The sequence below is a fragment of the Streptomyces sp. NPDC058685 genome (genome assembly GCF_042714725.1).
In the GTDB taxonomy this organism is placed as follows: Bacteria; Actinomycetota; Actinomycetes; order Streptomycetales; family Streptomycetaceae; genus Streptomyces.
The window spans coordinates 55,701-97,708 of sequence record NZ_JBHXSL010000028.1; the positions used below are offsets into that span (position 1 = coordinate 55,701).

Consider the following 42,008-nt stretch of genomic DNA (forward strand, 5'->3'; position numbering starts at 1 on the left):
GACGCGGGAGACGAAGGACGTCACCATGATCGCGAAGATGAACAGCAGCGCGATCTTGATGCCGTCGGGCCGTTCGATGATGTTGGCGACCAGCGTGTACGCGAAGACGGCGGTGATCGTCCCGAATCCGATCGCGGCCCGCCGGCGGCCGCTGCGGTGCACGGCGACCATCGAGGCGAAGGCCGCCGACAGCATGAGGACCAGCACACCGGTTGCGTACGCGCCGCTCTGCTTGTCGACGTTCGCGTCGAAGTACACCGTGATCAGCACGGCGATCGCCATGAAGACCAGGACAAGGGGCCGCACCGCCCGTGCCCACTCGGGTGCCATGCCGTAGCGGGGCAGGAACCGCGGTACGAGGTTCAGCAGTCCGGCCAGCGCGGACGCTCCGGCGAACCACAGGATGCAGATGGTGGAGACGTCGTAGACCGTGCCGAAGACCTCGCCCAGATTCTCGTGCGCCAGATAGGCGAGCGCCCGCCCGTTCGCCGGACCGCCGGCCTGGAACGCCTCCTGCGGGATCAGCAGGGTCGTGGCCAGGCTGGACAGCAGAAGGAAGCAGCACATCGTCACCGCGGCCGTGGTCAGCAGCTTGCGGGTGTCGCGGATCCGGTCGGCCGGATTCTGGTAGGTGTCTCCGGGACCGCCCTTGATCTGCGGCATCACCGCCACGCCGGTCTCGAAGCCGGACATGCCGAGCGCCAGCTTCGGGAACACCAGCAGTGCCACACCGATCATGGCCAGGGACGAGGAGTGCTCGGCGGTCATGGCGCTCCACCAGTCGCCGATCACCACGGGCTTTCCGATCACCTGCCAGGCGGCGGAGACCAGCACCACCAGGTTGAGCCCGAGATACGCGGCCACCAGGGGGACCGCGACGCCGATCGCCTCGTGAAAGCCCTTGAGGAAGACGGCCCCCAGCAGTCCGATGAGGATCAGGGTGATCCAGATGCCGGAGCCGTGCATCCAGCGGGGCGCGAACGGGTTCTCCACCACATGGGCCGCGGCGTCGGCGGCCGAAAGAGTGATGGTGATGACGAAGTCGGTGGCCGCGAAGCCCAGCAGCACCAGGACCAGCAGCTTCCCCGACCACCACGTCAGGAGCCGCTCCAGCATCGCGATCGAGCCCTCGCCGTGCGGTGACTCCTTCGCCACCCGCCGGTAGACGGGCAGGGCGCCGAACAGCGTCAGCGCCAGCAGGACGAGGGTCGCGATCGGGGACAACAGGCCCGCGGCGAGCGCCGCGATACCGGGCTGGTAGCCCAGGGTCGAGAAGTAGTCCACGCCGCTGAGGCACATGATCCGCCACCAGGGATTGCCCGGGTGATCGGGGGGCGGGCGGCCGTGCGGCGCGGGGTACTGCGCCGCCTGCTCGCTGCCCTGGAGCAGCCATGTACGCCAGCGTCGTTTCGCCGCCCGCTGTCGGGGCCCGGTCTCGGTCTGCGCGCCGGTCATGGGCCTCCTCACCTCTGTGGCGTGCGCGGACAGGCAACGAGCCCATCGTCGCCCGGGGGCCGGGCGTCGGCAGCCCGCGCGAGGGCCGTTCAGGGGGGCGTACGTCGGCGGCGGGCGGGCGAACGGCCGACAGCCGGTCCGTTCCGGGCCCCCGCTCCGGCTGCTCCTCACGCCATCTGGCGGCGCACCAGCTCCTGGAGGTGACCACCGCGCGCGAGCAGGTCCGCGGGTGCCCCTTCCTCGACCACCTTGCCGTCCGCCATCACGATCACCCGGTCGGCGTCCATCACCGTCGACAGCCGGTGCGCGATGACGATCCGGCTGGCGCTGAGCGTGCGGGTGCTGTCGATGACGATGCGCTGGGTCTCGTTGTCCAGCGCGCTGGTGGCCTCGTCGAAGAACAGGACGCGCGGCCGGCGGATCAGCGCCTGGGCGATCATCAGCCGCTGCCGCTGGCCACCGGAGACCGCGCCGCCTCCCGCGATCATGGTGTGCAGCCCCATCGGCATCCGCCTGATGTCCTCGGCGAGGCCGGCCATCTCGGCGGCCTGCCACACCTCTTCCTCAGCGAATTCCTCGGCACCGCAGATGCAGTCCAGGATCGAGCCGGTGAGCGGCTGCGCGTTCTGCAGGACGACGCCGCACTGCCGTCGTACGGCCGCCTGGTCCAGCGCCGCCAGGTCCTGGCCGTCGTAGAGCACGCTGCCGGAGACGGGACGGTCGAAGCCGATGAGTAGCCGCAGCAGGGTCGACTTGCCGCAGCCGCTCGGACCCACGATCGCCACGAACTCACCGGCACCCACCTGGAGGGAGACGTCGTCGAGAACCAGCGGGCCGTCGTCGCCGTAGCGGAACGACAGCCGGCGTGCCTCCAGGGCACCGGTCAGCGCGCCGGGCTGGGCGCTGGAGCCGCGGACCTCCGGGGCCTCGTCGAGCACCGGCCTGATCTGCTCGATCATCGGCAGTGCGGCGGCGACCGAGACGAGCGCGCCGGTGAGCTGGGTGACCGAGGAGAGCAGCATGGTGACGGCGGTGTTGAACGTCAGGAACTCACCCGCCGACATGCTGCCGCGGGCGGGGCCCGCCAGCAGCATGAACATCGTGAGGGCGCACAGCGGCAGATAGACCGCGTCGAGCACGGTCGTCAGATTCCTGATGCGGCCGGCGCGCTGCTGCAACTCGCGCGAGCGCGCGAACTCCCGCGCCCACGCCGCGTACGCGAAGCTCTCCGCCGCGGCGACCCGCAGCTTCGGCAGCCCCCGCAGGGTCTGGAACGCCTGGTTGTTCAGCTTGTTGCCGAGTTCCACCAGCTCCCGCTGCCACTTCAACTGCCACAGGCCCATCCCGAGGAAGATCGCGCCGATCACGACGAGCATGCCGATGGCGGCCAGCGCCAGGGGCACGCTGTAGCACAGCAGCAGCACGATGTTCATGGTCCCGATCGTGCTCGCCTGCACAGCGACCGGACCGATACCGGACAGCACCCGGCGCACCGCGCTGACACCCATCGCCGCACTGGCCAGCTCCCCGGTGGAGCGCTCGGCGAAGAACGTCGTGGGCAGCCGCAGCAGCCGGTCCCACACCGCCGGTTGCAGCGAGCTCTCGATCCGCCCCTCCATCCGCAGAACGGTGAGGTTCTGCAGCAGCATGAAGGCCGCGGCCACGATGCCGGCGATCATCACGGCCACCGACACCTGCACGATCAGGCTCCGCTCGGCCGTGGGCACGTACACGCCGAGGACCTGTCCGGTGGCGATGGGCACCAACGCCCCGAGACCGACCGTCACCAGCGCGCCGACGGCGAGATTGCGCAGATCCATCCTGGTGCCGCGCAGACTGAACCGCAGCAACCGCCAGAACGTCGGAGGCTCTTCCGGCAGCGGCCGGTAGAACATCACGCCGCTCGGTTCGAACTCCTCGGCGCTGTCCCCGCCGATGCGTCGCCGCAGTCCCGACGCCGGGTTCACCGCCTCGTAGCGTCCGCGCCGCCACAACAGCGCGACCGGCGCCCCCGACTTGGCCCAGTGGCCGACCAGCGGGCCGATGTCGCTGCGCCACCAGCGTCCCGAGAGCCGGACCGTGCGGGTCCGGACGCGCGAGTGCATCGCCACCCGCTCCACCGGGCCGACCCGGTCGTCGACCGCGGTGCCCTTCGGCGGCTCGGTCAGCGTGATCCCGGCCGCCTCGGCGACCTGACGGCACACCGCGTAGGTGGCGTCGTCCGCGGCGCTGTCCCGTCCGCTTCCGCCGCGCCCGGCCCGTTCAGGCCTGCCGATCGAGGCGATCAGCGCCTGGTCGGCTCTGGCCCGTACGGCTTCACCGGCCCTGATGCCGGCGGCCGTACGGTCCTCGTGGGCGCGCTCCAACTGGTCGATCCAGCGGTCGACCGCCGACAGGAGCCGGTAGTGCTGGTTCACCATGCGCTGCCACAGCGCGGGATCGACGAGCAGGTCGCCGGCCGCGTCGGCGCTGTACGCGCCGCCGTACTGGACGCTGCCGGACGGCACCGGCATCCACAGGATGTCGTCGTCGGCGACGGCCTCCTCGACCGGCCGGCCGTTCAGGGCCGCCTCGAAGAGGACACCCAGAGCCCGTCCGGTTCCGAGGGAGAACGCGTACTCCAGGGCGGTCGGCACACCCTCCTGGCCGTACTGCACGGTGTCGTACTGACCGGTGTCGAACTGTCCGGTGTCGTACCCGGCGTACTCGGGGCGGTACAGCTCCCTCAGCTGGATCCGGCGCAGCAGACAGTCCTGCGACGGGCGGCCGACCAGGGTGTGCTGCGGGCCCTCGACGGGGCCGAGGAGTACGGTCCCCGCCTCCAGCCGGCCGAGGAAGTGCCACTGACCCTGCTGTGCCGCGTCGACGGCGAACACGTCGAGCGCACCGCCGACGACGAGCCACAGCACCTGCGGCCCCTCCAGCGGCACACTGCGCAGCCCCGTGCAGTCGACGGGGTGGCCGAGGCCGCCGAGGGCGTGGGTGACCGGGTCGCCGCTGCCGGGGCCGGCGACGGCTGACGGGTGGACGGACGACACGTCAGTGCTCCCTGACCAGGTCGGCATAGGCACCGCCGGCTGCCACCAGATACTCGTGACGGCCGCGTTCGACCACGGTGCCGTGGTCGAGGACGACGATCTCGTCGCTGTCCCGCACGGTGCTCAGCCGATGGGCGATGACGACGCACGCACAGCCGCGGCGCCGCAGGTTGTCGATGATGAGCTGCTCCGTCTGCGCGTCGAGAGCGCTCGTCACCTCGTCGAGGACCAGGACGCTGGGCCGGCGCACCAGCGCGCGGGCGATCTCCAGTCGCTGACGCTGCCCACCGGAGAAGTTGCGGCCGTCCTGCTCGACACGGCTGTGGATGCCGTCGGGGCGGCGGGCGATCACGTCGTCGTAGAGGGCTGCGTCCCGCAGAGCGGCGACGACGGCGTCGTCCGGGATCGAGGGGTCCCACAGGGCCACGTTGTCGCGGACGGTGCCCTCGAAGAGGAAGACGTCCTGGTCGACGAAGGAGACCGAGGCCGCCAGCGCGCTGCGGGGAATGTCCTCGAGACGCCGGCCGTCGATCCGGATCGTGCCCTCCCACGGGCTGTAGAGCCCGGCGATGAGGCGCGAGACAGTGGACTTGCCGCTGCCGGACCCGCCGACGAGCGCGACCTGCTGCCCCGGCCCGACGGTCAGCGAGAAGCCGGTGAGCAGCGGCTTGTCCAGGGGGCTGTAGCCGAACGTGATGCCGTCCAGCGTCACATGACCTGTGAGCCTGCGAGTGCTGGGGTCCGGCTCGTCGCGTGAGTAGAGCTCGTCGACCGGGAAGTTCTCGACGTCCTTCAGGCGGGCCACATCGGCCGCGAAGTCCTGGATACGGCCGGCCACACCGTTCAGCCGGGTGATCGGCGCGGTGAAGCGGGTCACGAGCGCCTGGAACGCGACGAGGAGACCGACCGAGATCGCTCCCTCCACCGCCCGCATACCGCCGATCCACAGGATCAGCGCGCTGTTGAAGGTCGCGAGGGTCGGTGCGACGACCGCGAGGACGGCGCTCGGCACACCGAGGCGCTGCTGCTCCTCCAGGGTGGTCGCGTGCTGCCCGGCCCAGCGGCGGAAGAAGCCGTTCTCGCCTCCGGTCGCCTTCATCGTCTCGATCAGCTGAAGCCCCGTGTACGAGGTGTTCGTCAGCTTCGCGCTGTCGGCCCGCAGCTTCTGTGTGTGGGTGGCCCGCAGGCGGATCACGATCCGCATCGCCACCACGTTCAGCAGCGCGATCAGCACGCCGATGACGGTGAGTTGGGGGTCGTAGGTCCACAGCAGGAAGGCGTAGAGGATCACGACCACGCCGTCCACGCCCGCCGCTGCGAGATCGCGCGCCAGCGTCTCGGCCACCGCGTCGTTGGACTGAAGCCGCTGCACCAGGTCGGCCGGGCTGCGCTGGGCGAAGAACGTGACCGGCAGCCGCAGCAGATGCCGGAAGAACCGCGCGCTGCCGAGCGTCGAGGAGATGACACGGCCGCGCAGCAGATTCGCCTGCTGGAGCCAGGTGAGGACGGCGGTGAGCACCACCAGCGCGGCCATCGACGCGAACAGCGTCCCCAGCAGCGAGGTCTGCTCGCCGATGAGGAACATGTCGATGTAGGTGCGGCTCAGCGCGGGCAGCGCGGCGCCCACGGCGACCAGCAGCAGACTCGCGAACAGAGCGGCCAGCAGCGTGCCCTTGGTGCCGCGCAGCCGGGCGGGCATCGCGCCGGCGACGCCAGGCTTGCGGCCGCCGCGGCGGAAGGCGGCGGTCGGCTCGAAGACCAGGACGACACCGGTGAAGCTGGTGTCGAAGTCCTCCATCGTCACGAAGCGGCGGCCCTTGTCGGGGTCGTTGATGTGCACCCCGCGCCGGCCGAAGCGGCGCCCCATGCCGTCGTAGACGACGTAGTGGTTGAACTCCCAGAACAGGATGGCCGGCGCCTGGACCTCGGCGAGCGCCGCGGGCTCCATCTGCATGCCCTTGGCCTGAAGGCCGTAACTCCGGGCGGCCTTGAGGACGTTGCTGGCGCGCGAGCCGTCGCGGGATACACCGCAGGCGATCCGCAGCTCCTCCAGCGGCACATGCCGTCCGTAGTGGGCGAGCACCATGGCGAGCGAGGCGGCGCCGCACTCCAGTGCCTCCATCTGGAGGATGGTGGGGGTGCGGACGGCGCTGCGCCTGCGCGGCTTCGGGGGACGGCTGCGCTGCGCGCGCCGTCGGCCGCCGCCGGTCTCCTGCCGCTGGCGACGCCGGCCCGGGGGAGGCAACTGCTGCTGCGGCGCCTGCCGTTGTGACCCCTGCCGCTGTGACGCTGCGGTGTTGCCTGTCGCGGTCATGGAAGCAGCCAATCGATCGGGTGCTGCTCGCTGAGACGGATGGCAGCGCTCGCGAGGGTCATCGACTCGATCTCGAAGGGCGGGCCGTCCGACGATGACCAGGTGTAACCGGACTCGGTCGTCTTCGACGCGTCGAGGCGCACCAGGACCGCCACCGGCTGGCCGCTCTGCGAGAACTGCTCACCGAGCTGGCTGCTGCCGAGGAAGCCGCTGATCCGCTGACGGGTCTGCGCGGTCCTGCCCACGGCCTTCACCGTGCCGCGGAGCACGCCGTACTGCTGGGTCGGCACGGACTGGACGGTGAGATCGACCGAAGCGCCGACGGGCACGGTCGATCCCCGCTCCGCCGGTACGTAGACCATCGCCATCAGAGGGTCGTTCGCCCCCTTCGCACGTTCCACGGCGGCCACGTCGGCTCCGGTCGTGACCACGGATCCGATGGTGGCGGCGAGCGTCGTCAGCCGTCCGGCGGCGATGCTGCGGACGACGACGGCTCCCTGCTGGGTACGCACCTTCACCAGTGGGGCGTTGGCGGCCACCCGCTCACCCTCCTCGGCGAGGACCTCGGTGATCTGGCCGGAGACGGGGCTCTGGAGGACGTAACTGCCCTGGCCGTAGGTGAGGACGCCGGGGGCCTTCACGGTGGAGGTGACCGATCCGGTCACGGCCCAGAACGCCGCGGCGATCATGACGAGAACGGTCACGGACAGCACGAGCAGACCTTGCGGCCGGGCGAACCGTACCGGAAGGTCGAGTTCCTCGGGCGAACGCAGTTTGGAGAGGGCCTGTTGGCGGAATTGCACGACGCTTTCCCTCTACTGCGGGGATCCCCGGGGAGGGGGATCGGTGACGGGCGCGGAACACCCGTGGACGTACGGGTCCGTGGGGTACACGGGTACAGCGGGAAGGACACGGGGGCGGCCCGGGACGGGCCCCACACGGACGACGGCCGTGCTGTCCGGAGCCTGGTGGGCTCGGACAGCACGGCCATGGCGCGTCGGCTCAAGAGGGGAACAGCCGACGGGCCGTCATCGACCGGTGGGTGTGCCGCTCGGGGCGGCACACGGTCCAGTCAGAGACCGGCGACGAGGCCCGTCACGCCGGCGGTGTTCAGGCCGGTGAGGCCCTCGACCGTGCCGGTCACGGAGCCGACGGTGCCGGCGGCGGCGGCGAGGGTGCCGGAGACGGGAACGACCGAGTCGACGGTGCCCGTGACGGCGCCGACGGCCTGGTTCACGAGGCCACCGGCCACGTTGTCGAGGTCGGCGTCCGAGATTTCCTGGGTCTCGACCTGGAAGTTGTTCATGATGGGGGTTCCCTTCGCATGGATATATCGAAATTGCCGCGACCGAGCCATCGTCAGGTGAGTCCTGTCGCAGCGGCGGTGGTCGTACGAGTCAGGCGAGCCCGTATTCGGAAACCCCTTCGCACGACTCCCGCAGTGCGAAGGATCAAAGCACGGGGCTGCGTTGCTCAGCCAATCGGACAAGCGCCGATCCGCTGTCTCGGAGGCCGCTGGATTACCTGACGTGTACGCGCGTCCATGAGTTGGCGGCAGCTTCTTCACGTGTCTCCACGCATTGATCGCCGCACGTCAGCGCGACCAGGCTGACGGAACGGGACATTCCGCCTCGACGTGTACGGTGCGCGGACCCGCATGGGAACGGCTGTCGGACACGTTGTGACGCCGAGGTATTCAGTGTGCAGATTCGCTGAAGAGTGCCGTGTGTTTCGGCCGTATGTCGCCGGATGTCACGCGATGCAGTCGGGAGGCTATTCCGTGCTACCTCCGGGCCTGGGGGCCCGGTACATAAAGGCATAACGGAGTTCCGTCGGGCGAGATACGGAATGGTCGAATTACTGCTGATTCTTCAGTGCTCCAGGATGCTCAACGCTCCCTTTCGGGACGAGGTGGTGCAAGGTGCGACAGCGGCATCCGCCGGAACCATTGACAAGCTGATGGTCCGTCAGGATGTTGTGGGCATGGCGAAGATGCGCGGGCGTCTGATCGGTCTCCTCATCGTCCTGACGGCCTCGTTGACGGTGGGACAGCCGTCCGTTGCCGCTCCGGTGCCCGAACCCGCGCCGGGCACGCCGCCGTTCGGCGAACCGTCCACGGCCGTGCGCGCCGCGCCGGGCGATCTCTGGTTCGACGAGCAGGCAGCCTCCTCCTTCACCGTCGAGAACGGGCGCTTCACCGACGGGCTCGGCCGCGAGGTCGTCCTGCGCGGCTACAACGTCTCCGGCGAGACCAAGCTCGCCGAGAACAAGGGCCTGCCCTTCGCCTCCGTCGCCGACGCGGAGAAGTCGGCGGCCGCGCTGCGCAACCTCGGCGGCGGCAACACCGCGCGCTTCCTGCTCTCCTGGGCGTACGCCGAGCCCGTACGCGGACAGGTCGACGTCACCTACCTCGCCGCCGTCACCGCGCAGATGCGGGCCTTCCTCGCGGCAGGCGTCCGCGTCTACCCCGACTTCCACCAGGACCTCTTCTCCCGCCATCTCTTCCACGAGGGCAGCTGGTACACCGGCGACGGCGCCCCGCGGTGGGTCGTCGAGGCGGGCGGCTACCCCCGTGAGTCCTGCGGGATCTGCCTCTTCTGGGGGCAGAACATCACTCAGAACGAGGCCGTGAAGCGCGCCACGTACGACTTCTGGCACAACCGGGGCGGAGTCCAGGACGCCTTCCTCGCCACCGCGCGGACCACGATGGCGTACCTCGCCGAGCACCTGACCCCGGCGGAGTTCGCGGGCATTGCCGGCTTCGACCCCTACAACGAACCGCACGCCGGGACCTACGACTCCGGCCAGAGCAGCCGAGCCTGGGAGCGGGACGTCCTCTGGCCGTTCTACGAGAAGTTCCGCACCCGCATGGACGAGGCGGGCTGGCGCCACAAGCCCGCGTTCGTGGAGCCGAACCTCTTCTGGAACGCCAACCTCGCCTTCCAGAAGCAGGAGGGCGGCCTGCTGGACGCCGGGACGCTCGGCCCGCGCTATATCTTCAACACCCACTTCTACGACCAGAAGGCCATCTCCGGCATCTTCATGTGGGGCAAGGCGGCCGACGGCCAGTACAGCGGCGACTTCGGTACGGTCCGCGACCGCGCGGCGGCCGCGGGAACGGCGGGCATCGTCAGCGAGTTCGGCCACCCGCTCACGGGCTCGGTGGCCGACAAGGCTCCGACGATCGGCAAGGCGATGTACCAGTCCCTGGACTCCCGCCTGCCCGGCGCCACATGGTGGTCACGCCCCCAGGACTCGGGCCCGGTCCTCTCGGGCACCCAATGGCAGTGGGACATCTACCACGGCCGCCACCACGAACTCATGAACGGCAACCCGGACAAGGTCCTGACCGCGGCGGACGCCTGGAACGACGAGGATCTCTCGGCGGTCCGCCTGGACGGCTCGGGCACCCCGACCCTGCGCCAGGACGCCCGGCTCCTGGACCGGCTGTACCCGAGCGCCGTGGCCGGCCGCACGGTGGCCTTCACCTACGAGGACCGGTCGCGCGACGGCTCGACGACGCTGACATGGAACCCGGTCCCGGCCTCGCTGCCGAAGGTCCGCGAACTGGTGGGGGCGGGCCAGTACGGTCTCCTGCTCTGGCGCTCGACGGGCGCCACCGCGCCGACGGAACTGCACCTGCCGGCCTCGTTCCCGAGTGCGACGACGACGGTGGTCTCGGACCTCGGTTCGGTACACGGCTTGCCGGCGTATGCGGAGGGGGCGCCGGTGGGAGTGGCGCCGGAGGTGGGTGGCACGGGAAGCAGGCGGCTACTGCTGACGCCGGCGGCCGAGGGGCCGCACTACGCGCTGGTGACGAACGGGGCGGCGGCGTCGGCGCCGTCGGGGGAGCTGCTGCGGGCGGCGAAGGCGGAGCTGGCGGGGTGGGCGGCGAGGCGGGGCTGAGTCTTCTTCTCTCCCGGCCGCAGTGACCGCTGACGGTCTCTCACCATGTCCTCACAGGTCGTCTGGAACCTTGTAGAGCCCATCAGTTGTCTCATGCGAGAGTAGATGATCTTAAAGTCATACTGGGTGTTGTGACGGGGGTAGTTGCGTCGTGGGTTACACGATTCCTGAGGGCGTCGACACGATGCTCGACGTGGTCGGCGTGGGCTGGCCCAACGTCGACGAGGACGCGTACCGCGATATGGCGGACGCGCTGCGGGAGTTCGCAGACGACGCGGACGAGGACGGCCATGCCGCGCACCAGCACGTCCAGCGCCTGCTCTCCAGCGGTCAGAGCGAATCGCTGACGGCGCTGGACAAGCACTGGAAGAAGGTGTCGGGCAAGCACAAGGACCTGGCGAAGGCGGCCCGCATCATCGCCGGTGCGCTGGACCGGGTGGCCGACATCATCGTGGCCCGGAAGATCGCCGCGGTCGGCGAACTCGCCGACCTGTGCGCCACGGTGGGCATCACCCTGGCGTTCGCGCCGGTGACCGCCGGTCTGTCGACGCTCATCGCGGGAGCAAAGATCGCGGCCACCCGGATCGCGTTCAAGCGGATCCTGAAGGAGATGGCGGAGGCAGCGGTCTCGGAGATCGTCGCGACGCTGACCCAGCCAGCGGTCGCCGCGATCGAGAACGTGGTGGCGGACCTGGCCATCCAGACCGCGATGAACATCGCCGGGGTGCAGGACGGGTACGACAAGGACCAGACGGTGAAGGCCGGGAAGGAGGGCCTGCAGCTCAACTCCGCCCCTGGCCCCGGCGGTCCGGGACCCGGTGGCGGGCCGGTGATCGACCACGACGCGCACGGCAATGTGGGGATGCACCTGGCCGGCGTGCAGGTGTCGATGAACAACAAGGCCGGGAGCAAGCTCGGCAAGGCCAAGGGCCACCACGGCCGCGCCAAAGGCAAGGACTCCCTGACCGCGGTCCTGGACACGACCATCGAAGGCGTCACGGAGAAGCTCGGCAAGGCGCTGAAGGACCTGGGCGAACACGTCGGCACGACCTTGCCGAAGGCGATCGGCAAGAGCTCGAAGACGCACAAGGAAACCGACCAGGACATCCACGACCGGGTGCGCGGGATCAAGGGCGGGGACCGCAAGGACGAGGGTGGGGTGGAGGGGCGGCGGGGAAGTTCGAAGGACCGGCCGGCCCGTCGTCCCGAATCGATGAGCAAGGCGCAGGAGAACCCTCGGGAGAAGGGTGTCTCCCTGTCCAAGCGTCGCTGTGAGACCGACCCCGTCGACATCGCCAGCGGGGAAATGGTGCTGCCCCAGACGGACCTGTCACTTCCCGGAGTGCTGCCGCTGGTCCTGCGGCGCACGCACATATCCGGGTACCGCTACGGCCACTGTTTCGGCGTCAGCTGGGCCTCCACACTCGATGAGCGTCTGGAAATGACCGCTACTGGCATGGCGTGGGCGCGCGAGGACGGGTCGGTTCTCGTCTACCCGAAGCTGCCTGCCAGCGAAGGCGAGGTGGTTCTGCCCCTGGAGGGCGAGCGTGTGCCGCTCAGTTTCGTACGGCGCGGCGCCCTCGGCGATATCACGTACGCCGTACATGTCATCGACGAAGGACTCACCCGGCGGTTCACCGGCAGCCCGTACCAGGCGGACGGCCTGTACTGGCTGCGCGAGATTGAGGACGACAACGGCAATACGTTGCACATCGGGCGGGCGGAAGACGGTTTGCCCGTCACGTTGCTGCACGAGAGCGGATACCGGGTCCTGGTGTCGTCGGATCCCGATCTCGGCCGCATCACCGGTCTGACCCTGCAGACGCCGGACGGTCCGGTCCGCATTGTGTCCTTTGGGTATGAAGGTAACGGGCACCTGGAGACGGTTACCAACTCTTCCGGCCTGGCACTGCGCTTCACCTACGACCAAGAGGGGCGCATCTCATCCTGGACCGACCGCAATCAGTCCACCTACCAATACGTGTACGACGACGCGGGCCGAGTCACTCGTACCGTCGGACCCGACGGATTCCTCTCCTCGTCGTTCGACTACGACACACGTCAACGCATCACACGCTTCACCGACTCCACGGGTGCCTCGACCATCTTCCGGCTCAACGAACTGCTCCAGGTCGTCGCCGAAACTGATCCCGTCGGCAGGACTGTCACCCAGACCTGGGACCGCTACGACCGCATGGTCAGCCGCACGGAAGCCGATGGCGCCACGACAACGTGGCACTGGGACGAGAACGGAAATCTCCTCGCTGTCCGCGAGGCCGACGGATCGATGGCCACCGCCGAATACGACGAGCGCGGCAAGCCCGTTTGCGTGACGGGCCCGGACGGGGCCGTCTGGCGGCGAGAGTACGACGCTGCCGGCAACAACACCGCACTAGTCGCCCCGGACGGGACGATGACCCGATACGGGCATGATGCCGTCGGCGGCATTGTGTCGATCACCGACGCCACCGGGGCGACGGAGACGTTCCGCCCCGATGCGGCCGGACTGCCCCTCTCACGCACGGACGCCCTCGGCAGCACCTTCACCTTCACCCGCGACGCCTTCGGTCGCCCGAGCAGCGTGACTGACCCACTGGGCAAAGTGACCACGCTGGAGTGGAGCGTCGAAGGGCGGCTCCTGCGACATCGTTACCCGGACGGCACCGAGCAGGCCTGGACGTACGACGGCGAGGGCAACCGCCTGACGGAGACGGACGCAGCCGGCGGCGTGACCCGGTTCGAGTACACGCACTTCGATCTGGTCGCCGCCCGTACGGAGCCGAGCGGGGCACGCTACGAGTTCGGATACGACACCGAGCGGCGTTTGACAGAGGTCCGCAACTCGGCAGGGCTGGCATGGACATATGAGTACGACAAGGCTGGCCGCGTGGTCCGGGAGACCGACTTCGACGGGCGGACACTCACCTACACTCATGACATCGGCGGTCGGCTCCTGGCCCGAACCAATCCCCTCGGGCAAACGGTCACTCATCACATGGACGAGATGGGTCGGTTGATCGCGAAGGACGTAGACGGCACCGTCACCTCCTTCACCTACGACCGTGCCGGCAGGCTCACGGGCGCCCGCTCGCCCCACTCGAGCCTGGCGATCGAATGGGATCCCCGCGGCCGTCCCAGCGCAGAGACGGTCGATGGCCGAACCACCCGCTATACCTACGACGCCATCGGCCGGTGTACCGGTCGGGTGACCCCGAACGGGGTGGTCACCTCGGAGGCGTACGACGTCGCAGGCAACCGCACTCATATGGAACTCGCCGGACGCTCGTTGGCCTTCAGCCACGACGCGCGAGGCCAGGAACTGAGTCGCTCGTACGGCCTGTCCGGCGGGCTGGTCGACGTCGCAACCGAATGGGACGAACAGGGCCGGGTCGCCGAGCAGTCGATCGCTGCCCAGGGCAGAATCCTGCGCTCGCGCGCATACACCTACCGCGCCGACCACCACCTCCAGTCGGTTACGGACCGGCTGACCGGCCGCCGCCGCATTTTCCGCCTGGACGCCGAGGGCCGGCCCCTCACTGTGGACGCCGACAACTGGAGCGAAACGTACCTGTACGACAGTGAGGGAAACCAGACGGAGGCGATGTGGCCCGACAAGGCTCCGCATGCCGAGTCTCGTGGCCAGCGCTCTTACGATGGCATGCGTCTGCGCTCTGCCGGTGGCCTGCAGTACACCTACGACGCAGCGGGACGAGTCGTCGAGCGCCGGAAGAAGCGACTTTCGCGCAAGCCCGATCTTTGGCGCTACGAGTGGGATGCAGAGGACCGACTGCTCTCATGCACCACGCCTGACGGCGTGCTGTGGACGTATGCCTATGACGCCTTTGCGCGCCGCACCGCCAAGAGGCGGCACGGTCCCGACGGTCAGGTCGTCGAGGAGACCGTCTTCAGCTGGGACGGCGGCCAGCTTGCCGAACAGAAGGACAGCGCCACTCTGACCACGCTGACGTGGGCGTACGACGGATACCGGCCGCTGGCGCAGGCCGAGACGCGCGGACAAACGGTCGGCGACGAGGGGGCGGTGCCCGTCGGTGACCACCAGCTAGATGTCGATGCGCGCTTTTTCGCGATCGTCACCGACCTGATCGGTACGCCGACCGAACTTGTGGACGAGGCGGGCGACGTCGCCTGGCACAGTCGCGCGACCCAGTGGGGAACCACGACGTGGAACCGCGACGCGACGGCGTACACACCGTTGCGGTTTCCCGGCCAGTACGCCGACCCGGAGACCGGGCTCCATTACAACCACTTCAGGCACTACGATCCCGAGCCGGGGCGCTACGTCACGCCTGATCCGCTCGGGCTCGATCCGGCCCCCAATCCGGTTGGATATGTCGGCAATCCGTCGACCATGTCCGACCCCATGGGGCTGGCGCCGTGCATGCAGCGCCTCGAGGATCTCGCCACGCAGATCAACAACCTCAAGCCGGAAGGCAGAGGTCGCAACAGCCAAACCGTGGCCGTCATCCACGCCCAGACGCCCAAAGGCCCAGTGACCTTTGTCGCGGGAACGAGTAAGAGCAAGCTCGACGACGCCCAGCTGAAGCTGGCGAAGTCCCTGGGGCTCGTCCCTCTGCCCAACGACGAGTACATGAAGGTGCCCAAGGGAGACAAGGGCGGGCATGCCGAACAGAACATCCTGAACTTCCTCCAGCGGAGGAACGAGGGCAAGGCAAAGCCCGACTGGCTTCCGACACACGGTGCAGCGTCGAATGTCGTCTGTACGAAGTTCTGCTCCCCCCTCATCCGTGGCAGCCTGGGAGCGATGTTCGGACAGGTGTACTCGCAAACCCAGGGCACGCAACAGAAGCAGTTCTACTGGCCCTCACGACATTCCCCGAGGTAGACACAGCACATGGAAAACGCACGTCTTACAGCTGAACTCATTGCCCAGGAGGAGTTCCCCGGATTCGCGCTTCACCCTCTCGACGCCTGGTTGGTGCGCGATGGAGCGTGCTGGCTGGTGGCCGAGCGGAGGGGGGAGATTATCGTGGGGCGGGTCGAAGAGGACTCCTCTCGCGTGTTCGCCTGGCAGCGCCCCTGGCCTTCACCCCAGCCCGGAGAAGGGCATGCATTTGCCTCCCCGCTCCCTGACGGCGGTCTTGCTGTCAGCGGCAGGCACGCCATCACCGTGTACGACGCGGAGGGGCAGGTGCGCTGGACGTACAGCCACGACGCCTGGCCCGGCGACGAGAACATCGGCTCCGGTGCGTGCGTCGCCGACGCATCAGGTCGCCTGCTGCTGGCCACTGTATTGGGTCCGGCGGAGCCCGGCTCGTACCCGGGTGATCTGTGTATCGCCCTCGACCTGGCCGACGGCCGGCTGGTGACGCAGACCGTGCTGCCCTCTGCCTCCTCGGGCTACACCTTCCAGCAGTCGCTGACCGATCCCTCGCAGGTGTTCCTGGACGCGGCGGGAGGCGACACGTTCCACTCCCTCGTCATCACGGTCGAGGACGACGCGCTCCGTGCGCAGCCGGTGGGTCTGGAGGACGAGCCGTTCGCCGGATTGAGCAGGGACGGTGCGTTTCTGAAGCTGGACGTGGGCGGGGAGTGGCTGAGCCGCTATGCCTCAGGGCAGGCCGAAGTCAGCGTCGACGCGGAGGACGTGCTGCCCGAGGGCCTGCGTTTCGTCGGATACCGCACTGGTTTTCTGGACGAAGGCCGGGTGTTGGCCGCAGTCGCCAAGGACCAGGACTCGCAGGACAATCGGCACCTTGTCCTCGACGGTCCCACCCTGCAGCCCGTGGCCGAGGTGGACTATCCGGGCACCAACTGCTTCGACCCGCTGGCGCTCGGAGACGGTACGTGGCTGACCGTGCAGGGTGACACCGTCCAGCGCTGGCGAACAGTCTGAGTTGCGGTACGCGTTGGGCACCGGGAGCCCGATGAGGGTCCCGGTGCGCCGAGTAACAATCGTCGCAGGAAGTTTCCCGTGACTCCCATGGTCTTCCCCTCTATTCCATGTCCGCCCTCGTCGGGAGCGAGGACTGTGACAACTACCGCTGCGAGAGCGGCTCCTGACGGCGCTCAGGTGAACGTCAGTCGGCGGCCACCACCTCCTCGGTGGAGGGGGGACATATGGCCCGGGGTGGACAACGTGAGGAGGGGGCGATGACTCTGGAGCTGCTGCCGGAGGTGGACGTTGCCACGCTCAGGCTCGGTATGTCGGTTGGGGCCGCGGGCGAACTGGGCTTTGCCCCTTCCGACCCGGAATACGGCGACGCGCCCGGACAGGTGCTCTGCGAGCATGAGGAGTCCCAGACGGAGTTCAATCTCGGCTTCACCAAAGGCGTGCTGGCAGACATCCACGTCTACCGGTTCCGAGTCGAAGGCGCGGATGTGGCGGTCGACCTCGACGGGCTCGACGTCCGAACGCCCAGTGAAGATCTGTTGGAGCGCCTTGAGGAGCGTGGCCACACGGTCGAGCAGCACGACGACGGTGTGGACACCCTTCCCGCTCTCCACGTCATTCTGTCGAACGAGAGCAGCTTCGAGTACCCCATGGACGAGGTGCGGGGCCCGGTCTACTTCGACTACGCCCTCGTTCACCTCGGTGGACTTCGGGTTTCGCGCGGAGGCTGACGAACTGCAACAGCGACACTGGCGGGGATTTCTGTGACCGGCTTCGACGACCTCGTCCGGCTCCTTCCGCCCCCGGCCGACCCGCCCCAGGTGGACGGGGACGCCGTCGAAGGCGCCCTGGCCATGCGGCTGCCGGAGGACTACAAGCAGCTGGCCGCGGCCTTCGGTCCCGGCGTCTTCTGCAACTTCATGCGTGTCCGCCACCCGCACGGGGCGACCGAGGGGTCAGGCTCACCGGCTCGATGCCCGCCGCGCTACGTGTGCAGCTCGAGCAGGACCGCGACCGCGGCACCTGTCCCGTGCCCCATGACCCGGCAGACCTCTTCGCCATCGGCGTGACCGACAACGGGGAGTACCTGTTCTGGATCACGGAACCGGCAGCAGACCTCAGTGCGTGGGAGCGGGCCAACAGCAGCGCGCCGTGGTGGCCGGTTGCTACCCGCGCGTGGGCGTCAGCGCGTTCACCAACTCCGCCAGCGCCACCGCCAGCGGCGTCAGCCCCGGCCCCGTGGGGCCGCCCGGTTCCTGCATGTAGACGTCCCGCCGGATCTCGACCATCAGCGCGCTGACCCGGGCGTCCTTGCCGTAGTGCTCCAGCGGTACGTACGTCCCGGCGAAGGGGCTGTTGATGCCGGTGCCGCCGAAGTCCCCGAACGCCTCCTGCGCGAGGGCGAGAAGTTCGGGCGGAGTGTGGAAGGCGTCCGTGCCCAGGCAGATGGGCGGCCGCGGCCCGTCGCCGTGGAGTTCGTACGGCAGGGGCTCGCTCGGGTACGAGTGGACATCGATGATCACGGCTCGCCCGGTCGTCTCCAGCCGATTCGCGACGGCCGCGGTCATGGCCGCCGCGTACGGGTGGAAGTAGCGATCGATCAGCGGCCGGCCGTCGAAGCCGTCGGGGCGGAGCGGCTCCCGGTGCGTGGTCCGCGTGTAGACCGCGCCCATGCCGACCGCGAGCATTTCCTCCCGCTCATCGGGGAAGCGTTCCGGGTCGATCACCAGCCTGGACAGCCGGTTGACGAACTGCCAGGGCGGGAGGGGGCAGAGTCCGGCGGCCGCGGTGGCCAGTTCGGCCGTGTGGGAGTCGGTGATGTGGCCGAGCTCGGCCGCGAGGGAGTCGTCGTCCAGCAGGATCTCGTCACGCACGGACGCCGGAAGCGCCCGCGAGGAGTGCGGGACGTGCAGGATCACCGGCGACGCCTCGGCACCGGCCAGCAGATGGAAGGGCTCGCGCGCGTTCTCGGGGAGTGTGGTCATCGCCTTCTCGTGGGCCGGGGCCGGTGGCCGGTGTCGGACTCCACGACCGTAGCCGAGCGCAGCCCCGACGAAGGGTGGGCGGGCGAGTCGTGGCGACCGGAGCACCTGATAACTTCTGCGAATTGTGACCAGCGGCAACGAGCACGAGGGGGGCGCGTGAGCGACGCGGGGGAGGACCGGGCAGGCACACGGCTGCCCGAGGGAGTGCCGCCGATGAGGCCACGGTGGCTGCCACGGATACCGGGCAGGCCTGATCAAGGGCCTTGGCGGCGCCGGTCCAACCAACTGCTGTACGTTCTCGCGCTGGCCGGGATGGGAGCAAGCCTCTGGGCGTTCTGGCTCACGCTGGAGGACATGGGCGAGAAGGCCGACAGCAAAGACCGGATCGCCGGAGCGTGCGCGGGACTTGTGGACGCGGAGGCCGTGCTGTCGCTGCGAGGCGGGGTGGTCAGGACGCAAGCCGACAGCGGTGCGGACTCCGGGCTCCGTATCGACTCCCTGCCGAGCGCGTGCCGGATCTACGGGGTATCGGAGTCCGGACGGTCGGACGGCCTCTTCTCACTTGTGGTCCGCACGACGGCCGATGGCCGCCCCCTGCATGTCGTGGGCGACGAGAGCAGATTGGAGCCGTTCCAGAACCCGTCGGACAGCGGCAGCGACGACGAGGACGTGACCCGCACGGCGGACCACGCGGAGTCCCGCCCGCTGGGGGACGGCACTCTCGGTGACTACCGCGACGACTCCGTGACGGTGCGGGCGGTGTGCGCGTCGGGGAAGCCCGCAACTTTGTCGGTCACCGCCCGGGCCGATTACGAGGACGTGTCGGACCAGGACCGCCGGACGCTCGCCGAGGTCGCCCGCGGGTCGGCGGTGAAGGCCGCCGCTCGGCTGAAGTGCGACGTGAAGGTGTCCGCTCTTCCGGCGGGGTTGCCCGCGCCGGGACGGGAACTCGGCGATCCGAAGTCCGCGAAGGCGTCCTGCGGTTGGTACCGGGGTTACCTGGGCCGTACGGACCGGGGTCGGCTGCCCGACCGCATGCTGGAGGCACCGCTCGGTGCCAAGAGCTCCACGGAGTCGTGCCTGTTGGCGGTCAGCCCGACCGCCGTGGGCGAGATCGCCGACGATCTGAAGGGATCCGACAGGGAGTTCGCCGAATCGGCGCTCACCCATTCACCGTGGTGGATCAGGACATCGTCGTTCCTCGGCACTCAGGCGGAGTCGGTGGGCCACTCCGTCTTCACCGACACCACGTTCCTCAAGCCGGGCACGGCCGGGGGCGATGAGGGAGCCGGTGTCTGGTGGGCCTCCTCCGTCTGCGACGGGCGGCCTGCCCTCCACGCACTCACTGTGAGCTACACGTACGACGGCGTCGTGAGAGGGCAGATGGCCGCGCTCTTGCGTGCGTACGTGGACGACGTGACCAAGCGCAGGGGGTGCACGGACGTCGTGTTCCCGCCGGCTTCGGTGTTCGCGGCGAAGTAGGGGGTGGCGCGGCGGTTCAAGACATGGGCGGGAACGGCCGCTACGCAGTCGCTGGGGTTCGATAACAAGGGTCAGTCGAGAGCGTCAACGTCCTGTCAGCCACCACCTGCCGGAACGTCACCCGCCTGTACTGGCCGACCTTCGCCTCGCGCTGCCGTCACGCGGGTTCGGAGACACTGGCCGTCTCCTTACGCGCTGTTGTCGTCCCAGCACCGCGCGATAGCCTGGCCAGTGGTTGGAACAAGCGAACCGGTGACGCGAGGGGGATCGTGGAGCAGCGTGATGTGCGGGGGCACTATGAGGAGCTTGCCGCCGAATACGACGAGCACTGGGTCTACGGGCCCGACTACGTCCCCTGGATGTCGGCACGTATCGCGGAGGCTCTCCGACTCACGCCCACCGACCGGATCGCCGACATCGGCTCCGGTACGGGGCTGTTCGCCCGTGAGGTGGCCGGCGCTCTGAGACCGGAGCACCCCATCCTGTGCGTCGACCCCTCCCCGGCGATGCTCGAGCAGCTCGGCTCACCGCCCCCGCCCGGCCTGACGCCGCTTGTCGCCTCCGGCGAGGACATCGCGGAAGGCCGTGTCGGGCTGCCGCATGAGCAGTTGGACGCCATGTGGCTCAAGGAGTCGGTCCACCACCTGCCTGACCCGGCGCAAACCCTGCTCGGACTGGCCGACCGGCTCGCGCCGGGTGGCAGGCTGCTGGTCGTCATGTTGCCGGTCATGATCCGCTACCCGCTGTTCGAGGCCGCGCTGACGAGGTTCAGGGAACTTCAGCCGGACCCCAACACCATCGTCGGCCACCTGCGGGCCGCCGGGCTCGACGCCGAACTCGGCCACGTCGAGTACGAACTGCGTATCGACCGGGACAAGTACCTCGGCATGGTCCGTGCCCGGTACATGTCGTTGCTCTCCACCTTCAGCGACCTCGAGATCGAGAAGGGCGTCGAAGAGATGCGGGCTGCCCACCCCGAGTCGGTCCTCGTCTTCCCCGACCGATTCGCGTTCGTCCTCGGTGAGCGGCGAGGTGGCGACACGTGAGCCCGGTGGTCGATGAACGCCTGCGCCGCTTACGCAGCGAGCTCGACGACCACTCGCGCATCGCCGACCACCTCGGACTCGACCTCGAGCGCCCGCTGCGCTCCCTCAACGACGGTTACCCCGAGAACGCCGTCGCTTTGGTCGGCAAGCTGACCGAGAAGCTGCTCAAGGAGCTGTGGCGACACCACGGCATCGAGGGCGACCCTTCCACGAAGGCGTTGAACGACCTCGTCAAGCGATGCCGCCCTCACATCCTCAGCAGCACAGTGATGGATGCCCTCGACGACATCCGGCGGCTGCGGAACCGGTCCACGCACGACGGCTACGACATCAGCGACGAGGACGGACTGCTGGCGGTCCGCCGGCTCGTCGACGTACTGGTGTGGTTCACCGACACCGGTAGTGCCGCCCTCGTCGGCGGCGAGCCCGACATGGCACCAGAGGTGGCTACCCGTTGCGAGTTCCTCGCCGGCCTGTACGTCACGCTCGGCTATCGGCAGGCCAAGCGCTTCGTGCTCAGCCCTGACACCGTCTACCAGTTGTTCTGCCGTGAGTCCGGCATGCGGCTCGAGTACGTGGAGCTGATGCTCTCCCGGGACGCGGACGACCTGAGCACTGTGCTCACCTCCAGCGACGGCGAGCTGCTGCGGACACGGCTGCCCAAGCTCACTCGCTTCGTCATTCTGGAGGACCACAACGACAGCATGTCGAGCGCCCTGCACCAGATGCTCGGCCTCGACCTTCGAATCGTGCGATACGACGGTTTCGTCGACACCTTGGTCAACCTGGACATTCACCTCGGACCGGTCGCGACGGCAGCCGTACCCGCCGAACCACGGACAGCGCTCGCTGCCGCGGTGCTTTCCGCCGATCCGCACACCGGCGAATCCACGATGGCCGAATCGGCGGACGCGGCCGAGCTGCTGTCCCGGCTGGCATGCGGCAGCGCCAACGTCCTCGTAACCGGACGCCCCGGCAGCGGTAAGAGCACCCTGTTGCGCACCCTGGCCGTCGACCCCGAGATCCGACGATTCCGCTTCTACTTCGACCTCGGCCTCAAGCCCAAGGACGAACCGTTCTCGGAGTACGCGTCCCGACTGCTCGCACCGGTCATGGCGGCTTCGGACCGCTCCCGTGCCTACGACCTCTTCCTCTACCTGATCCGGTCCGGCACCGCGCTCTGCGTGCTCGATGCAGTCGACGAAGGAGTCGAAGAAGCGAGCCCCGCGGGCTTCCTGCGGCTCTTCACGGACCTCGCGGCCGTACTGTCCGCCGAGTCCGCTGTGGTCATGAGCTCACGGGTGTCGTTCCTGGCGGACTCGCCCCAGGTACGTCAGCTGCTGGACAGCGGAGCAGGCCGCTCCGAGCAACTGGTCGAGCAGTTGTACGCCAACGGCGTCGACCCGGCCCGCGTCCCGCACTTCCATGTCGTCCGCCTCGCCGAACCCGACGCCACACCGCTGGAGAAGCGACTCACCTCGGAGCTCGACCTGCCCGCGAGGCGACCACTGGGCGATATCCTCGGCGCTCACATCACACAAACCCTCGCTGCTCGTGGCCGTACGGACATCGAGCATCGCTTGCCGGCGGCGTTCGGCCAGGCATTCCTCGGCGACCAGTCCGTCTTCTCCCTCCTCGATCTGCACCGAATGCTCGGGGCAGAGGCATTCACCGACAGTCGTCTCGACTTCGACACCTGCCTGCTGGCACCGCTGCTGCGCTCAGCCGGATCAGAGCAAGTGACCTTCGTGCACACCGCGTACCTGGAGCTCCTGGCGGCCCGGTACCTCGCGGAGCACGCGGACACGGCCGCGGGAATCGAGGGAGGCGCTTTCCTCACCGAGCAGGTACGTGCCTTCCGCGCCGGGCTGCCCGCAGCCCCACCCGGCGACGACTGCGTGCTGCCCGCCGGAACGTACATGGTCGGTCCGGCGGAGCGGCTGCTGCTGCGTCGCGTCCCGCGCTCGGTGCGTTTCGACCGGTATGCCGTGACCGTCGGGCGCTACCGCCGCTTCCTCGAGGAGATCAACCCCGACGGCACCTCGGCCTGGGACCACACGGACCAACCGGCTGTCGTCACACACCACCCCTGGACCGACCGGCTCCGCGATCCGGAGTACTACCGAGACCCGCGCTACGACTCCTATCCGGCCGTCTGCGTCAATTGGTGGAGCGCGTACGCCTTCGCCGCCTTCGAGGGCAAGAGACTGCCGACCTCCCTGGAATGGGAGGCAGCTGCCCGAGGCATTGACGGTCGCCTTTTCCCATGGGGGGACGAACCGGACGAGGCGCGCATCAACTGCGCCGACTCCTGGGTCGGACACCCGCTTGTCACCTACCAGGCGTGGTACCGAGACTTCGCCGAGGAGGCCGTCCGGCGCGCATGGGTCACACCGGTCGACCAACAGCCGTACAACCGCTCCCCGTTCGGCGTTGTCGGCATGGTCGGCAACTGCTGGGAATGGACCTCGACCAGCGTCAGCGACGCCGGCGAGGCAGTGATCTGCGGCGGCAGCTACGACAACCCGATGCGCGCGGTGCAGGCCAGCAGCAAGGGCCTTTATCGCAAGCGCGGTGGCAGCAACGCAGTCGGCTTCAGGTGCGTCGAAGACATCAAAGGCACCCTGGGTACGGAGAGGGCAGGGCAATGAGCGGCGGGCCGCGCTACGGCACGATCGTTGACCGGCGTGCGAACGGCGGAGGCCTCAACGGCACCGTCGGCTCCTACACGGTCCGGGACGACGAGGACGAGATCTACTACAGCTTCGACTACCGGCAGATCGTGACCGAAGGGTTCCGTACGATCCGCACGGGCGAACGGGTCCGCTTCCACATTTCCTCCGGGACCTTCGGCCGGGCCGAGTTCGTCATCCGCCTCGACCAGCCCGACCCGGCCGAGTACTACGGATGACGGCTGCCACGCCTGCGCTCGATGCCGTCATGGGCGCGCGCCAGGAGCTGACCGTCGTTCTGCCCGTGCGGCTGCGGCGTACGCCCGACTGGGAAGAAGGACCGTTTCCCTTCGAGTTGGGAAGCCGTCGGACCGACGCGGCGACGCGCTCCACCTACTTCGCGCCCGCGTCCGCCCGGGTCCTGTACGGAGTACCCGGTCGCCCGCGGCGATGGCACCGCCCACTGTCGATCGTTCATGAAGGGCTGCACCTCCTCGGCATGGAGCTGCTGCGGACAGCTACGGCCCGCAATCCGGAACACGCCCTCGCGGTTCTGCACCTGAGCGCGCACAGGCCGCTGTTGCCAGTGCTGCGTGCCATAGCGACGCGGGGAAACGCATCCGAGACGGCACCACTGTCAGGGCCCCTCTCGCCGGTTGAACTCCTCGCCGATATGGCGCTGGTCCGAGACGTGTCTGGGCCCTTCGCGATTGCGCGCCCGTACACGATCGCCTTCATGACGCCGCATGGAGAACATGCCGCCGCTCTGCGATCGGGATTGGAGGGCGAGCTGCCCGCCACGGCCGACAGGTGGCTGTGGCAGCTGGCCTCCCGTTCGAACCCAGCCGATTTTCCTCTGGCACCCGAGACCGCGGCGAAGCAGTTGGAGAGTGCTGTCCGCATCTCGGCGGACTGGAGTGCGCTGGTGCTGCGCCAGGGAGCGGCCTTCCTCGGCCACCGAGTCGATAGTGGCGCGGGTGACTTCTACGAGTTCGGCGCACTCCACTCCCGCACTGTCTACCTGGATGCCTTGCTGCTCGGTTCCTTGCAGCGTGACCACATCGACGAGTTGACAGACGAGCTGTCCGAGGTGTTCGACTCCCGGCGGTTGGCGCGGCGGGTCGCCACCTTGGAGCGGAACATCGCCGTGTTCCGCAGTACTTATTGGCGCCAGCACCTGACCGCCCACGGGCCCGCGAACGATCTGCTGCTCGCCTTCCAGGACCAGCACCGGCTGCCGGACCGTTTCAGCGAGATCCTTGCGGAGGCGGCGGACTACAGCCGCCTGGTTCAGACCCGTGAGAGCCTGCAGATCAGCGGCGCGCTCGGGATTCTTACGATCCTGGGCCTGCCGCTGGGAACAGCGATCGGCATTCTCCAGGTCCTCGGGGACGAGTCCGTGGCACATCTCCTGACCGCTCTCGGTATATCCGTGGCGGCGACGGCGGGTGTGTTGACGACACGGTACGGGCGGCTGGTCCTGTCATCACTGCGTGGCGGAGGCAATCCGTGAGTTTTGCATCCTTCTGAGGTTGCCCGCCGTCGTGGCTGTACGTCCAGCGCGCCCGCTCCGCGTTGGGGAGGTGACACCGTCCCGCGCCGGGGCACAGTCCGAGCTCGCGGGGATCGGGGTCAGCTGCTCACCGACCCGCTCCCCGACGCCGACGGCGTCATCTCCTCGTGCCCCGCCACTCCGCCCGGCCCCGTCGGCAGCCCCGGCTTCGGTGGCTTCCGTCGCAGTCGGGAGATCAGCGGCTCCGTCCAGCGTGCCGCCAATGGGCCCAGGATCACCATGATCAGGACATACGCCGTCGCGATCGGGCCGATGCGGGGTTCCGTCGCGACCGCGAGGCCCGCGATCACGATCGAGAACTCGCCGCGGGCCACCAGCGCGCCGCCCGCCCGGAGACGGCCGCGGGGTGCGATGCCCGCGCGGCGGGCCGCGTACCAGCCCGTCAGGATCTTGGTGGCTGCCGTGACCACCGCGAGCAGCAGCGCGGGCAGCAGGACCGGCGGGATCTCGGACGGGACCGTGGAGAGGCCGAAGAAGACGAAGAACACGGCCGCGAACAGATCGCGCAGCGGGGTGAGGAGTTTGCGGGCGCCCTCGGCGACCTCGCCGGAGAGGGCGATGCCCACCAGGAACGCGCCGACCGCCGCCGAGACCTGGAGTTCCTGGGCCACACCTGCCACCAGCAGGGTCAGGCCGAGGACGACCAGCAGCAGCATCTCGGGGTTGTCGGAGGAGACCGCTCGGCTGATCAGCCTGCCGTGGCGGAGTGCGAGATAGAGGACGATGCCCACCGTGCCCAGCGCGATCAGCAGGGTGATGCTGCCGCCCGCGAGGCCCGCGCCCGCCAGCAGGGCGGTCAGCAGCGGCAGGTAGACGGCCATCGACAGGTCCTCGATCACGAGGACGCCCAGGATCACCGGTGTCTCGCGGTTGCCGAGACGGCCCAGGTCGGTGAGTACCTTCGCGATGACGCCGGAGGACGAGATCCAGGTGACACCGGCGAGCGCCACGGCCGCCACGGGTCCCCAGCCGAGGATCAGGGCGGCGGCCGCGCCAGGTACGGCGTTGAGGACGAAGTCGACCGCGCCGGACGGGTACTGCGTCTTGAGGCTGCCGACGAGTTCGGACGCGCTGTACTCCAGTCCGAGCAGAAGCAGCAGCAGGATGACGCCGATCTCCGCGCCGACGGCGATGAAGTCCTCACTGGCGCTGAGCGGCAGCAGCCCGCCCTGTCCGAAGGCGAGTCCCGCCAGGAGGTACAGGGGGATGGGGGAGAGACCGATGCGGCCGGCGAACCGGCCTATCAGCCCCAGGCCGAGGATGATCGCGCCGAGTTCGATCAGCAGGGTCGTCGTCTCGTGCACGGTCAGCCTCCGGCGATGATCTCGACGAGGGCGTCGACGCCCTCGCGCGTGCCGACCGCGACGAGCGTGTCGCCCGCCGCGAAACGGAAGTCGGGTCCGGGGGAGGGATGCGCACCGGTACGGCGGAGTACCGCGACGATCGACGCGCCGGTGCGGGTGCGGGCCTGGGTGTCGCCGAGGAGCCGTCCTGCGTACGGCGACCGGATGCCGACCGGGATGTGCTCGGTGACCAGGTCGATTCCGTCGGTCCGTACGGCGTCGATGGGCGCCGGGTCGATCAGATGGGCGAGGGCGGTGGCCTCGTCCGACGAGAGCGGGACGGACAGCAGGCACGCGTCGGGGTCGTCGGGCGCGAAGAAGCCGAGGAAGCGCCGTCCGTCGTGGTGGACGACAACGGATATGTGCCGGCCCGCCTCGGTCGTGAAGTCGTACTGCGTACCGACTCCCGGCAATGAGGTACGACGGGTGCCCATGCTCGCCTCCCATGGCGTTGGCCGGCCCCACCGAGGACGGGTGAGCCGTGATGTCCGAGAGTTCGAACAGTCTACGGAAGCCGATCAATCCCGGCCCGTGCGGCATCTCCCGGGCCGGGGCGGCTGACCTGCGGCTCTCGGTACCTCGCGGTCGCCCCGGCCGCTATCGGCGGGAGCAGCGCAACTGCTCCGGGTCGACGGCGTCGGCCATCACCCGCATCCCCGCGTCGCCGGGGTGCAGATGGTCGCCGCTGTCGTACGCGGGCAGGATCCGGGACGGGCGCGCGGGGTCACGGACGGCCGCGTCGAAGTCGACGACCTCGTCGAACGCCCCGCTCTGCCGCACGAAGGCGTTGACCTCCTGACGGAGCGCCTCGCCGCTCGGGCTCCACTCACGCCGGCCCTCGTACGGCATGACGGTCGCGCCGACCACGCAGATTCCGGCGGCGTGCGCGCGGTCGATGATCTGCCGGTAGCCCGCGATGACCGCGGCGGCGGTGGGCGCGGGGGTCGCCTTGATGTCGTTGACGCCTTCGAGCAGGAACACGGTGTGCAGCCCGCGCTGCGACAGGACGTCACGGTCGAAGCGCTTGAGTGCGCTCTGGCCCGAGCCGTCGCTGAGGACCTTGTTGCCGGAGATCCCCTCGTTGGCCACGCCCTTGATCCGCGTGCGGGGATCGGCGGCGAGCCTGCGGGCCAGGAAGTCGGGCCAGCGGCGGTTGGTGTCGGCCGTCGATGAGGCGCCGTCGGTGATCGAGTCGCCGAGCGTGGCCACGGCGCCGGTACCGGGCCGGGCGTTCACGACGGCGGCGTCGAGATAGAACCAGGAGGTGGCGCGGTCGGTGTACGCGGTGGCTGCCTCGTCCGACGCGTGGTCGCCGGAGGGGGCGATCCAGGACGTCTGGAGCGCCATCCTGTGACCGGTGGCGGGACCGCTCGCCTGCCGCACGTACAGACTGACCGCGAGATCGGCCTGCGGGCGGAGCGTGCCGCGCAGGGGGTCGCTGTAGACGGACGCGCCGGGCGCCAGCGTGACGGTGGGGGATCCGCCGAAGCTGAGCTGCCGGTTGCTGCCGGGAACCAGCGCCGCGCCCGTGGCCCGCAGACCGGCGTACGCGCGGCCGAAGGTCACGGGCCGGGTGCCGAAGGTGTTGGAGAGCCGGATGCGCAGTCCCTCGCCGCCCACGCTGGTACGGACGATGAGGCGGTGGGTGCGCTCCTGGAGGGCGGTGGGGCTGACGAGGTCCGTACTGGCGGCCCAGGTGACGACGGGCGTGGGGCGCGAGATGGCGGCCACGACGTCGGTGCCCGGTGCGGATGCCGGGGCCGGGGCCGCCCCGGTCAGGACGCCGGCCGCCAGTACGGCCGTGGCGACGCGCAGGGCTCCGGCCCGCGGCCGTAACCGGGATCCGGGGGTGGTGGGCAGGGTGGCGTTCATGTGCCGGGTTCCTCCCTTGCGGCTCGGGGCCGGGGGCTCCCGGCCGGGCGGGCGGTGTCCAGCGCGCCCGGGACCGCGCCCGACCTGCGGTGAACTCCCTTACTGAGTAACGGGGTTACTTGCCGGAGGGCACGCCTCCTGGGATGATCACCGAGCGTTGAACCCTTGACCTGAGCACCTCCGCCCCCAAGGAGCCTCGTATGACCGGGACCGAGCCGACCAGCCCCAGGATCGACACCAGCAAGCCGCATCCTGCCCGTGTGTACGACTGGTTCCTGGGCGGCAAGGACAACTACCCGGTGGACGAGGAACTCGGCCGCCAGATCATGAGCATCGACGCACGCGCCAAGCATGTCGCCCGGACGAACCGCTGGTTCATGCAGCGCGTCACCCGCTGGCTGGCGGGGGAGGCGGGCATCACGCAGTTCCTCGACGTCGGCACCGGCATTCCCACCGAGCCGAATCTGCACCAGATAGCCCAGGGCATCGCCCCCGTGGCGCGCGTGGTCTACACGGACAACGACCCCATCGTGCTGACGCACGCGGAGGCGCTGCTGCGCAGCACCCCGCAGGGCGTCACCGACTACATCCAGGCCGACGTCCGCGAGCCCGAGCTCATCCTCGAACAGGCCAGGAAGGTCCTGGACTTCGACCGGCCCGTCGCGCTCTCGCTGGTGGCACTCCTGCACTTCGTGGGCGACGCCGACCGCCCCTACGACCTGGTCGGCCGGCTCGTGGACGCGCTGCCGTCGGGCAGTTTCCTCGTACTGTCCCAGCTCACCTCCGACTTCGACCCGGAGGCGGTCCAGCGAGGCGTCCAGATGTACGCCGCCGGCGGGGTCACCCTCGCCCCGCGCACCCAGGCCGAGATCGCGCGCTTCTTCGAAGGTCTCGACGTGGTCGAGCCGGGAATCGTCCAGGTCACCCGGTGGCATCCCGAACTCGCCGTCGACGAGGCGACCGAGGGGAACGAAGGGGCGTCGCTGTACGCGGCGGTGGGGCGCAAGCCGTAGCGGGTGCCCCGAACTCGTGTCTCCCGGCCGTCCGGAGGGTGGCGGATTCGCGTGCTGGGAAGGCAGGGTGCATGGGCATCTTCCGTCGACGTCGCCGGTCAGCGTCACCCGGCGACCAACAGCAGCGCTACCGGATCGGCGAGGAACAGGGGAACGGTGACTACGCGCGCGTTCTCGACGAGAGCGGCGCCGTGGCCGGCCTCTGGCTCAGAAACCCGCACCACGCCCGTGACACCTTGATGATCGACGCCCTGCTCCACAAGCTCGACCAGCCCGGTCTGATGGGCACGGCCCATCGTGTCGTGGCCAACACCGTCGACGGCAAGGGCGGGTTGTTCGTCATGTTCGGCGGCCGGCGCGCCCCCGGTGAACCCGAGCCGGCGCCGTTCGCGCACGGCGAGGACTCCGCCGGTGGCGAAGAAGCGGCCGCCGGCGGATCGTTGATGATCAACGGCAACCGGTACCCGCTGCACGAGGACTTCGACCCCTTCGGCCGGGACGCGGCGGCGGGCAGGATCGCGCTGCTCAGAACGACGATGTCCGGCCTGACCGTGGACGACCAGATGCGGCTGTTCGACGTCGTGGCGGCCGTCTTCGGCGAGGACTGTCCCGAGACCCGCGCGGTGGTCGGCGCGGGGTTCCATTGCCTCACCTGCTTCGAGGGCTACTCGGCGATGGTCATCCAGCTCCGTGGCCATCTGCGAAACGGTGGACGCTCGAACCTGCGGGACATCACCGAGTGCCGTCGGTGCGGAGGGCGGGACGCGGTCTGGGTCTACCGGCCGCCCGCGGAGGCGACCCCCGTGGAGTAATGGAGTAGCCGGTGCCGCCCTACCGGCTGAACGGGTCGGCTGCCGGCCCGCCGCCGAGCCGGCTCCCGCCTGCCGCGGATCAGCGCGTGAGCAACGCCGGCGTCGCCCGCTCCAGCACCTCCGAGACCCGCTCCCATGTCTCCATGTCCCGTTCCACCGGCGGAAGGTGGGCAGCGCGCCCGCCCTGCCAGCGGCTCGCCAGTGCCACCGGGTCCTCGCCCGACGCCGCTGCCGCCGCCAGCGCCGCCGCTCCCACGGCGACCAGCTCGTCGCTTTCCGGGATCAGTAGAGGCCGCCCGGAGAGCCGGCGTACGGTCTCCACCCAGTACCTGCCCCGCGCTCCGCCGCCCACCAGGCGCAGGGGGCGCGACGCGACGTCCGGGTCCGCCGGGTCCGTGCCACAGGCGAGCAGCACCTCGTCGAGGGCGCGCAGCACGGTCACGACAGCGCCCTCGTAGGCCGCGCCCAGGATCTGCTGGCGGCTGGTGGTGTGCCGCAGGCCGGAGAGGAGGCCGGAGGCGGCGGGCAGATCGGGGGTCCGTTCCCCGTCGAGGTACGGCAGCAGGACCACCTCGCCGCCTGCCTCCGCCGTGTCCCGGCTCAGGCCGAGCAGGGCGGCGATCCGGTCGACGGCCTGGGTGCAGTTCAGGGTGCAGGCCAGCGGGAGGTACGTGCCGTCGGCGGCGGCGAAGCCCGCGAGGACCGGTGACGCGGGCCGGGTGCGGGTCGCCGCGAACACCGTTCCCGACGTGCCGAGGCTCAGGGCCGGATGGTCGAGCAGCCCCGCGCCGCCGAGCCCCAGCCCGACGGCCGCGGCCATGTTGTCCCCGGTGCCGGCGGCGACCGCGATGCCCGCGGGCAGTCCGAGGTCGTCGGCCGCCGCGTCGATGAGGGAGCCGACCCGGGTGGCGCCGGTCTCCGCGACCTCGGGCAGCAGGTCCGCCTCCAGCCCGACGAGCTCCAGCAGGCGCGGGTCGTAGGCGCCGGTCGCGGTGGAGTACCAGCAGGTGCCCGAGGCGTCGCCGGGGTCGGTGGCGGCGGCGCCGGACAGCCGCTCGGTGAGGAAGTCGTGGGGGAGACGGACGGCGGCGGTGGCCTTCGCGGAGCGCGGCTCGTTCTCCCGCAGCCACTGCCACTTGGCGGCGGTCATCGAGGCGACGGGCACCGAGCCGGTACGGGCGGTCCATGCCTCCGGACCGCCGAGCGCCTCGGTGAGGGCGGCGGCCTGCGGGGCCGAACGGGTGTCGTTCCACAGCAGCGCCGGGCGCACGGGGCGGCCGCTGCTGTCCAGGACGACCAGGCCGTGCTGCTGACCGGCGACCGCGATGCCCGTCACGGCGGAGGCGGACACGCCGGACTCCCTGAGCCCGATGGCCACCGCTTCGCGCAGGGCGTTCCACCAGATCTCGGGGTCGGTCTCACGAGCGCCGTGGTCGCCGCTGACCTGATGGGCCGCGCGGCCGACGGCGAGTGTCCTGCCGGTGGCCGCTTCGATGAACGCCGCCTTGGTGGACTGGGTCGAGCTGTCCACGCCGATGACGACAGCCTGCGTCGGCATTGCCTCCACCTCTCCGTCCGGGACCGGTCCCGTCCAGGGCCTATTTGGCCGTGGGAAGAACAAATTACGTCAACCCATGCCCGGGGAACAGGTGTTGCGGGGCTTCAGAGATGGGCGGGGGAAGTGCATTATTAGTAAGGCCAGAAAACAAACTGTGGATCGAAGGCGGTCATGGCGATGACGGAAGGCTTCACCCCCACCCCCGAGGACCGGTTCAGCTTCGGCCTCTGGACGGTCGGCTGGCAGGGCAGGGATCCCTTCGGGGACGCGACCCGGCCGCCTCTTGACCCCGTCGAGTCCGTGCAGCGGCTCGCCGCGCTGGGTGCGTACGGCGTCACCTTCCACGACGACGACCTGATCCCCTTCGGAGCGACCGAGGCCGAGCGCGAGTCCCACATCAAGCACTTCCGGCAGGCGCTGGACAAGACCGGTCTCGTGGTGCCGATGGCCACCACCAACCTCTTCACCCACCCCGTCTTCAAGGACGGCGGCTTCACGTCCAACGACCGGGACGTACGCCGCTACGCCCTGCGCAAGACGATCCGCAACATCGACCTGGCGGCCGAGCTCGGGGCGCAGACCTATGTCGCCTGGGGCGGGCGCGAGGGTGCGGAGTCCGGCGCCGCCAAGGACGTGCGGGCCGCTCTCGACCGGATGAAGGAAGCGTTCGACCTGCTGGGGGAGTACGTCACCGAGCAGGGCTACGATCTGCGCTTCGCCATCGAGCCCAAGCCCAACGAGCCGCGCGGGGACATCCTGCTGCCCACCGTCGGCCACGCGCTGGCCTTCATCGAGCGCCTGGAGCGGCCCGAGCTGTACGGCGTGAACCCGGAGGTCGGGCACGAGCAGATGGCCGGGCTGAACTTCCCGCACTCCATCGCGCAGGCCCTGTGGGCGGGGAAGCTCTTCCACATCGACCTCAACGGGCAGAACGGCATCAAGTACGACCAGGACCTGCGCTTCGGCGCGGGCGACCTGCGGTCCGCGTTCTGGCTGGTGGACCTGCTGGAGACGGGGGGCTACGAGGGCCCGCGGCACTTCGACTTCAAGCCGCCGCGTACCGAGGACTTCGACGGGGTCTGGGCGTCCGCGGCCGGGTGCATGCGGAACTACCTGATCCTGCGGGAGAGGGCCGCCGCCTTCCGTTCCGACCCGAAGGTCCAGGAGGCGCTGCGGGCCGCCCGGCTCGACGAGCTGGTCCTCCCGACCGCCGACGACGGGCTGGCCGCGCTGCTCGCGGACCGGTCGGCCTTCGAGGAGTTCGACGTGACGGCCGCGGCGGAGCGGGGCATGGCCTTCGAAGCACTCGACCAGCTGGCGATGGACCACCTGCTCGGGGTGGCCTGACCGTCTGCCGAGAGGGCTCCGGGCGCTGCCCCGGAGCTGCGGATTTCCGGGCGGCAGGGCGGGCTCGGGCGGGGTGAACGGGCCGGGCGGGCCGGGTCTCTTCAGGCCCGCCCGGCGGGGGTCGGGGGTCATGGGCGTCCGGCGGGGGCCGGGGTCGGGCCGGTTCGACGGAGGTCGTGGTCCGGGCTGTCCGGCGGAAGCCGATGTCAGGGGCGCCCGGCAGCGGCCGGGGCCAGGCCGGTCCGGCGGAGGTCGTGGTCCGGGCTGTCCGGCGGAAGCCGATGTCAGGGGCACCCGGCGGGGGTCCCAAGTCAGGCCCGGCGAGTCCGAGGTCAGGCCCGTCCGGCGGGGGCCGAGTGGATCGCGTACGCCACCGGGTCCGTCAGGACGTCCTGCACCACCAGCGCCGCAGCGCCCCGCGCGGCGTCCGCGGCCGGGGAGGACGCCCGGAGCCGGTCGCCACCCTCCGGCCACAGGCCCGACACCACCCGTCCGCCCAGTTCCGCGCCGGCGGGCGGGGCGAGCCAGGGCACAAGGGGGCGGTAGATCCCGCCGAGCACCACTGCGTCCGGGTCGAAGAGGTTCACCGCGCCGGAGAGCACCCGACCCAGCATCGACCCGGCGCGCTCCAGGGCTGTCAGCGCGGCCGCCTCGCCCGCGCGGGCCCGGCGCTCCAGCTCCGCCACGGCCACCGCGCCGTTCGTCTCGTCGATGCCCGCGGCACGCAGCAGGGCGGACTGACCCGCGTACTGCTCCAGACAGCCGCGCGAGCCGCAGCGGCATTCGGGACCGTCGGGCGCGACGACGACATGGCCGATCTCGCCGGCGAAACCGTGCGCCCCGCGCAGCAGCTCGCCGTCCAGGACCAGGGCTCCGCCGACACCGATCTCGCCCGTCAGATACAGAAAGGTGCGGATCGCGCCGAGGCCGCCGAACCACAGCTCGGCCAGCGCCGCGAGGTTGGCCTCGTTCTCCGAGCGGACCGGCAGCGTGGGCAGCCCGGGGCGCAGGGCGGCGAGCGCGTCGGCGAAGGGGAGTTCGGCGGCGACCCGGCTCCAGCCGAGGTTGGGCGCCTGCCGCACGGTGCCGGCGGCGACCAGGCCCGGCAGCGCCAGCGCGGCGCCGATGGGCTGAAGCTCCTGCTCGGCCGCGGACGTCAGCGCGCGGGCCGCGATACCGGCCGCGCGCGCAAGGACGCGGGCGGGCGGCGCACCGCGGTTGTCGAGATGCTCGACGAGCCGGACGCGGTCGGTGCCCGCAAGGTCCACCACGCACACGGACACGTAGTCGACGTTGATCTCGACGCCGATTCCCGCGACGCCGGTCCGGGCGACCTTCAACACCGTGCCCGGGCGGCCTGCCTGACCGCTGAAGGTCTTGCCGGACTCGGAAAGGAAGCCGCTCTCCAGCAGTTGTTCCACCAGGGAGGAGATGGCCGCGCGGGTCAGGCCCACCCGGGCGGAGACCCCGGCCCGCGTCACCTCGCCGGCCTCGCGCACGGCTCGCAGCACCAGGCTCAGATTGTGACGTCGCACGGTGTCCCTGTCGGCCTTGGGCTCCAGCGGTGTGCGGCCCACCGGGCCGGCCAGTGTCACGCGTGCGGGTGGTTCCACGAATCAGCCCTGTGGCCCGCGATATCCCAGGGACGCCTCGATCCGTCCGGCGAGACCTTCGCGGCTGACGGGGCCACGGCCCGCCGAACCGGCCAGCCAGGAGCGGCACTTGCTGCTCAGCAGCAGCCCGAAGCTCTCCGCCTCGTGCTCCTCGGTCTGGTCGAAACGGGTCCGGGCCGCGACCTTGAGGACGGTGGCCTGGAGGTCCGCCTCGTCGGAGAGCAGACGTGCCGCCACCGCCGCGCCGTCGACATGGTGGGTGCAGTGCCCGGCCTTCATGTGCCAGAGCTCATGGCCGAGGATGACCAGCTGGTGGTCGGGCGCGGTGCGCTCCTCGATGACGATCAGGTCCTGGTCCGTCATGTCGAGCCAGAGGCCGCTCGCCGTACCCGGCGGGAAGGTGGCGGTGCGGTAACGGACGGGCCGGCCGCGGCGTTTGCTCATCACGCCGCACAACGCGCCGTAGAGATCGGTGGGCGCCGCGGGGGCGGGCAGATCGATTCCGGCTACCAGCTCGCCGCACAGCCGGCGCATCTCCTTGCCTATGCTCACCGTTCTCCTCTCCCCGTCAGCGGTTGTCTGCACACGTGCGGTGTCGAGCCTGGCCTGAAATCAGGGGTCCGTCGGCTCCGCGGGATCCGCCGGCGAGGTCGGTTTGACGCTCTCCAGCAGCATGTCGAGCCACTCGGTGACCTTGTCCCGGTGCTTGTCGGTGGGCAGTTGGGCCGCTCGCCAGGCGATGCCGCGTACTCCATGGTCCTGGAGCAGGCGCTCCAGCGGGTCGCCCTCGCCGGCATAGTCCTGAAGCAGCCGCTGCTCGGTGCGCTGCAACGCACCGTTGAGCGCGTCCGCGTCCTCGGCCGTGAGGAAGCCCGCGTGGACCTTGAAGAACCTCTGGATCGCATCGCAGTGCTCCATGGTGGGGCGACGGTCGCCGTTGATGAGAGCACCTGCCTGCTGACGCGACATGGCGGCGCCGTCGGCGATCTCCTGCTGTGTGTACCTGCGGCCGTTCGGCTTGAGCCGGGTCCTGCGCAGCAGGTCGAAGCGCTGCAGAAAGCGTGTCTGGAGGTCGGGTTCGCCGGCCGGACGGCCGTCGAGCAGCGAACTGACCACATCGGCGGGAACGCCCGAGGCCTCCGAGAGCTGATGCACGTCGAGGACCTCGCCCGGGCTCAGCCCGAGCTTGCCTGCGAGTTCGGCGACGCGGGCGACCGACGCCGCCAAGGGGCCTGCGGCTGTCGGGCCCGGAACCAAGAAGCCGTCTGTCACCAGTAGGTCTCCTAGATCACGCGAGGTCGCTCCGCACACAGTTGGCTGCCCGGAGATTAACCGCTTCGAGAAAATACAGCCAGGTCTTGCCACAGCTGTGGCGCGATCTGAACGCTCTACGGCGCGGAATGCCACGATAGTTGACATGGCCGCTCCCGCGGTAGCAGGATCGCCACGCGGGGTGAAGATCCAAAGGGCGCTGCCGCAGCGGGACTTCGAGAAGGGTGGCGTTCTCGATGACACATGAGGCGGGCGTTGATCGGCCTGGTGTCCATGGTCGACGGACGTGTGCGGCGACGAACCGCGGCACGGTCCGGTCGCGACGGCTGACCGACGTTCTCCGACGGCGCCGGGAAGAACTCGGGCTGAGTGTGGCGGACGTGGCGGCACGGCTGGAGATCAGTACGGGCGTCTACGGCAGCTGGGAGCGCACACCGGCCCAGGAGTGGACCGACGAGAGGCTCTCCGCGCTGGTCAAGGCGCTGGAGATGACGGACCAGCAGGGCGGCTGGCTGTTCCGCCTCGCCGTCGACCGCGACCCCCCCTACGCCTCGGCCGAACAGTGGGCTTCTTCTACGCCCGTAGCTCCGCTGGGCCCCGCCCGGCCGTCCGGACCGGCCTTTCCGTCCGGCCCCGTGCGCCCCTACGTACCGGTACCCGCGCCCGCGCTGCCCGCCGAGCCGACCTCGCCGGCCGAGCAGCCGCACGACCCGGAGACCCAGGCGTATCTGCGGGACTACGCCGCGATGATGGACGCCGTGCCGCTGCCGTCGGTCCTCTTCGACAGCCGCTGGGACGTGGCGCACGTCAACCCCGCCTTCCACGCACTGTTCCGGGGAGTGGGGGAGCACCCCACGGCCATGCCGGACCAGAACTTCCTGCGGTTCGTCCTCTTCCACCCGGACGCGGGCACCGTGCTCGGCGACCGGGAGACGAGCTGGTGCCTGCCGCTGCTCGCGCAGCTGGAATCGGCGCTCGAGAGGTACGAGGACGACCGCGTCCTTCAAGCCATTCGTGACGACATCGCGGACGACCCGATCATGGACGCGGCCTACCGCTGCGGGCTGCCGCACTGGATGCGGGTCACGGGCGCGGCCGCCGTCCACCACGACGGCGCGGTACGGCCGTTGCACCACCCCGATCCGCGCTGGGGCCGGACGGACTGCCGGATCGTCGACGAGACGCCCGCGACGCTTCAGGACCGCGGCTTCACCCGGATGACGATGGTGCTGCACGAACACCGGAGCGCGGCCCCGCCGTCCGCACGCCGGGGCAAGCCGCATCTGCGGGCGGTCGCCGGCGGCTGACCGCCGACAGCGACGGGCGTCGTGTGCGGGTCGTCGCCGAGGAGGCGCCGCGTGCTCTGTTCTGTGCGAGTGGCAGGCGTGCTGTGCCGTCTGCGTGCTCCGTGCGGGGACAGGTGTGCTGCGCCCTCTGCGGCCCAACGGGCAGGGTCGGCCGAGCTCGTCGTCCGGCCCCCGCCCGTGCCCTTGTCAGGTGCTCAACGCGCCACGACCATGACCTCATGTCGCAGCAGACGCCAGAACCCACCGGTGATCACCCCCTTCCCCCTGGCACCAGCCGCAGATCGGTCCTCACTGCCACGGCCGGCACCGTCGCGCTCGGCGCGACGCTGACCGGAGCCGGAGCGACGCCCGCGGCCGCCGCGCCCGCCGTCACCGAGTCCGCCACGGGAACCACCCCGGTGCGGCCCGGTCGCACCCCGGACCGGGATCTCCCCGCCACCGCGCAACGCCCCTCGCGTGAACTGCGGGCCCTGCTCGCGGAGATCGACACCGACCGCATCGAGGCGACGGTGCGCAAGCTCGCCTCCTTCGGCACCCGCCACACCCTCTCCGTCCAGGACGACCCGAAGCGCGGCATCGGCGCGGCCCGCGACTGGATCTTCGCCGAGCTGAAGCGGTACGCGGCCGCCAGCGGCGGCCGGATGACGGTGGAGCTCCAGAGCTACGTCCAGGAACCGGCCTCGCGCATCCCCGTGGCGACGCGGATCACCAACATCGTGGCCACGCTGCGCGGTTCGACGGACCCCGACCGCGTCTACGTCGTCTCCGGACACTACGACTCACGCGCCACCGATGTGATGGACGCCGTGGGCGACGCACCCGGCGCCGACGACGACGCCTCGGGTGTGGCCGTCGCCATGGAACTCGCCCGGGTGACGGCGAAGCGCCGCCCGGCCGCCACCCTCGTGTTCGCGGCCGTCGCGGGTGAGGAGCAGGGGCTCTACGGGGCCGCCCACATGGCCCGGACGTTCGCGGCGGCGGGGGTCGACCTCCAGGGCATGTTCACCGACGACATCGTGGGCAGCCCGACGGCCGACGACGGCAGCCGGGACCCGCACACCGTCCGGCTCTTCGCCGAGGGCGTGCCCACCTCCGAGACCCCCGCCGAGGCGGCCACGCGTCAGTCGGTCGGCGGAGAGAACGACTCACGGTCGCGCCAGCTGGCCCGTTTCGTGCGGGACGTCGCGGACAACGACGCCACCGGTATGCACGTCCGGGTCGTCTACCGCAGAGACCGCTATCTGCGGGGCGGCGACCACATCCCGTACCTCGAACAGGGCTACCCCGCGGCCCGGTTCACCGAGCCGGCCGAGGACTACGCCCACCAGCACCAGGACGTGAAGGTGGTCGACGGCAAGCAGTACGGGGACCTGCCGGAGTTCTGCGACTTCGCCTACATCGCCCGTGTCGCGAAGGTCAACGCCGCCGCCGTGTGGACCCTGGCCCAGGCGCCCGGCACTCCCCGGGGCGCGAAGATCCTCACCAGTGCGCTGACGAACGCGACCGAACTGGTGTGGGAGCGGGGCAGGGAGAGCGATCTGGCCGGTTACGAGGTCGTCTGGCGGGAGACCACGGATGCGGAATGGACCCACGTCGTGCGGGCCGGCAACACGACGCGTCACACCGTGGACCTGTCCAAGGACAACGTCTTCTTCGGTGTCCGGGCCGTGAACCGGGCCGGCCTGCGCAGTCCGGTCGCGTTCCCCGCCCCGCAGCGCTGAACACCGGATGGGGCAGAGGTCCGGCCCGTGCGGGACCGTTCGGGGCCCGGTCCCGCAGAACGCCCCCAGCGCCCTGCGGGACCAGGCCCCGCCCCGCGAGGCCATGTCCCCGCCCTTCCCCCAGGCAGGGTCGCGGCCTCTCCCCATCCCCCCTTTTCCCCGTTGGTCTGTGTCCCCGGCTCGCGGTCACCCGGGGCTGTCCTTCGTCGCGTGCGGCTCAGCGCAGGGCGGCGACCGCCCACTCGGCCGCGACCACCACGGCCACTCCCGCGCCCAGGACCGCTGTGGCCACCCGTGTACGCCCCTGCTTGCTCAGCACCAGTGCGCTGCCGGAGAGGATCAGCGCGATCCCGTAGAACCCCATCGTCAGGACGGAGTGCGTGCTGCCGAGCCGCAGGACGAGTGTCAGACCGACCGCGATCATGATGAGTGCGGAGAGCACGATCCGGACGCGGCGTGCCTGACGTGGTGTGAGCCCTTGCCGCTCCGGGCTCGAACTGGCTTCTGCTTCTGACATGTCGGGAAGATTAGTCGTCTCGTCCCCGCTCAGGCGGTCGGGTCCGAGACGTGCGCCGCTCATGCGCTCCGAACGCTGCCGACGCCGGCCGTCCACAGGGGAGCGGTGCCGGTGAGCTGGCAGGCGACCAGGTACAGCGGAATCGGTGGTGTGTAGGGACTGGAGTCGTCGGGGCGCCGGATCAGCCGCGGGTTCACGGCCGGTACGTACGCTCCTTCGGCGTAGTGCGACGGCAGCGGCCAGGTCAGTTCCTGGTCGGAGCCGGCCGGCACGATCCACCACCACCAGTCGGTGTCGGCGAACACGCAGCCGTTGCGCGGCAGCCGGCCGAGCATCCGGAAGCCGTGCCGTGCGGGTACGCCCACGGCGTCGCAGCCCAGGGTGGGCACGACCGTGGGCGGGAGCTCGAGCCTGGTCAGCCCGTGCTCCCTCGTGCGGCTGCCGCCCCGGACCAGGAGCGTCGCCAGGTTTCTCAGCACGGCCTCGCCGCCCCGCGCGGAAAGTCCACCCCGTAGGGGATGTCCACGTGCGGCAGCTCCGCCCAGACGATCCGGCCGGCGCCGTGGTTCGGTACGTGTGCCCCCCATGAGGTGGACAGGGACTCGACCAGCAGGAGCCCGCGTCCGCGCTCCTCTTCCTGTACGGAGTGGCACACATGCGGGCCGGTGGGTGTGCATCCCTGGTCCTGGACGCTTATCCGCAGGTGTTCGACGCCGTTGAGAAGTTCGCAGGAGACCAGGTGACCGTCCGCGTGCACCACCGCATTGGTGACGAGCTCGCTGACGACCAGCATGGCCGTGTCATGGACATCGCCCCCTATGCCCCAGCACTGCAATCGCTCACGGGTGAGTCTTCTGGCCCGTGAGACGAATTCGACGCGCGCCGGCAGCTCGAAGCCGTACCGATGGTGGTCGGCCTCTGAGCACGGGTCCAAGAGTGGGGCAAGGAGCGCGTCGAGGTTCACCGCACCACTGTCCCGCTGCAATAGTCACCTTGGCAAGGGCCACTCTGAAAAATTCAGAGTGGGCATATTCATCCATGCAGGCGCGTGGCACACTGCTCGCAACAGCACGTGGGGAGGTCTCGAAGTGAGTGAACCGCGGTCCGCCCCCACCGTGGGGCAGGTCGTACTCGGCAAGCGCTTGCAGGATCTGCGCGAGCGGGCCGGGTTGAGGCGCGAGGAAGCCGCGAAGGTTCTTCGTGTGGCCGCGGGCACCATTCGCCGGATGGAGACCGCCGAGGTTGCGCTGAAAATCCCGTATGTCCAGCTCCTGCTGAACGCGTACGGGATCCACGAGGAGGAGGCGCGCGGCTTCATAGAGCTGGCCGAGGAGGCCAATAAGCCGGGATGGTGGCAGCGCTTTCACGATGTGCTGCCCGGCTGGTTCTCGATGTACGTCAGCCTGGAGGGCGCGGCCAGCATCATCCGTGCCTATGAGCCGCACTTCGTGCCGGGTCTGCTCCAGACGGAGGACTACGCCCGGGCGATCATGCTCGGCGGCGCCGTCGGAGCAACCGATTCCGCGGACATCGAGCGCCATGTGGCGCTGCGGATGGAGCGGCAGGCCCTCCTCACCCGGCACGACGCCCCCAGGCTGTGGGTGATCATGGACGAGACGGTGTTCCGCAGACCCGTCGGCGGCCCCGGTGTCATGCGAGCGCAGATCGACCGGCTGCTCGAAGGCGCCCAACTGCCCAACGTCACCCTGCAGATCGCGGAGTTCTCGACCGGACACCACCCCGGCACCTACGGGCCGTTCGTGCTCTTCCGGTTCGCTGTCCCCGAACTCCCGGACATGGTCTACAGCGAGTACCTGACCGGTGCCGTCTACCTCGACGCGCGCCCGGAAGTGGCCTCGCATCTGGAGGTTCTGGACCGCATGGCGGCTCAGGCCGCGACTGCGCAACGCACGAAGGAGATCCTCGGCGATCTCCGCAAGGAGCTGTGAATGGATCACATATACAACGGCATGCCGGCCGCCGACCTGGGCGAGGTGGGCTGGCACAAGCCGTGGAGCGGCGGGAACGGCGGCAACTGCTTCGAGACCATGAAGCTCGCCGACGGCCGTGTGGCGGTGCGCCAGTCCGCTGATCCGGACGGGCCCGCGTTGATCTACACCTCCAGCGAGATCGCCGCCTTCATCCAGGGGGCCAAGTCGGGTCAGGCGGACTTCCTCCTCACCTGATCACCGCCCTGGCCCTCCCACCTGTGCTTTCGATGCCCAACGATCATGTGCCAGGACACGGGGCCGGTGCACAGCACACGAACAGCACGTCGGCGGCGCCCCGC

The 42,008-nt window shown here is 69.9% G+C and carries 32 protein-coding genes (1 of these 32 only partly in view); 16 read left to right on the forward strand and 16 right to left on the reverse strand.

The annotated features are described in order from the left end of the window. From ACFWU3_RS22275 to ACFWU3_RS22295, 5 genes are all read right to left on the reverse strand, one after another. Window positions 1–1,455, reverse strand: the 5' portion of a protein-coding gene (locus ACFWU3_RS22275) for an amino acid transporter (protein ID WP_384440209.1). The gene continues 513 nt to the left of window position 1, outside the view; the window shows 1,455 of its 1,968 coding nt (coding positions 1–1,455); the start codon lies at window positions 1,453–1,455; the stop codon falls past the left edge of the window. Between the two features lie 167 nt (window positions 1,456–1,622). Beyond that, a complete protein-coding gene (locus tag ACFWU3_RS22280) occupies window positions 1,623–4,493 on the reverse strand; it encodes an NHLP bacteriocin export ABC transporter permease/ATPase subunit (RefSeq protein ID WP_384440211.1) in 2,871 nt (956 codons plus the stop codon). A gap of 1 nt (window position 4,494) precedes the next feature. Then, the gene (locus ACFWU3_RS22285) at window positions 4,495–6,807 is read right to left on the reverse strand and encodes an NHLP family bacteriocin export ABC transporter peptidase/permease/ATPase subunit (RefSeq protein WP_384440214.1); all 2,313 of its coding nucleotides are present in this window, start codon (window positions 6,805–6,807) and stop codon (window positions 4,495–4,497) included. Continuing rightward, on the reverse strand, window positions 6,804–7,610 hold the full coding sequence (locus ACFWU3_RS22290) for an HlyD family efflux transporter periplasmic adaptor subunit (RefSeq protein WP_384440217.1): 807 nt from the start codon (window positions 7,608–7,610) through the stop codon (window positions 6,804–6,806). The genes ACFWU3_RS22285 and ACFWU3_RS22290 overlap by 4 nt, the downstream gene beginning before the upstream one ends. 269 nt (window positions 7,611–7,879) lie before the next feature. Further along, window positions 7,880–8,113: a type A2 lantipeptide gene (locus ACFWU3_RS22295; RefSeq protein WP_313943035.1), complete on the reverse strand. Its 234-nt coding sequence runs from the start codon at window positions 8,111–8,113 to the stop codon at window positions 7,880–7,882. Between the two features lie 677 nt (window positions 8,114–8,790). On the opposite strand from ACFWU3_RS22295, the gene ACFWU3_RS22300 reads away from it, so the two are divergent. The 4 genes from ACFWU3_RS22300 to ACFWU3_RS22315 all read left to right on the forward strand — a co-directional run bounded on the left by ACFWU3_RS22300 (window position 8,791) and on the right by ACFWU3_RS22315 (window position 17,316). Further along, on the forward strand, window positions 8,791–10,713 hold the full coding sequence (locus ACFWU3_RS22300; protein ID WP_384440220.1) for an endoglycosylceramidase: 1,923 nt from the start codon (window positions 8,791–8,793) through the stop codon (window positions 10,711–10,713). A 151-nt stretch (window positions 10,714–10,864) separates the two neighbouring features. Further along, on the forward strand, window positions 10,865–15,577 hold the full coding sequence (locus tag ACFWU3_RS22305) for a DUF6531 domain-containing protein (protein WP_384440223.1): 4,713 nt from the start codon (window positions 10,865–10,867) through the stop codon (window positions 15,575–15,577). 9 nt (window positions 15,578–15,586) lie between these two features. Further along, window positions 15,587–16,588, forward strand: coding sequence for a hypothetical protein (locus ACFWU3_RS22310; RefSeq protein ID WP_384440226.1), 1,002 nt, complete (start codon window positions 15,587–15,589; stop codon window positions 16,586–16,588). 257 nt (window positions 16,589–16,845) lie between these two features. Next, window positions 16,846–17,316 (forward strand): hypothetical protein, encoded by a 471-nt coding sequence (locus ACFWU3_RS22315; RefSeq protein WP_384440229.1) that lies wholly within the window; start codon window positions 16,846–16,848, stop codon window positions 17,314–17,316. Window positions 17,317–17,751: 435 nt separating this feature from the next. Here the strand turns inward: ACFWU3_RS22315 and ACFWU3_RS22320 are convergent, their stop codons facing one another. Continuing rightward, entirely contained in the window at window positions 17,752–18,570 is an 819-nt protein-coding gene (locus ACFWU3_RS22320; RefSeq protein WP_384440232.1) for an N-formylglutamate amidohydrolase, read from the reverse strand. A gap of 312 nt (window positions 18,571–18,882) precedes the next feature. On the opposite strand from ACFWU3_RS22320, the gene ACFWU3_RS22325 reads away from it, so the two are divergent. From ACFWU3_RS22325 to ACFWU3_RS22345, 5 genes are all read left to right on the forward strand, one after another. Next, window positions 18,883–20,052, forward strand: a complete 1,170-nt coding sequence (locus tag ACFWU3_RS22325) for a hypothetical protein (protein ID WP_384440235.1) — start codon at window positions 18,883–18,885, stop codon at window positions 20,050–20,052. 269 nt (window positions 20,053–20,321) lie between these two features. Continuing rightward, window positions 20,322–21,098, forward strand: coding sequence for a class I SAM-dependent methyltransferase (locus tag ACFWU3_RS22330; RefSeq protein WP_384440238.1), 777 nt, complete (start codon window positions 20,322–20,324; stop codon window positions 21,096–21,098). Next, entirely contained in the window at window positions 21,095–23,749 is a 2,655-nt protein-coding gene (locus ACFWU3_RS22335) for an SUMF1/EgtB/PvdO family nonheme iron enzyme (protein ID WP_384440241.1), read from the forward strand. Before ACFWU3_RS22330 ends, ACFWU3_RS22335 begins: the two co-directional genes overlap by 4 nt. After that, the gene (locus ACFWU3_RS22340) at window positions 23,746–24,009 is read left to right on the forward strand and encodes a hypothetical protein (RefSeq protein WP_384440244.1); all 264 of its coding nucleotides are present in this window, start codon (window positions 23,746–23,748) and stop codon (window positions 24,007–24,009) included. Before ACFWU3_RS22335 ends, ACFWU3_RS22340 begins: the two co-directional genes overlap by 4 nt. After that, on the forward strand, window positions 24,006–25,283 hold the full coding sequence (locus tag ACFWU3_RS22345; RefSeq protein ID WP_384440247.1) for a hypothetical protein: 1,278 nt from the start codon (window positions 24,006–24,008) through the stop codon (window positions 25,281–25,283). The genes ACFWU3_RS22340 and ACFWU3_RS22345 overlap by 4 nt, the downstream gene beginning before the upstream one ends. A 119-nt stretch (window positions 25,284–25,402) precedes the next feature. On the opposite strand, the gene ACFWU3_RS22350 is transcribed toward ACFWU3_RS22345, so the two are convergent. The 3 genes from ACFWU3_RS22350 to ACFWU3_RS22360 form a co-directional block, all read right to left on the reverse strand. Beyond that, a complete protein-coding gene (locus ACFWU3_RS22350) occupies window positions 25,403–26,647 on the reverse strand; it encodes a cation:proton antiporter (protein ID WP_384440250.1) in 1,245 nt (414 codons plus the stop codon). Between the two features lie 2 nt (window positions 26,648–26,649). Then, window positions 26,650–27,120, reverse strand: coding sequence for a TrkA C-terminal domain-containing protein (locus ACFWU3_RS22355; RefSeq protein WP_313943023.1), 471 nt, complete (start codon window positions 27,118–27,120; stop codon window positions 26,650–26,652). 163 nt (window positions 27,121–27,283) lie between these two features. Next, window positions 27,284–28,558: a GDSL-type esterase/lipase family protein gene (locus ACFWU3_RS22360; RefSeq protein ID WP_384440253.1), complete on the reverse strand. Its 1,275-nt coding sequence runs from the start codon at window positions 28,556–28,558 to the stop codon at window positions 27,284–27,286. A 200-nt stretch (window positions 28,559–28,758) separates the two neighbouring features. Here ACFWU3_RS22360 and ACFWU3_RS22365 point away from each other — a divergent pair, with 200 nt between their 5' ends. Further along, window positions 28,759–29,571, forward strand: a complete 813-nt coding sequence (locus tag ACFWU3_RS22365) for an SAM-dependent methyltransferase (RefSeq protein WP_384440256.1) — start codon at window positions 28,759–28,761, stop codon at window positions 29,569–29,571. Window positions 29,572–29,642: 71 nt separating this feature from the next. Continuing rightward, window positions 29,643–30,383, forward strand: coding sequence for a hypothetical protein (locus ACFWU3_RS22370; RefSeq protein ID WP_384440259.1), 741 nt, complete (start codon window positions 29,643–29,645; stop codon window positions 30,381–30,383). 79 nt (window positions 30,384–30,462) lie between these two features. Here the strand turns inward: ACFWU3_RS22370 and xylB are convergent, their stop codons facing one another. Next, on the reverse strand, window positions 30,463–31,941 hold the full coding sequence (xylB, locus tag ACFWU3_RS22375; RefSeq protein ID WP_384440262.1) for a xylulokinase: 1,479 nt from the start codon (window positions 31,939–31,941) through the stop codon (window positions 30,463–30,465). A 177-nt stretch (window positions 31,942–32,118) separates the two neighbouring features. Here xylB and xylA point away from each other — a divergent pair, with 177 nt between their 5' ends. Then, window positions 32,119–33,288, forward strand: coding sequence for a xylose isomerase (gene xylA / locus ACFWU3_RS22380; protein ID WP_384440288.1), 1,170 nt, complete (start codon window positions 32,119–32,121; stop codon window positions 33,286–33,288). A 332-nt stretch (window positions 33,289–33,620) separates the two neighbouring features. Here xylA and ACFWU3_RS22385 read toward each other — a convergent pair whose 3' ends face one another. The 3 genes from ACFWU3_RS22385 to ACFWU3_RS22395 form a co-directional block, all read right to left on the reverse strand. After that, complete coding sequence (locus tag ACFWU3_RS22385; RefSeq protein WP_384440265.1) at window positions 33,621–34,901, reverse strand: ROK family protein; 1,281 nt, start codon at window positions 34,899–34,901, stop codon at window positions 33,621–33,623. A 3-nt stretch (window positions 34,902–34,904) separates the two neighbouring features. Beyond that, window positions 34,905–35,435 carry a toxin-antitoxin system, toxin component gene (locus ACFWU3_RS22390; RefSeq protein ID WP_384440290.1) on the reverse strand — a complete coding sequence of 177 codons (531 nt, stop codon included), beginning with the start codon at window positions 35,433–35,435 and terminating at the stop codon, window positions 34,905–34,907. Between the two features lie 78 nt (window positions 35,436–35,513). After that, window positions 35,514–36,173, reverse strand: a complete 660-nt coding sequence (locus ACFWU3_RS22395) for a helix-turn-helix transcriptional regulator (RefSeq protein ID WP_384440268.1) — start codon at window positions 36,171–36,173, stop codon at window positions 35,514–35,516. 380 nt (window positions 36,174–36,553) lie between these two features. Here ACFWU3_RS22395 and ACFWU3_RS22400 point away from each other — a divergent pair, with 380 nt between their 5' ends. Further along, the gene (locus ACFWU3_RS22400) at window positions 36,554–37,480 is read left to right on the forward strand and encodes a transcriptional regulator (protein ID WP_384440271.1); all 927 of its coding nucleotides are present in this window, start codon (window positions 36,554–36,556) and stop codon (window positions 37,478–37,480) included. A 218-nt stretch (window positions 37,481–37,698) separates the two neighbouring features. Beyond that, window positions 37,699–39,201 (forward strand): M28 family metallopeptidase, encoded by a 1,503-nt coding sequence (locus ACFWU3_RS22405; protein ID WP_384440273.1) that lies wholly within the window; start codon window positions 37,699–37,701, stop codon window positions 39,199–39,201. A 217-nt stretch (window positions 39,202–39,418) separates the two neighbouring features. On the opposite strand, the gene ACFWU3_RS22410 is transcribed toward ACFWU3_RS22405, so the two are convergent. The 3 genes from ACFWU3_RS22410 to ACFWU3_RS22420 are packed head-to-tail and all read right to left on the reverse strand — an operon-like array spanning window position 39,419 to window position 40,682. Continuing rightward, on the reverse strand, window positions 39,419–39,718 hold the full coding sequence (locus ACFWU3_RS22410) for a hypothetical protein (protein WP_340476460.1): 300 nt from the start codon (window positions 39,716–39,718) through the stop codon (window positions 39,419–39,421). 59 nt (window positions 39,719–39,777) lie between these two features. After that, on the reverse strand, window positions 39,778–40,197 hold the full coding sequence (locus tag ACFWU3_RS22415; RefSeq protein ID WP_384440276.1) for a hypothetical protein: 420 nt from the start codon (window positions 40,195–40,197) through the stop codon (window positions 39,778–39,780). After that, a complete protein-coding gene (locus tag ACFWU3_RS22420) occupies window positions 40,191–40,682 on the reverse strand; it encodes an ATP-binding protein (RefSeq protein ID WP_384440279.1) in 492 nt (163 codons plus the stop codon). Before ACFWU3_RS22420 ends, ACFWU3_RS22415 begins: the two co-directional genes overlap by 7 nt. Window positions 40,683–40,806: 124 nt before the next feature. Here ACFWU3_RS22420 and ACFWU3_RS22425 point away from each other — a divergent pair, with 124 nt between their 5' ends. Further along, window positions 40,807–41,667, forward strand: coding sequence for a helix-turn-helix domain-containing protein (locus ACFWU3_RS22425; protein ID WP_384440282.1), 861 nt, complete (start codon window positions 40,807–40,809; stop codon window positions 41,665–41,667). Next, window positions 41,668–41,904 carry a DUF397 domain-containing protein gene (locus tag ACFWU3_RS22430; protein WP_313943006.1) on the forward strand — a complete coding sequence of 79 codons (237 nt, stop codon included), beginning with the start codon at window positions 41,668–41,670 and terminating at the stop codon, window positions 41,902–41,904. Window positions 41,905–42,008 lie beyond the last annotated feature (104 nt).

What these genes read in the sequence shown, in the direction of transcription:
- ACFWU3_RS22285 (WP_384440214.1), bottom strand. Translation starts at nt 6,807, where the DNA reads ATGACCGCGACAGGCAACACCGCAGCGTCACAGCGGCAGGGGTCACAA.
- ACFWU3_RS22295 (WP_313943035.1), bottom strand. Translation starts at nt 8,113, where the DNA reads ATGAACAACTTCCAGGTCGAGACCCAGGAAATCTCGGACGCCGACCTC.
- ACFWU3_RS22300 (WP_384440220.1), top strand. Translation starts at nt 8,791, where the DNA reads ATGGCGAAGATGCGCGGGCGTCTGATCGGTCTCCTCATCGTCCTGACG.
- ACFWU3_RS22310 (WP_384440226.1), top strand. Translation starts at nt 15,587, where the DNA reads ATGGAAAACGCACGTCTTACAGCTGAACTCATTGCCCAGGAGGAGTTC.
- ACFWU3_RS22315 (WP_384440229.1), top strand. Translation starts at nt 16,846, where the DNA reads ATGACTCTGGAGCTGCTGCCGGAGGTGGACGTTGCCACGCTCAGGCTC.
- ACFWU3_RS22320 (WP_384440232.1), bottom strand. Translation starts at nt 18,570, where the DNA reads ATGACCACACTCCCCGAGAACGCGCGCGAGCCCTTCCATCTGCTGGCC.
- ACFWU3_RS22325 (WP_384440235.1), top strand. Translation starts at nt 18,883, where the DNA reads ATGGGAGCAAGCCTCTGGGCGTTCTGGCTCACGCTGGAGGACATGGGC.
- ACFWU3_RS22340 (WP_384440244.1), top strand. Translation starts at nt 23,746, where the DNA reads ATGAGCGGCGGGCCGCGCTACGGCACGATCGTTGACCGGCGTGCGAAC.
- ACFWU3_RS22345 (WP_384440247.1), top strand. Translation starts at nt 24,006, where the DNA reads ATGACGGCTGCCACGCCTGCGCTCGATGCCGTCATGGGCGCGCGCCAG.
- ACFWU3_RS22355 (WP_313943023.1), bottom strand. Translation starts at nt 27,120, where the DNA reads ATGGGCACCCGTCGTACCTCATTGCCGGGAGTCGGTACGCAGTACGAC.
- ACFWU3_RS22360 (WP_384440253.1), bottom strand. Translation starts at nt 28,558, where the DNA reads ATGAACGCCACCCTGCCCACCACCCCCGGATCCCGGTTACGGCCGCGG.
- ACFWU3_RS22365 (WP_384440256.1), top strand. Translation starts at nt 28,759, where the DNA reads ATGACCGGGACCGAGCCGACCAGCCCCAGGATCGACACCAGCAAGCCG.
- ACFWU3_RS22370 (WP_384440259.1), top strand. Translation starts at nt 29,643, where the DNA reads ATGGGCATCTTCCGTCGACGTCGCCGGTCAGCGTCACCCGGCGACCAA.
- xylB (WP_384440262.1), bottom strand. Translation starts at nt 31,941, where the DNA reads ATGCCGACGCAGGCTGTCGTCATCGGCGTGGACAGCTCGACCCAGTCC.
- xylA (WP_384440288.1), top strand. Translation starts at nt 32,119, where the DNA reads ATGACGGAAGGCTTCACCCCCACCCCCGAGGACCGGTTCAGCTTCGGC.
- ACFWU3_RS22390 (WP_384440290.1), bottom strand. Translation starts at nt 35,435, where the DNA reads ATGCGCCGGCTGTGCGGCGAGCTGGTAGCCGGAATCGATCTGCCCGCC.
- ACFWU3_RS22405 (WP_384440273.1), top strand. Translation starts at nt 37,699, where the DNA reads ATGTCGCAGCAGACGCCAGAACCCACCGGTGATCACCCCCTTCCCCCT.
- ACFWU3_RS22410 (WP_340476460.1), bottom strand. Translation starts at nt 39,718, where the DNA reads ATGTCAGAAGCAGAAGCCAGTTCGAGCCCGGAGCGGCAAGGGCTCACA.
- ACFWU3_RS22430 (WP_313943006.1), top strand. Translation starts at nt 41,668, where the DNA reads ATGGATCACATATACAACGGCATGCCGGCCGCCGACCTGGGCGAGGTG.